Source organism: Aeromonas sp. LsrichE-8G, from assembly GCF_022869435.1.
GTDB lineage: Bacteria > Pseudomonadota > Gammaproteobacteria > Enterobacterales > Aeromonadaceae > Aeromonas > Aeromonas caviae.
In genome coordinates this window covers 2,697-57,930 of sequence record NZ_JALIHH010000099.1, presented here as the reverse complement: position 1 = coordinate 57,930, position 55,234 = coordinate 2,697, and the positions used below count along the sequence as shown (strand labels likewise).

At 63.3% G+C, this 55,234-nt stretch carries 58 protein-coding genes and 1 pseudogene (1 of these 59 running past the window's edge); 23 read left to right on the top strand and 36 right to left on the bottom strand.

Going from position 1 to position 55,234, the window contains the following annotated elements:
• Positions 1-72, top strand: the final stretch of a protein-coding gene (gene pnp, locus MUW49_RS14820; protein ID WP_029314766.1) for a polyribonucleotide nucleotidyltransferase. Its footprint begins 2,067 nt before the window's first position; the window shows 72 of its 2,139 coding nt (coding positions 2,068-2,139); the start codon falls outside the window, past its left edge; the stop codon is at positions 70-72.
• 142 nt (positions 73-214) lie between these two features.
• Positions 215-1,426 (top strand): MFS transporter, encoded by a 1,212-nt coding sequence (locus tag MUW49_RS14815; protein WP_041212507.1) that lies wholly within the window; start codon positions 215-217, stop codon positions 1,424-1,426.
• Positions 1,427-1,429: 3 nt separating this feature from the next.
• Here the strand turns inward: MUW49_RS14815 and MUW49_RS14810 are convergent, their stop codons facing one another.
• Positions 1,430-1,783, bottom strand: coding sequence for a DsrE/DsrF/TusD sulfur relay family protein (locus tag MUW49_RS14810; RefSeq protein ID WP_010675361.1), 354 nt, complete (start codon positions 1,781-1,783; stop codon positions 1,430-1,432).
• A gap of 160 nt (positions 1,784-1,943) precedes the next feature.
• On the opposite strand from MUW49_RS14810, the gene MUW49_RS14805 reads away from it, so the two are divergent.
• Positions 1,944-2,336: a DUF1090 domain-containing protein gene (locus MUW49_RS14805; protein WP_171864897.1), complete on the top strand. Its 393-nt coding sequence runs from the start codon at positions 1,944-1,946 to the stop codon at positions 2,334-2,336.
• Between the two features lie 85 nt (positions 2,337-2,421).
• Here MUW49_RS14805 and MUW49_RS22100 read toward each other — a convergent pair.
• From MUW49_RS22100 to yegQ, 3 genes and pseudogenes are all read right to left on the bottom strand, one after another.
• A pseudogene (locus MUW49_RS22100) lies at positions 2,422-2,514 on the bottom strand (ferredoxin); the annotation flags it as partial.
• 21 nt (positions 2,515-2,535) lie between these two features.
• Positions 2,536-2,784: a YfhL family 4Fe-4S dicluster ferredoxin gene (locus tag MUW49_RS14800; RefSeq protein ID WP_010675358.1), complete on the bottom strand. Its 249-nt coding sequence runs from the start codon at positions 2,782-2,784 to the stop codon at positions 2,536-2,538.
• 1 nt (position 2,785) lies between these two features.
• Positions 2,786-4,150 (bottom strand): tRNA 5-hydroxyuridine modification protein YegQ, encoded by a 1,365-nt coding sequence (gene yegQ / locus MUW49_RS14795; RefSeq protein ID WP_010675357.1) that lies wholly within the window; start codon positions 4,148-4,150, stop codon positions 2,786-2,788.
• Positions 4,151-4,593: 443 nt separating this feature from the next.
• On the opposite strand from yegQ, the gene MUW49_RS14790 reads away from it, so the two are divergent.
• A complete protein-coding gene (locus MUW49_RS14790; protein WP_041212511.1) occupies positions 4,594-5,520 on the top strand; it encodes a L,D-transpeptidase family protein in 927 nt (308 codons plus the stop codon).
• Between the two features lie 71 nt (positions 5,521-5,591).
• Here MUW49_RS14790 and MUW49_RS14785 read toward each other — a convergent pair whose 3' ends face one another.
• The 4 genes from MUW49_RS14785 to fldB form a co-directional block, all read right to left on the bottom strand.
• Entirely contained in the window at positions 5,592-5,969 is a 378-nt protein-coding gene (locus MUW49_RS14785; RefSeq protein ID WP_010673739.1) for a VOC family protein, read from the bottom strand.
• 141 nt (positions 5,970-6,110) lie between these two features.
• A complete protein-coding gene (locus MUW49_RS14780) occupies positions 6,111-7,451 on the bottom strand; it encodes a metallopeptidase TldD-related protein (RefSeq protein ID WP_052815999.1) in 1,341 nt (446 codons plus the stop codon).
• 106 nt (positions 7,452-7,557) lie between these two features.
• Positions 7,558-8,958, bottom strand: a complete 1,401-nt coding sequence (locus tag MUW49_RS14775) for a TldD/PmbA family protein (RefSeq protein ID WP_104452438.1) — start codon at positions 8,956-8,958, stop codon at positions 7,558-7,560.
• A 618-nt stretch (positions 8,959-9,576) separates the two neighbouring features.
• Entirely contained in the window at positions 9,577-10,095 is a 519-nt protein-coding gene (fldB, locus tag MUW49_RS14770) for a flavodoxin FldB (protein WP_160838797.1), read from the bottom strand.
• A gap of 183 nt (positions 10,096-10,278) precedes the next feature.
• On the opposite strand from fldB, the gene xerD reads away from it, so the two are divergent.
• Positions 10,279-11,178: a site-specific tyrosine recombinase XerD gene (gene xerD / locus MUW49_RS14765; protein WP_042880761.1), complete on the top strand. Its 900-nt coding sequence runs from the start codon at positions 10,279-10,281 to the stop codon at positions 11,176-11,178.
• A gap of 73 nt (positions 11,179-11,251) precedes the next feature.
• Here the strand turns inward: xerD and mscL are convergent, their stop codons facing one another.
• The gene (gene mscL / locus MUW49_RS14760; protein WP_010673746.1) at positions 11,252-11,662 is read right to left on the bottom strand and encodes a large-conductance mechanosensitive channel protein MscL; all 411 of its coding nucleotides are present in this window, start codon (positions 11,660-11,662) and stop codon (positions 11,252-11,254) included.
• Positions 11,663-11,921: 259 nt separating this feature from the next.
• On the opposite strand from mscL, the gene MUW49_RS14755 reads away from it, so the two are divergent.
• From MUW49_RS14755 to nqrE, 6 genes are all read left to right on the top strand, one after another.
• On the top strand, positions 11,922-12,626 hold the full coding sequence (locus MUW49_RS14755; RefSeq protein ID WP_039041117.1) for a disulfide isomerase DsbC N-terminal domain-containing protein: 705 nt from the start codon (positions 11,922-11,924) through the stop codon (positions 12,624-12,626).
• Positions 12,592-14,322 (top strand): single-stranded-DNA-specific exonuclease RecJ, encoded by a 1,731-nt coding sequence (gene recJ, locus MUW49_RS14750; protein ID WP_113977473.1) that lies wholly within the window; start codon positions 12,592-12,594, stop codon positions 14,320-14,322. Before MUW49_RS14755 ends, recJ begins: the two co-directional genes overlap by 35 nt.
• Before the next feature lie 151 nt (positions 14,323-14,473).
• Positions 14,474-15,655: a MerR family transcriptional regulator gene (locus MUW49_RS14745; RefSeq protein ID WP_244812916.1), complete on the top strand. Its 1,182-nt coding sequence runs from the start codon at positions 14,474-14,476 to the stop codon at positions 15,653-15,655.
• Between the two features lie 40 nt (positions 15,656-15,695).
• Complete coding sequence (locus MUW49_RS14740) at positions 15,696-16,199, top strand: N-acetyltransferase (protein WP_244812915.1); 504 nt, start codon at positions 15,696-15,698, stop codon at positions 16,197-16,199.
• Positions 16,200-16,383: 184 nt separating this feature from the next.
• The gene (locus MUW49_RS14735) at positions 16,384-16,809 is read left to right on the top strand and encodes a hypothetical protein (RefSeq protein ID WP_244812914.1); all 426 of its coding nucleotides are present in this window, start codon (positions 16,384-16,386) and stop codon (positions 16,807-16,809) included.
• Between the two features lie 202 nt (positions 16,810-17,011).
• Positions 17,012-17,611, top strand: coding sequence for an NADH:ubiquinone reductase (Na(+)-transporting) subunit E (gene nqrE, locus MUW49_RS14730; protein ID WP_010673752.1), 600 nt, complete (start codon positions 17,012-17,014; stop codon positions 17,609-17,611).
• A 33-nt stretch (positions 17,612-17,644) separates the two neighbouring features.
• Here nqrE and MUW49_RS14725 read toward each other — a convergent pair whose 3' ends face one another.
• The 15 genes from MUW49_RS14725 to leuS form a co-directional block, all read right to left on the bottom strand.
• Positions 17,645-18,133 (bottom strand): GNAT family N-acetyltransferase, encoded by a 489-nt coding sequence (locus MUW49_RS14725; protein WP_244812913.1) that lies wholly within the window; start codon positions 18,131-18,133, stop codon positions 17,645-17,647.
• A gap of 145 nt (positions 18,134-18,278) precedes the next feature.
• Complete coding sequence (lipA, locus tag MUW49_RS14720) at positions 18,279-19,244, bottom strand: lipoyl synthase (protein ID WP_244812912.1); 966 nt, start codon at positions 19,242-19,244, stop codon at positions 18,279-18,281.
• Between the two features lie 85 nt (positions 19,245-19,329).
• Positions 19,330-20,022, bottom strand: a complete 693-nt coding sequence (gene lipB / locus MUW49_RS14715; RefSeq protein WP_010673755.1) for a lipoyl(octanoyl) transferase LipB — start codon at positions 20,020-20,022, stop codon at positions 19,330-19,332.
• A 93-nt stretch (positions 20,023-20,115) separates the two neighbouring features.
• Entirely contained in the window at positions 20,116-20,379 is a 264-nt protein-coding gene (gene ybeD / locus MUW49_RS14710) for a DUF493 family protein YbeD (RefSeq protein ID WP_010673756.1), read from the bottom strand.
• Between the two features lie 279 nt (positions 20,380-20,658).
• The gene (locus tag MUW49_RS14705) at positions 20,659-21,888 is read right to left on the bottom strand and encodes a D-alanyl-D-alanine carboxypeptidase family protein (protein WP_010673757.1); all 1,230 of its coding nucleotides are present in this window, start codon (positions 21,886-21,888) and stop codon (positions 20,659-20,661) included.
• 165 nt (positions 21,889-22,053) lie between these two features.
• Positions 22,054-22,983: a septal ring lytic transglycosylase RlpA family protein gene (locus MUW49_RS14700; RefSeq protein ID WP_244812911.1), complete on the bottom strand. Its 930-nt coding sequence runs from the start codon at positions 22,981-22,983 to the stop codon at positions 22,054-22,056.
• Positions 22,925-23,923 (bottom strand): lytic murein transglycosylase B, encoded by a 999-nt coding sequence (mltB, locus tag MUW49_RS14695; RefSeq protein ID WP_244812910.1) that lies wholly within the window; start codon positions 23,921-23,923, stop codon positions 22,925-22,927. Before mltB ends, MUW49_RS14700 begins: the two co-directional genes overlap by 59 nt.
• Positions 23,923-25,026, bottom strand: a complete 1,104-nt coding sequence (rodA, locus tag MUW49_RS14690; protein ID WP_010673760.1) for a rod shape-determining protein RodA — start codon at positions 25,024-25,026, stop codon at positions 23,923-23,925. The genes mltB and rodA overlap by 1 nt, the downstream gene beginning before the upstream one ends.
• On the bottom strand, positions 25,023-26,936 hold the full coding sequence (mrdA, locus tag MUW49_RS14685; protein WP_010673761.1) for a penicillin-binding protein 2: 1,914 nt from the start codon (positions 26,934-26,936) through the stop codon (positions 25,023-25,025). Before mrdA ends, rodA begins: the two co-directional genes overlap by 4 nt.
• Before the next feature lie 64 nt (positions 26,937-27,000).
• Entirely contained in the window at positions 27,001-27,468 is a 468-nt protein-coding gene (gene rlmH, locus MUW49_RS14680) for a 23S rRNA (pseudouridine(1915)-N(3))-methyltransferase RlmH (protein ID WP_005298242.1), read from the bottom strand.
• Between the two features lie 21 nt (positions 27,469-27,489).
• Positions 27,490-27,831 (bottom strand): ribosome silencing factor, encoded by a 342-nt coding sequence (gene rsfS / locus MUW49_RS14675; protein ID WP_010673762.1) that lies wholly within the window; start codon positions 27,829-27,831, stop codon positions 27,490-27,492.
• A 212-nt stretch (positions 27,832-28,043) separates the two neighbouring features.
• Entirely contained in the window at positions 28,044-28,697 is a 654-nt protein-coding gene (gene nadD, locus MUW49_RS14670; protein WP_010673763.1) for a nicotinate-nucleotide adenylyltransferase, read from the bottom strand.
• On the bottom strand, positions 28,691-29,725 hold the full coding sequence (holA, locus tag MUW49_RS14665; RefSeq protein WP_244812909.1) for a DNA polymerase III subunit delta: 1,035 nt from the start codon (positions 29,723-29,725) through the stop codon (positions 28,691-28,693). Before holA ends, nadD begins: the two co-directional genes overlap by 7 nt.
• A 27-nt stretch (positions 29,726-29,752) precedes the next feature.
• Entirely contained in the window at positions 29,753-30,235 is a 483-nt protein-coding gene (gene lptE / locus MUW49_RS14660) for an LPS assembly lipoprotein LptE (RefSeq protein ID WP_043153202.1), read from the bottom strand.
• A 112-nt stretch (positions 30,236-30,347) separates the two neighbouring features.
• Complete coding sequence (gene leuS / locus MUW49_RS14655; RefSeq protein ID WP_244812908.1) at positions 30,348-32,924, bottom strand: leucine--tRNA ligase; 2,577 nt, start codon at positions 32,922-32,924, stop codon at positions 30,348-30,350.
• Positions 32,925-33,175: 251 nt separating this feature from the next.
• On the opposite strand from leuS, the gene MUW49_RS14650 reads away from it, so the two are divergent.
• On the top strand, positions 33,176-33,664 hold the full coding sequence (locus tag MUW49_RS14650; RefSeq protein WP_103243597.1) for a zinc ribbon-containing protein: 489 nt from the start codon (positions 33,176-33,178) through the stop codon (positions 33,662-33,664).
• An 85-nt stretch (positions 33,665-33,749) separates the two neighbouring features.
• On the opposite strand, the gene lnt is transcribed toward MUW49_RS14650, so the two are convergent.
• The 5 genes from lnt to miaB all read right to left on the bottom strand — a co-directional run bounded on the left by lnt (position 33,750) and on the right by miaB (position 39,440).
• Positions 33,750-35,279, bottom strand: coding sequence for an apolipoprotein N-acyltransferase (lnt, locus tag MUW49_RS14645; protein WP_161470057.1), 1,530 nt, complete (start codon positions 35,277-35,279; stop codon positions 33,750-33,752).
• 180 nt (positions 35,280-35,459) lie between these two features.
• On the bottom strand, positions 35,460-36,341 hold the full coding sequence (gene corC, locus MUW49_RS14640) for a CNNM family magnesium/cobalt transport protein CorC (protein WP_010673769.1): 882 nt from the start codon (positions 36,339-36,341) through the stop codon (positions 35,460-35,462).
• A 95-nt stretch (positions 36,342-36,436) separates the two neighbouring features.
• A complete protein-coding gene (gene ybeY / locus MUW49_RS14635) occupies positions 36,437-36,901 on the bottom strand; it encodes an rRNA maturation RNase YbeY (protein WP_103243596.1) in 465 nt (154 codons plus the stop codon).
• Positions 36,898-37,956: a PhoH family protein gene (locus MUW49_RS14630; protein ID WP_103243595.1), complete on the bottom strand. Its 1,059-nt coding sequence runs from the start codon at positions 37,954-37,956 to the stop codon at positions 36,898-36,900. The genes ybeY and MUW49_RS14630 overlap by 4 nt, the downstream gene beginning before the upstream one ends.
• Positions 37,957-38,006: 50 nt before the next feature.
• Positions 38,007-39,440, bottom strand: coding sequence for a tRNA (N6-isopentenyl adenosine(37)-C2)-methylthiotransferase MiaB (gene miaB / locus MUW49_RS14625; RefSeq protein ID WP_010673772.1), 1,434 nt, complete (start codon positions 39,438-39,440; stop codon positions 38,007-38,009).
• Between the two features lie 224 nt (positions 39,441-39,664).
• Between miaB and MUW49_RS14620 the strand changes: the two genes are divergently transcribed.
• Positions 39,665-40,828, top strand: coding sequence for an FAD-dependent monooxygenase (locus tag MUW49_RS14620; protein WP_128313184.1), 1,164 nt, complete (start codon positions 39,665-39,667; stop codon positions 40,826-40,828).
• Between the two features lie 140 nt (positions 40,829-40,968).
• Entirely contained in the window at positions 40,969-41,544 is a 576-nt protein-coding gene (locus tag MUW49_RS14615; protein ID WP_128313183.1) for an isochorismatase family cysteine hydrolase, read from the top strand.
• A gap of 81 nt (positions 41,545-41,625) precedes the next feature.
• Here the strand turns inward: MUW49_RS14615 and MUW49_RS14610 are convergent, their stop codons facing one another.
• Positions 41,626-42,507: a LysR family transcriptional regulator gene (locus MUW49_RS14610; protein WP_128313182.1), complete on the bottom strand. Its 882-nt coding sequence runs from the start codon at positions 42,505-42,507 to the stop codon at positions 41,626-41,628.
• 114 nt (positions 42,508-42,621) lie between these two features.
• Here MUW49_RS14610 and MUW49_RS14605 point away from each other — a divergent pair, with 114 nt between their 5' ends.
• A complete protein-coding gene (locus MUW49_RS14605) occupies positions 42,622-42,846 on the top strand; it encodes a hypothetical protein (RefSeq protein ID WP_010673776.1) in 225 nt (74 codons plus the stop codon).
• Positions 42,843-43,514: an HAD-IA family hydrolase gene (locus MUW49_RS14600; protein WP_128296495.1), complete on the top strand. Its 672-nt coding sequence runs from the start codon at positions 42,843-42,845 to the stop codon at positions 43,512-43,514. The genes MUW49_RS14605 and MUW49_RS14600 overlap by 4 nt, the downstream gene beginning before the upstream one ends.
• A 21-nt stretch (positions 43,515-43,535) precedes the next feature.
• On the opposite strand, the gene MUW49_RS14595 is transcribed toward MUW49_RS14600, so the two are convergent.
• Both MUW49_RS14595 and MUW49_RS14590 read right to left on the bottom strand, forming a co-directional pair.
• Positions 43,536-44,996 (bottom strand): GGDEF domain-containing protein, encoded by a 1,461-nt coding sequence (locus MUW49_RS14595; RefSeq protein WP_244812907.1) that lies wholly within the window; start codon positions 44,994-44,996, stop codon positions 43,536-43,538.
• A gap of 107 nt (positions 44,997-45,103) precedes the next feature.
• Positions 45,104-45,706 (bottom strand): nitroreductase family protein, encoded by a 603-nt coding sequence (locus tag MUW49_RS14590; protein WP_201887857.1) that lies wholly within the window; start codon positions 45,704-45,706, stop codon positions 45,104-45,106.
• 290 nt (positions 45,707-45,996) lie between these two features.
• On the opposite strand from MUW49_RS14590, the gene MUW49_RS14585 reads away from it, so the two are divergent.
• Positions 45,997-47,541: a sensor domain-containing diguanylate cyclase gene (locus MUW49_RS14585; protein ID WP_244812906.1), complete on the top strand. Its 1,545-nt coding sequence runs from the start codon at positions 45,997-45,999 to the stop codon at positions 47,539-47,541.
• 241 nt (positions 47,542-47,782) lie between these two features.
• A complete protein-coding gene (locus MUW49_RS14580) occupies positions 47,783-48,256 on the top strand; it encodes a YMGG-like glycine zipper-containing protein (protein WP_244812905.1) in 474 nt (157 codons plus the stop codon).
• Positions 48,257-48,342: 86 nt separating this feature from the next.
• Here the strand turns inward: MUW49_RS14580 and MUW49_RS14575 are convergent, their stop codons facing one another.
• Positions 48,343-49,299, bottom strand: coding sequence for a D-2-hydroxyacid dehydrogenase (locus tag MUW49_RS14575; RefSeq protein WP_048207117.1), 957 nt, complete (start codon positions 49,297-49,299; stop codon positions 48,343-48,345).
• A 121-nt stretch (positions 49,300-49,420) separates the two neighbouring features.
• Positions 49,421-50,191 (bottom strand): DUF3530 family protein, encoded by a 771-nt coding sequence (locus tag MUW49_RS14570; protein WP_039041094.1) that lies wholly within the window; start codon positions 50,189-50,191, stop codon positions 49,421-49,423.
• A 310-nt stretch (positions 50,192-50,501) separates the two neighbouring features.
• Here MUW49_RS14570 and MUW49_RS14565 point away from each other — a divergent pair, with 310 nt between their 5' ends.
• Genes MUW49_RS14565 through MUW49_RS14550 form a run of 5 tightly spaced genes read left to right on the top strand, consistent with a single transcriptional unit; the run spans position 50,502 to position 53,824 of the window.
• Positions 50,502-51,542 carry an isopenicillin N synthase family oxygenase gene (locus tag MUW49_RS14565; protein ID WP_039041093.1) on the top strand — a complete coding sequence of 347 codons (1,041 nt, stop codon included), beginning with the start codon at positions 50,502-50,504 and terminating at the stop codon, positions 51,540-51,542.
• Between the two features lie 21 nt (positions 51,543-51,563).
• Positions 51,564-52,376 carry a MetQ/NlpA family ABC transporter substrate-binding protein gene (locus MUW49_RS14560; RefSeq protein ID WP_143237191.1) on the top strand — a complete coding sequence of 271 codons (813 nt, stop codon included), beginning with the start codon at positions 51,564-51,566 and terminating at the stop codon, positions 52,374-52,376.
• The gene (locus tag MUW49_RS14555) at positions 52,373-52,861 is read left to right on the top strand and encodes an ATP-binding cassette domain-containing protein (protein ID WP_280520811.1); all 489 of its coding nucleotides are present in this window, start codon (positions 52,373-52,375) and stop codon (positions 52,859-52,861) included. The genes MUW49_RS14560 and MUW49_RS14555 overlap by 4 nt, the downstream gene beginning before the upstream one ends.
• Positions 52,812-53,168 carry a hypothetical protein gene (locus MUW49_RS21935; protein ID WP_348521189.1) on the top strand — a complete coding sequence of 119 codons (357 nt, stop codon included), beginning with the start codon at positions 52,812-52,814 and terminating at the stop codon, positions 53,166-53,168. Before MUW49_RS14555 ends, MUW49_RS21935 begins: the two co-directional genes overlap by 50 nt.
• Entirely contained in the window at positions 53,153-53,824 is a 672-nt protein-coding gene (locus tag MUW49_RS14550) for a methionine ABC transporter permease (RefSeq protein ID WP_010673787.1), read from the top strand. Before MUW49_RS21935 ends, MUW49_RS14550 begins: the two co-directional genes overlap by 16 nt.
• Before the next feature lie 94 nt (positions 53,825-53,918).
• Here the strand turns inward: MUW49_RS14550 and efp are convergent, their stop codons facing one another.
• Complete coding sequence (gene efp, locus MUW49_RS14545) at positions 53,919-54,485, bottom strand: elongation factor P (protein ID WP_010673788.1); 567 nt, start codon at positions 54,483-54,485, stop codon at positions 53,919-53,921.
• A gap of 45 nt (positions 54,486-54,530) precedes the next feature.
• Positions 54,531-55,234 (bottom strand): elongation factor P maturation arginine rhamnosyltransferase EarP (gene earP, locus MUW49_RS14540; protein WP_244812904.1); only part of this gene is annotated, 704 nt, incomplete at its 5' end.

Genomic DNA, 55,234 nt, shown 5'->3' with positions numbered 1-55,234 from the left:
GAAGCGAACGCACCGACCGAAGCGGCTGCTGCTCCTGCTGCCGTTGCCGTCGAAGAGCCGGCTGCCGAATAAGGCTGCCGTATGTGAAAGAGCCGACCCTTGGGTCGGCTTTTTTGTGCCTGTCGCCCGGCATGGCGCAGATTGTCTCCTTGTTCCTTTTGGCGCCCCTTGATATAAGGGACGACCCCGCTTCGTTGGCAAAAGGAATTGCAGCATGTCATGGGCCTACCTCAGGCAGTTTCCTTCCCTGGTCTGGATCGTCATCCTGGGCACTTTCATGGTGCGTACCACCTTCTTCATGGTCTGGCCCTTTCTCTCGATCCTGCTCTACCGTGACTACGGACTTTCGGCGACCCTGATAGGCCTGATCCTGGGGGCCACGGCGGCGCTTTCCACTCTCGTCAGCTTCTATGGCGGCTGGCTCTCGGACAAATGGGGGCGGCGCAACATCCTGCTGTTCGGCTGCCTGGTTTCCGCCGCCAGTGTGGCCCTGCTCGGCCTCTCCCACCAGGTGGGCTGGCTGGCACTCGGGGTGATCGGCAGCGGACTCTCCTACGGGCTCATCGACTCACCGGGCAAGGCACTGATGGCCGACAATCTGGCCGAGCCCAAAGCCCGTGAGCTGGCGCTGCACCTGCGCTATTTCCTGCTCAACCTGGGGGCGGCCATCGGTCCTCTGCTCGGCGTCACCTATGGCCTGAGCGCGCGTCAGGAGACCTTCCTGTTGCTCAGTGCCAGCTATCTGCTGCTTGGCATCGTCTTTGTCATCGGGTTCAGGCTGGCAGGTTGCCACACCAGCCAGGCGGCCGGGCCCGGCATGCGTGCCGTGCTGCGGGTGCTCTGGCAGGACAGGGGATTTCTGCTGCTGATCATGGCCAATCTGCTGCTGATGCTGGTCTATGCCCAGTTCGAGTCGCCCCTCATCCAGTATCTGACCCGCGCGGGGACGCCGGAGGTGGAGCGGCTCATCGGCTGGCTGGTGACGACCAACGCGCTGACCATAGTGATGCTGCAGTTTCCCCTGCTGCACCTGACTGCCCGCTGGTCCACACGGCGCAAGCTGCAACTCGGGGTGGCGCTCTTTCTCGGCGCCCAGTTGCAGTTTGCGCTGGGGGATACCGCCATCTGGTGGCACTGGATAGTGGCGGTGATCCTCCTGAGCGTCGGGGAGTGCATCCTCTTCCCCTTGCTCAATGTGCTGATCGATCAGATGGCGCCTGGTCATTTGAAGGGGAGCTATTTCGGGGCGGCCTCCATCTCCGGACTCGGGGTGGCCATGGGGGCCTTGCTGGGAGGCTGGGTGCTGGCCCATTGGGGCGGGAGCTGGCTTTACGCCCTGATGGCGCTGCTCTGCCTGGTGATCCTGATGCTCTATGGTCTGAGTACCCGGACCTCGCGCCCAGCACTGGTCCGGGCCGGGCCCTGACGGCTAGAAGGTCAGCACCTTGTCGGCGGCCAGAGTCCATTGGGCCAGCAAGGGGAGGGTGCCTATCTCTATGCCCTCGACAAGGGGTAGCGGGGTGATGCCGCGCGCATCGGTGCAGCTCTTGCAAAGCCGGATCCGGGTGCCCTGAGCCAGCAGTATCTCCAGCATCTGGCGCAGGTTGTAGCCCTCGGCCGGAGCCTGCCCGGCCAGAGCCGCAGTGACGGCATCCGACATCAGGAAGAGGTTGAGGTCTACCTTTCCCTCCTCTTTGAGGGCGATGCCGAGGCGCAGGGCATTGAACAGGGACTCGCTGCCATAGGGGGCGCCGTTGGCAATGATGAGAATGTGTTGGGTCATGTGGCTCTCCTGATTGAAAGGGCCATTGTAGCTTTGGCGAAAGCGGCCCGGCATGATGCAGAGCACACTCTGTCGTAGCCCGGCCCCGTGTGTCTTGACCTCACACAGGGAGTCAGGTCTCATGGACGGCCATCCAGTATGACAGAACAAAGAGGTTGTTATGTGGAAGATCGCCGGAATAGGCTTATTGTTGTTGGCCGGACAAGCCTATGGTAGTGAAAACATCGGCTGCAAGGCCAGACAGCAGGCCGTGACGGATCAGCTTGCGTTCGCCAGGGCGCACAACAACCAGGAGCAGGTAGCCGGCCTTGAGCGGGCACTGCGCAACCTGGAGGCCCATTGTACCGATGCCGGGCTCCTTGAGGAGCAGCAACGCAAGGTGGTCAAGCAGAGGGAAGAAGTGGAAGAGCGGCTGGCCGAGTTGCAGAGTGCACGGGTATCGGGCAAGCCGGACAAGATTGCCAAGAAGCAGTCCAAGCTGGAGGAGTCCCAGGCCGAGTTGCTGGAAGCCCAGCGCGAACTCGAGGCGCTGCAAAAACTGGTCAAATCCTGAGGGAAGGGCAGCGCAATAGAAAAAGCCGGGCATGCCCGGCTTTTTCTATTTCTGGATAATGCACACCACGAGTGTCAGACGCTGACTGCCTGTGCATCCGCACAAACTTCTCCATCCGCTGATCTTCGGTTTCCACCCTATGGACGGGATTCCGGAGGATGCAGTCGATAGGGCGCAGACGCTGATGCAGGTGCTACAGCTACTGCCTGTGCATCCGCACGAACTTTTCCATCAACTGATCTTCGGTCTCCACATGGGCGGGATCCCAGATGATGCAGTCGATAGGGCAGACGCTGATGCAGGTGGGCTTCTCATAGTGGCCGACGCATTCGGTGCAGCGATCCGGGTCTATCTCGTAGATCTTGCTCCCCAGGGTGATGGCCTGGTTCGGACACTCCGGATCGCACATGTCACAGTTGATGCACTTGTCGGTGATGAGCAGTGCCATCTCAGGCCGCCGAGTGAGGTTGACGGGTATCCTCGCGCTCGCCGAGGTTGCGCAGCAGGATGCCGTAATTCACGTCGATCTCCTTGGGTACCGGCACGTAGACCACGTGGCCGTTGCCCGGTGCGGTGTCGATGAGCTCGCCCTTGCGGTTCTGCATCTGCTCCAGGTTGAAGCTGAGGTTGCCCTGGGGGGTCATCAGCTCCAGGCTGTTGCCCAGCAGGAACTTGTTCTTCACCTCGACCTCGACCATGTCACCGTTGCGACCGGTGATCTCGCCGACGAACTGCTGGGTGTCGGAGACGGAGTAACCGTAGTCGTAGTTCTGGTATTCGCTGTGGTTGTGACGGCGCAGGAAGCCCTCGGTGTAGCCGCGGTGGGCCAGGTTCTCGAGGGTGCCCATCAGGGTCGGATCGAACGGACGGCCAGCCACCGCATCGTCGATGGCCTTGCGATAGACCTGGGCGGTACGGGCGCAGTAGTAGAAGGACTTGGTACGGCCTTCGATTTTCAGGGAATGAACGCCCATTTTGGTCAGGCGCTCGACGTGCTCGACGGCGCGCAGATCCTTGGAGTTCATGATGTAGGTGCCGTGCTCGTCTTCAAACGCAGTCATGAACTCGCCCGGGCGGTTGGACTCTTCCAGCAGCACCAGGGCATCGGTCGGCTTGCCTGCGCCCAGGGTCGGATCCACCTTTTGCACGGCGATGGGCTCCTGGCGGTGGACGATCTGGCCCACGTCATCTTCCTTGCCCTCGTGCACCTTGTACTCCCAGCGGCAGGAGTTGGTGCAGGTGCCCTGATTGGGGTCACGCTTGTTGATGTAGCCGGAGAGCAGGCAGCGGCCGGAGTAGGCCATGCACAGCGCCCCGTGGACGAAGACTTCCAGTTCCATCTCCGGCACCTGCATGCGGATCTCCTCGATCTCGTCGAGAGACAGCTCGCGGGATAGGATGGCACGGGTCAGTCCCATCTGATGCCAGAACTTCACCGTGGCCCAGTTGACCGCGTTGGCCTGCACCGAGAGGTGGATAGGCATGTCGGGGAAGGCTTCGCGCATCATCATGATGAGACCGGGATCGGACATGATGAGTGCATCCGGCTTCATATCCACTACAGGGCGCATGTCGCGGATGAAGGTCTTGAGCTTGGAGTTGTGGGGCTGAATGTTGGCCACCACATAGAACTGCTTGCCGAGGGCATGGGCCTCGTTGATGCCGAGCTGCAGATTCTCGTGATCGAATTCGTTGTTGCGTACCCGCAGGCTGTAGCGCGGCTGGCCCGCATAGACGGCGTCTGCGCCATAGGCATAGGCGTAGCGCATGTTCTTGAGGGTCCCGGCAGGGGAGAGCAATTCTGGTCTGAACATGTTGGACTCTTTTATCTGATTGCAAATCAGGACGGCGCCACCTGATGGCGTCGTGTGGGTTCATCGGTGGCGCGACCGTCTTCGACGCACGGCCATCCGATGGGGGTACATCGGAGCAGGAGGTGACTCGATACTCCGGATATACGGGGTGCGAGATTGTACTCGTGACCGCCTCGTCATGCAATTTGGGACGACCCTGGCATACCTGCGCCATGTTCATTTTACGCTCAGACTGGGGTTGCTAGAGTGCAAGGGGTGAAAGAGGCCCCCGAGTTGGCGGTGAAATGGATCTTTTCGGCGAAAAAGACCATCTCCAAGTTGAAATTTTGCCCTGCTCGGGAAAGAATGCGCGCTCGGTTGTTGGTCCCCGGTGACGGGTCCACAAGAGACCGATGATGAGCAGGGCAAAGGCCCACAGGAACAGGAAACCATACAGGAATTTTATGAATCCCCTTCGCATTGCCGCTTCGGCTCTTTTATGTACGCTGGCGCTGGTCAGCCAGCAGGCCGCCGCCGTTGAATACCAGCTGCCTGCAGCCAACAGCCGCCTGATCGGTGAGAACCAGGAATACGTGGTGCCCGCAGACAACCGTCCGCTGGAGCAGATCGCCTCCGACTTCCAGCTGGGTCTGACCAACATCATGGAAGCCAACCCGGGCGTCGACCCCTACCTGCCCAAGGCGGGCAGCACGCTGATCATTCCCCATCAGCTGATCCTGCCCAACGCTCCCCGCGAAGGGATCGTCATCAACGTGGCGGAGATGCGTCTCTACTACTACCCGAAGGGCAAGAACGTGGTGCATGTGCTGCCCATCGGCATCGGCCAGCTCGGGGTCAACACCCCTGAGAACTGGATCACCAAGGTTGAGCGCAAGCGTGCCAACCCGACCTGGACCCCGACCGAGAACATCCGTCGCCGCTACGCCGCCCAGGGCAAGACCCTGCCCGCGGTCTGGCCGGCCGGCCCGGACAACCCCATGGGCCTGCATGCGCTCTACATCGGCAACCTGTACGCCATCCACGGCACCAACGCCACCTTCGGCATCGGTCTGCGGGTGAGCAGCGGCTGCGTGCGCCTGCGCGCCGACGACATCAAGTACCTGTTCGATCACGTGCCGGTCGGCACCCGCGTCCAGTTCGTCAACCAGCCGGTCAAGACCACGGTCGAGCCGGATGGCGGTCGCTACATGGAAGTGCACGAGCCGCTGTCGCGCACCGAGGAAGAGTTCAACTCCACCGCCTCCGTGCCGCTGCCCATGACCCCGGCTACCACCCGCTTCATCGCCCACGCTGACAGCGATTCCAACGTGGTCAAGCAGGTGCTGGAACAGCGTACCGGCATCCCGACCCGCCTCAATCCAGAGGCGTAATGGCCGGCAAGTGCAGTTAAACAACAACGGCGACCATCAGGTCGCCGTTGTTGTTTCTGCGTATCCGGACGTCAGCTGGCTGGTGGGGCATAGAGGGCAAGCCAGTTGCCTTCGGTATCCTCGATGATGACCCTGGACCCATGACCGCTGCCGATGCTGTGCAGAGGCTCCAGCACCCGCCCGCCGAGCCGTGGGACCAGCAGCTCCGCCTCCTGCAGCCTGTCACCGAGGGAGAGATAGATGAGGGGACCGGCACCGCCGGGCTGGTGATATTTGTCCATGGGGCCGAGACAGGCCGCCGCGTTGCTGCCGTCGTGGCGCAGCATGGCAAAGCGCATGGTCTCTTCCTGGATGGGGGTGACCTGCACATCAAGCAGGGCCGAGTAGAAGTCCATGGCACGATCCAGATCCCGTGTCGGAATGTCGGCCCAGACCAGGGTGTTGTCCATCGTCGTATTCTCCAGAGTTCCCGGCCAACGCGGTCGGTGGCTCTTTGAGGTTAGAAGTGGCCGTCGGGAGGCGCCATGGATAAAAAAGCGGCGCCTGATGGCGCCGCTTGAAGGGGGAAGAGCCGAGTAAGGCTCCCCCTCTTATTTGCCGGCAATGCTGAGCCCGCCAAAGCGGATCAGCGGGGCATAGAAGTCCTTGCCATCGTCGTGGTGCAGCTGGTTGCCGACCGCTTCCAACTCCCCGAGCAGGCGATAGAAGTTGCCTGCCACCGTGATGCCGCGTACCGGCGCCACGCGCTCGCCATTTCGGCAGAGGAAGCCGGAGGCGCCGAACGAGAAGTCGCCGCTCACCGCATCGGCCCCGGAGTGCAGGCCGTCCAGCTTGACCAGCTCCAGGTACTCACCGCTTTGTACCTCGGCCTCGCCGTGGGGGCCGAGCCCGAATACCAGGTGACGAGGGGCCACGTCCAAGGCACTGCGGGCACTGCGGGCGGCTGCACCGTTGCTCGTCACGCCGAAGTGGCGGGCGGTGGCGCTGTTGTGCAGCAGGGTCTTGAGCTCCCCCTCGCCGATGAGCAGGAGATCCGAAGTGGCGGCCCCTTCGCCGTCAAACGCCTTGATCTTCATGCCCCCCGGCATATAGGCACGGCTCTCCAGGGTGAGCCAGCGAGAAGCCACGCTTTGGCCCAGCTTGTCGCGCCAGGGGTTGATCCCCTGCTGGGCCCACTTGCCAGACAGGGCGGACTGGAAGCAGCCAAACAGGCTGGCAAAGCAGTGGGTGCTGAAGATGACGCTGTAGCGACCGCTCGGCACCGCCTCACCCATCAGCAGGCCATCGGCCACGGCGTGGATCTGGCGGATGAGAGGCTGGCTCTCCAACTCGTCGAAGCGCCGTGCGTACTGTCCCTGGTAGTGCATGGACTGGCGGCCCTCCCGCTCGATGAGAGCGGAGCTGTGGCAGCCGACGCTGAATTCCTGATGTTCACAGATGCTGCCCTGGCTGTTGGCAAGCCAGAGGCGGCTCTCCCCCTCGAAGAAGCCGTTGTAGGGGGCGCCGGTCACGTCCGGCAGGGCCAGCATGCCGGACTCGAGGCACAGGGTCAGGGCGATCTTCTCTTCCACCGCCGTGGTGTCGGCCTGATGTATCTCGGCGCAGTCGGTGATGAGCCTGCTCTGCTGCACTGTGATGCGCTGATCCGGGTCCACCTTGGCGAAGCGGCTCGCATCGAGCGCATCCTGCACCATGGCGTCCAGGGCCGACGCGTCGAGGGACTCGGAATAGGCGATGCCGACCCGGCCTTCCTTGATGAGGCGAATGCCGATCTGCTGGCTGCTGGTGACCTTGTATTCACTGAGCTCGCCCTTGTCGGCCTTGAGGGAGAAGGCCTTCTCCTGATTGGCGATGACGTCTGCCTCGGCACCCAGATCGGCGACCTGGTCCAATAGACGGGCAAGCAGTTGGTTCATGTCGAGTTGGCTCATCAGGCGTTCCCTCCGACCAGGATATTGTCAACCTTGAGCGGCGGCTGGCCGACTGAAACGCGAATGAGGCGGAAGATGGGACCGCATAGAGTGTCATGGATGTTCATCAGGCGTTCCCTCCGACCAGAATGCTGTCAACCTTGAGCGGCGGCTGGCCGACCGAGGCGGGAATGGATCCGGAGACCGAGCCGCACATACCGGCGGAGAGGGCCAGATCGCGCCCTACCATGGAGATCTCCTTCAATACCTGCGGGCCGGTACCGATCAGGGTGGCCGACTTGAGGGGCCGGGTGATCCTGCCCCCCTCGATGAGGTAGGCCTCCTGCACGTTGAAGTTGAACTCGCCGGTACCTGGCTGCACAGAGCCACCCCCCATCCGCTTGGCATAGATGCCGTGCTCCACGGTTGCCAGCATGTCGTCGAGACTGTAGTTGCCCGGTTCGATATAGGTGTTGCGCATGCGGGAGGCGGGGGCGAACTTGTAGGATTCCCGGCGCCCGGAACCGGTGCGGGCGTAGCCGGTGCGAAGGGCCCCCATTCTGTCCACCAGGAAGCCGGTGAGCACGCCGTCCTTGATGAGCTGGGTGTGCTGGGTCGCCATCCCCTCGTCATCGACGTTGATGGAGCCCCAGGCGTTGCCCTGCAAGCCCTCGTCCACCGCGTTGACCGCGGGGTTGGCGATGAGCTGGCCCATCTTGTCGTGGAACACGGATGCCTTCTTGGCCACCGAGGTGGTCTCCAGCAGGTGACCGCACGCCTCGTGGAAGATGACGCCGCCAAAGCCGCTCTCCATGATGACCGGCAGCTTGCCGCTCGGGCAGGGGGCGGCTCCCAGCTTCACCAGTGCCTGGCGGGTGGCGGTGAGAGCCAGCTCGCGGGGATCGATGCTCTCGGCATGCTCCCATCCCTTCATGGCACCGGGGGCTTCATAACCTACGCTCTGCTCGCTCCCGTCCAGGGCGATGGTCTGGGCCATGATGCGGTTGTAGTGGCGGCGATCGCTCACCTGCACCCCTTCGCTGTTGAAGATCTCCACCTCCTGCTCCCAGCCGAGCACGTTGCCCGAGAACTGGCTCACCTTGTCGCTCTCGGCGCGGGCCGCAGCGTCCATGGCATGCAGGTAGGCGATCTTCTGCTCCAGCAGCTTGTCGGCCGACAGCGGCAGAGCGATGGGGTTGCGGTCGGTCAGGCGGGTGAAGTCAAAGGCAGTGGCGGTGACCACGGGGTCACGCCTGTCCTTGGCCGCCAGCAGGGTAACGATGCGCAAGAGCTCGTTGCGATCGGCCAGATTGGTGTAGCCGTAGAGCACCTTGTGGCCGTAGCACAGGCGAACGCCGATACCGAAGTCGAGACCACCGCTGATGTTCTCTATCTGGCTGGAGAGCAGGCTGAGCTGGCTGCGGCGCTTGCGCTCCACAAACAGCTCGGCGAAGTCGGCACCCAGCGCCAGCGCGTGATCGAGCACGTCGCGGGCGATGGCGGGGGCCAACAGGGAGAATGAAGTCATAGAATATCCTTTTCTGGTCTGTCCGTTTGCTTCCGACACCCGGCGTTGTGTTGTTATGGGGTGTCGACCTCATTGTTGCAGACCAGAAGCAAAAAGTCGCTATAGCGTCAGCCGATGATACCAAACGAGAAAATCGGTGCGATTTATGCGCCCGGCAGCCCGAGCGCAGGCTACCGGCAGGGGAGGTTTGCGCCGTTCATGGCGCTCGTTTTATATGAGGTCGACCCACTGCTCGATACGGGGTCGGTCTGGTCGTCCATTGGCTGGCGTCGTTGAACATCCAGGCGATCAGGATCAGAGCAGTTCGTGGATCTCACTCAGGAGCTGGTCGACCCACTGCTCGATACGGGGTCGGTCTGGTCGTCCATTGGCTGGCGTCGTCGAACATCCAGGCGATCAAGGTCAGAGCAGTTCGTGGATCTCGCTCAGGATCTGGTCGACCCACTGCTCGATACGGGGTCGGTCTGGTCGTCCATTGGCCGGCGTCGTTGAACATCCAGGCGATCAGGGTCAGAGCAGTTCGTGGATCTCGCCGAGGATCTGGTCGACCCACTGCTCGATGCGGGGTCGATCTGGTCGTCCATTGGCTGGCGTCGTTGAACATCCAGGCGATCAGGATCAGAGCAGTTCGTGGATCTCGTTCAGGATCTGGTCGACCCACTGCTCGATACGGGACTCGGTCTGGTCGTACTGGTTGGCGTCATCAAGGGCCAGCCCGACGAAGTGACGGCCATCGTCGATGAGCGCCTTGGAGGCGTCAAACTCGTACCCCTCGTTGGGCCAGTAGCCCACCAGCTTGACCCCCTTGGGGACCAGCTGATTGTGCAGCAGGCCGAGGGCATCCTGATACCACTCCCCATAGCCCAGCTGATCGCCCATGCCAAACAGGGCGATGATGCGTCCCTCCAGATGCAGGTCGGCGATGTCTTCCCAGCGAGATTCCCAGTCCTCCTGCAGCTCGCCGAAGTCCCAGGTGGAGATGCCCAGGATCAGGATGTCGTACTCCTGCATGCGGGCGAGGGGCACATCCTTGATGTTGTGGAGATCGACCAGCTCGGGGCCAATGAGGGCGCGGATCTTCTCGGCGGCCATCTCGGTGTAGCAGGTGGTGGAGCCGTAAAACAAACCTATCTTCATCGCTCTTCTCTTGATCGCAGTCGGCAAGGGGCGTGACCGGCACAGCGGCGCCCGGGGGGAGGGCGCCAGTCTAGCAGATTGCGCCGGGCTCTTCACCGCCTGAGGGGATGTGCAGCCTTGCCTTGCGGCCCGGGTGGGTCGGCACGTTACAATGGTGACCTGTTTCCCTGAGCGCGGCGCACCATGAGCAAAGCAGAATCCCATCCCCTGATCGAGCCGTTTCTCGACGCCCTCTGGCTGGAGCGGGGGCTCTCCGACAACACGGTCAGCTCCTATCGCACCGACCTGGAAAAATTTGCCCTCTGGCTCGATGAGCAAGGCGGTTCCCTGCTGCTGGCGGGGCTGGACGACATCCAGCACTACCTCGCCTGGCGGGTGGACCATCAGTTCGCGGCCAGCAGCACGGCCCGTTTCCTCTCGGCCCTGCGCCGCTTCTACCAGTATCTCAATCGCGAGAAGCTGCGCAGCGACGATCCCACCGTGCTGCTGGAGGGGCCAAAGCTCCCCAAGAAGCTGCCATCGGATCTGAGCGAAGCCGAGGTGGAGGCGCTGCTGCAAGCGCCCCTGGTGGACGACCCGCTGGAGCTGCGGGACAAGGCGATGCTCGAGCTGCTCTATGCCACCGGGCTGCGGGTATCCGAGCTGGTGGGGCTGACCGCCGAACACGTCAGCCTGCGCCAGGGGCTGGTGCGGGTGGTGGGCAAGGGCAACAAGGAGCGCCTGGTCCCCATGGGGGAGGAGGCGGTGCACTGGCTGGAGCGCTACTACCGGGAGGCGCGTACCCTGCTCCTCGGCGGCACCAGCTCTGACGTGGTGTTCCCCTCCAAGCGGGCCCGGATGATGACTCGCCAGACCTTCTGGCACCGCATCAAGCTCTATGCCCTGAGAGCCGGCATCAGAGGGGAACTCTCCCCCCACACCCTGCGTCACGCCTTCGCCACCCACCTGCTCAATCACGGCGCCGATCTGCGAGTGGTGCAGATGCTGCTGGGCCACGCGGATCTCTCCACCACCCAGATCTATACCCACGTGGCCAACGAGCGGCTCAAGGCACTGCACGGCCAGCACCACCCCAGAGCCTGATCGCCTCACCGGCCCTGCAACAAAAAACCGCCCGAAGGCGGTTTTTTTTCAGCACACGACAGGGAGGAAACGGTTATTTCCCCTGCTGGGATTTCAGCAAGTCGCGGATCTCGGTCAGCAGCTCCTGATCCTTGGTGGGGCCGGCCGGGGCGGCGGCTTCCTCTTCCTGCTTCTTCTTCAGGGTGTTGATGGCCTTGAGCCCCATGAAGATGGCGAAGGAGATGATCAGGAAGTCGATACAGGTCTGGATGAACTTGCCGTAGGCGATGACCACGGCAGGGGCATCCCCTTCGGCGGCCTTCAGGGTCACGGCGAGATCGCTGAAATCCACGCCCCCCAGGATCAGCCCGATGGGGGGCATGATCACGTCTCCCACGAAGGAGGAGACAATCTTGCCAAAGGCGGCACCTATGATGATACCGACCGCCATGTCGATCACATTGCCCCTGGATGCAAAGGCCTTGAACTCTTGAATCAGACTCATTTTTCCCCCTAGAAATGGACGACGTGCCACCTGAGCGCACGTCGATTTGAATAATAAAACATCAGCAAAACAGAGGGATGACTAAAGATGTCTCCCGTCGTCCTGATTAGCTTGCGGGGCTCAAGCCCGATTGGCAACCTGTCATCCCGTGATTTTTTCTTGCGGATGTTATTAATCGATCACTAATTAAGGTCTTTGGGAGAGAGAATTGTCTGGGTTACCTTATTGGTCCCTTAAATCATGCCAAGTGAATAAGCTAATGCGATATTTACTGCTGGGAATGATGCTGCTGTGCGCTTTTGCGGCCAGCGCGGGGATGGACCCCCATGTGTTGAAACAGACCATAGAGCAGCGCCTCGGTGTGCAGGTCTACCTGGTGGACGAGACCCCCATGCCGGGCCTCTATCTGCTGGGCACGGCCCAGGGACTGCTCTACAGCGATGCCAGGGGAGACTATGTGCTGCAGGGCTCCATGCTGGATCTGGCCCACGACATGAGAAACCTCACCCGGCTCAGCCAGCAGCAGCAACGCAGGCTGGCGCTCTCCCAGATAGGGGAGGCCCGGCTCTGGCTCAAGGCCACCCCTGAACGCCACCGCCTCACCCTGTTTACCGATCTCGCCTGCGGTCCTTGCCGCATCGCGCTGGAGGAGTTGCCCCGCTTGCAGGCGAGGGGCGTGAGCGTGCAACTGCTGCCTGCGCCTGTCGCCGCCTCGGATCAGGCTAGCTGGTGCGATCCCGGGCTGCTGCGCGAACTCAACTTCAGCGATCGTTTGCCTGAGAGCGGTTGTAATGCGATCCTTGCCCATCATATCGGCCTGAGCCAATGGCTCGGGATCAAGGCGTCACCGAGCTGGGTCCTGCCCAATGGCGACCTGGTGCGCGGTTACCAGAGCCCCGAACAACTGCTCAAGATACTGGATCACATCAATGCCCCTGCAAATCCGTCGTCGTCCGCGAGTTGATGATTCCCATCTGCCCGCCACCCTGCACCCGCTGCTTCGCCAGATCTTCGCCAGCCGCGGGGTAGAAGACCCTGCCCTGCTGGAGCGCAGCGCCAACCAGCTGCTGCCGCCCCAGCGTCTGTTCGGCATGGCGCAGGCGGTGCCGCTGCTGGCCGAGGCGCTGACGGCGCAAAAACGCATTCTCATCGTCGGTGACTTTGACTGCGACGGCGCCACCAGCTCGGCGCTGTGCGTGCTGGCCTTGCGCGCCATGGGGGGGCACCACATCGATTTTCTGGTGCCCAACCGCTTCGAGTTCGGCTATGGCCTCACCCCGGAGATCGTCGAGCTGGCGGTGGCCCGCGGCGCCGAGTTCCTGATCACGGTGGACAACGGCATCTCCAGCATCGCCGGGGTGGCGGCGGCCAAGGCGGCCGGCATGCAGGTACTGGTTACCGATCACCATTTGCCCGGCCAGGAGCTGCCTGACGCCGACGCGATAGTGAACCCCAACCAGCATGGCTGCGACTTCCCCTCCAAGTCCCTGGCCGGGGTCGGGGTCGCCTTCTATCTGATGGCGGCTCTCAACACCCATCTGCGCCAGAGCGGCTGGTATGAGCGCCAGGGGCTGCGCGCCCCCAACGTGGCGGATTACCTGGATCTGGTGGCCCTCGGCACCGTGGCCGACGTGGTAGCGCTCGATGGCAACAACCGCATCCTGGTCCATCAGGGGTTGCAGCGGATCCGGGCTGGCCGTTGTCGCCCCGGCATCCAGGCGCTGGTGGATGTGTCGGGTCGCGACGGTCGTCGCCTGTGCGCTGCCGATCTCGGCTTTGCGCTGGGGCCGCGCCTCAACGCGGTGGGCCGGCTCGATGACATGTCCCTCGGGGTCGCCTGTCTGCTCTGTGACGACATCAACCTGGCGCGCCAGTTCGCATCTGAAATGGACAGCCTCAACCAGGAGCGCAAGGAGATCGAGCAGGGGATGCAGCAGGAGGCGCTCGCCACCCTGGAGCAGATCCGTTTTCGTGACGGCGAGGTGCCCTCCGGCATCGTGCTGCACCGAAACGAGTGGCATCAGGGGGTGGTGGGGCTGGTGGCCTCCAAGGTGAAGGAGAAGTACTACCGCCCGGTCATCGCCTTTGCCGAGAGCAGCGAGACCGAGCTCAAGGGCTCCGGGCGCTCCATCCCGGGGGTGCATCTGCGCGATGCGCTGGAACTGCTCGATACCCGCCACCCCGGTTTGATGGGCAAGTTTGGCGGCCACGCCATGGCGGCCGGGCTGACCCTGCCCAAGGCCAATATCGAGGCCTTCGGGCGGGCTTTTGAGGCGGTCATCGGCGAGCTGGTGACCCCTGAGCTCTTGACCGGAGTGCTGCTCACCGATGGCGAGCTGCTGCCCGATGAGCTGAGTCTGGAGCTGGCGGAGCTTATTCGCGCCTCCGGCCCCTGGGGTCAGGCCTTCCCCGAGCCGCTGTTTGACGGGGAATTCGTACTGGTGCAGCAGCGGCTGGTGGGGGAGAAGCACCTCAAGATGATGCTGACCACGGATTCCGGCCACGCGGTGGATGCCATCGCCTTTGGCGTCGACTTGCAGCGCTGGCCCGATGCTTCGGTGAAGCGGGTGCGGCTGGTCTACCGGCTCGACGTCAACGAGTGGCGCGGCAACCGCAGCGTGCAGCTGTTGGTGGAGCATCTGGAAGCTGCCGGTCTCTGATTCCCGCGAGTCTCTCTTGCTGCCGATGACGGCCACCTCAGGGTGGCCGTTTTTTTATGGTGTTAACCCGGATGTTGTCGTTGACCCGTCTATTGCTTCACAGTTTAAGCTTCCCTTCATCGGGTCACGGACCCCTCAGCGAGTTGCTGTCATGAAAATATCCGAACTGGCCCGGCGCTGCGGCCTGGCCCGCTCCACCCTGCTCTATTACGAGAAGCTGGGGGTGATTACGGGCACGAGGGGCGCCAACGGCTATCGCCACTACGACGATGACGATCTGCAGCGGATGCGGATGGTACAGGCCCTGCAGGCCGGCGGGCTCAGCCTCAAGCAGTGCCTCGCCTGCCTGGCGGGCGAGCTGGAGCAGGCAACGCTGGCAGCCCGGGTCAGGGAGCTGGATGAAGAGCTGGCGCGGATGCAACGCGCCCGGGATCTGCTGGCGGATCTCGCCGGTTTGCGTGCGCACTCCGGCGACGAGTTCAAGGCCTGGCAGCGGCAACTGCAGCATCAAGCCCCGCAGGCTTACTTTGCCTGGGTGATGAAGCAGGGATTCAGTGAAAAAGAGCGTTACCACCTGCAGTGGCTCAGCAAAGACATGAATGAACATGAACGTTACATCCGGGACTTCAAGCTGCTGCTGGATGGCATGAGCTATTGGGGGCCGGGCGATAGCCTCTTCACTCAGCAGCAATTTGCCGCGCTGCCCAGCCAGCCCCGCCGGATCCTCGACATCGGCTGCGGGCGCGGCGCCGCCACCCTGGCGCTGGCACAGGTGACGGACGCCACCATCGTAGCCATCGATCTGGACGAGGAGGCGCTGGCCGCCGTGGCGAGATCGGCCAGCGCGGCTGGCTTTGAGCAGGTCACCACCCTGTGCGCCAACATGGCGGCGCTGCCGGCGGACCTGGTCCCTGCCGATCTCATCTGGGCCGAGGGGAGCGCCTACACCATCGGGGTGGCCAACGCCTTGCAAGCATGGCGGCCGTACCTTGCCGGCCCTGCTGCCTGCCTGGTGCTGAGCGACCTGGTGTGGCTGACGGACACGCCCCCAGAGGAGGCGCTGGTGTTCTGGCAGCGAGATTATCCCGCCATGCAGACCCTGGCGGGCCTGCTGAAGACGGTGCAGGAGGCGGGTTATCGCTGCCTGTGGCATACCCCGTTGCCGCAAAGGGCCTGGGACAACTATCTGGATCCCATCGAGCGCAATCTGGCGCGCCACAGTGCCGAGCTGGTGGATAGCCCAGCCTGGCAGGATCTGAGCCGGGAAGTGGCCATTCACCGCCAATACCTGGGCAGCTATGGCTATGTGATCTGCTGCCTGCAGGCAGTCTGATCAGGCCATCCATTGCAAGAGAGCAAACGGAGAAAACCTTATGAATATTCTCATTCGACCTGAAACAGGCGCCGATCACGACGCCATTGAAGCGCTGACCGTGGCCGCGTTCCTCAATGCCCCCCATACCGATCACAACGAGCAGCGGATCGTGCGCGCTTTGCGCCAGGCCGGGGCACTCAGCCTGTCGCTGGTGGCGGAGCAGGAGGGGCGGGTGGTCGGCCACCTCTGCTTCTCGCCGGTATCCATCAGCGATGGCAGCCCGCACTGGTATGGCCTTGGCCCCATTTCCGTCTCTCCCGAGCTGCACGGCAAGGGGCTGGGGTCACGGCTGATGGACGCGGGTCTGGCCGAGCTCAAGGGGGTGGGTGCGGCCGGCTGCGTGGTGCTGGGGGATCCCGGCTTCTACGGCCGTTTTGGTTTCGTGCCCGAGCCGGGGTTGACGCTGCCCGGCGTGCCGCCCGAGTACTTCATGACCCGCTCGTTCGGCGCCGCCATGCCCCGTGGCGAAGTGTGCTATCACCCGGCCTTTGTGCAGGAGTGAGGGGCACCGTGAGGGCAAAGAGGGTGCTCCTTGCGCTCATTGTGGTTTTTAATTGCCGGTTTATTTATAAAGAGGGTTTTTAGTATCGATTCGTGGGTGTTTGCAGGGTTTCAAATTCAATAAAAAGATGAATTGTGATATATTCGGCCTCGCTGAATCCTCTTTTAAAGAAGGGACTTCCCGCTTGTCACCCGCTGGCCGACGCTCGACCTGGCCGATGGCCCTCGCCATCGCCGGCCTTCTGTGGCTTGCCGCCTTCGCCGCGGCAGAGGTCGGTGCAGCCGTACGTCAGGCTGCGGTCGGCCAGGGCGCCGCGATGCAGTTGCATGAGCCAGCCGATCCCGGGCTGGTCAACAGCGTCAGCCTGCCGCCGGGCGGCCAGTGGCGGCTCAGCTTCGAGCAGGGTCGACGGTTGGAAGGGGCCGCTCAAGCCGAGCTCTATCAGGTGCTGCTGGCCTGGTTCCAGCACGATATCCTCGGCCTGCTCTGCGGCCTGCTGTTTTTCCTGCCTCTCATCTATCTCAGGCAGCGGCCCGACTACTTCGGCGCTCTGCACACACGGCGGCTTCGCTGCCACCACCTGCAATATCGCTTCTGCCAGGGCGACTAGGTTCACCAGCCGGGCGCCTGCCCGTTTGATCCCCGTCATTGAGTACCGCTGACCGGGCTGCTCGGCAGTCTGGCGGCTGCCGTGGTCATTCTGGGTGCTGCGCCAGCTCTCTCTGTAAACGTCATCCGTGACGTCATCTTCGCGACTGGCCGTTGGCCGGGCGCGGACGTGCTCTTATTGCAACCAAGTGGTGAACTCATTCATGGACTATTACGTCAATCTCTTCATCCAGTCGATTTTTGTGGAAAACCTGGCGCTGGCCTTCTTCCTTGGCATGTGCACCTTCCTGGCCGTCTCGAAAAACATCAACACCGCCTTCGGTTTGGGCATGACGGTGCTGGTGGTCATGGTGATCGCCATCCCCCTCAACAACCTGATCTACCGCCATATCCTGCGTCCCGAGAGTACCTTCCTCGGGGAGTTTGATCTGGGCTTCCTCGATTTCATCGTCTACATCGGGGTGCTGGCGGCGCTGGTGCAGGTGATGGAGATGGTGCTCGACAAACATTTCCCGGCGCTCCATCACGCGCTCGGTATCTATCTGCCGCTGCTGACGGTGCACTGCGCCATCTTCGGCGGCGTCATGTTCATGGCCCAGCGGGATTACGACTTCATCGAATCCGTGGTCTACGGGGCGGGCTCAGGGCTGGGCTGGCTGCTGGCCATCGTCGCCATTGCGGGATTGCGCCAGAAGATGAAGTATTCGGATGTGCCCGAGGGGCTGCGGGGTATCGGCATTACCTTCATCGTGGCCGGGCTGATGTCCCTCGGCTTCATGTCCTTTTCCGGCATCTCGCTCTGAGCCATGGGCCGGGTGGTGGCCCAATGAAGGTGCTCAATCCAGACGCTTTGCCATGTTGTAGCCCGTGATGGTGAAGCCCAGCGCCTGATAGAGCGCCAGTGCCCTCGGGTTGTCATGGGCCACCCTCAGCTTGATCTGGTGGATGCCTAGGGGGGCGAGCTGCGCTTCCAGGGCGGCCATGGCTGCCTTGCCGAGGCCGCGACCACGATGGGGCGGTGTCACATAGAAGTCGTAGATGAAGGTGGTGCCGGCGGCGGCGTCGATGGCGTGCCAGAGATAGCCCAGAGGTCCGCCCGGCGCGTTCGAGGCTTCAGGTACCATGGCGAGCAGGTGATGACCCGGGGTGGCGACACCCAGTGGCAGGAGCTGCTGCAATGAGGCGTCGGCCTGACGGTGGGCGTCAGGCAGCGCCATCCCGTGGTTGCTGGCAAGATCCTGGGCGTAATCCTCGATGAAGTAGTCGCGATAGGCGTGAAAGTCTGCGTCACGCAGGGGGATCAGGCGAACGGTGAGAGTCGACATCCGGAACAGCACTCCAGAGAAGGGGAGTGGCCACGTTACGCCAGAACGGCGCCAATCACAAAGGGACAACCGCTGCCTGCGAGGTGACGGCGATAAAAAAAAGAGCGCCCAGAGGCGCTCTTTTCTCTGCCAGCAGGAAAGAGGCTTATTTGACCTCTTCCCCCTTGGCTTGCAGGTCTGCGTGGTAGGAGGAACGCACGAAGGGACCGCAGGCGGCGTGGCTGAAGCCGAGATCCATGGCCACATCCTTGAGTTCGTCGAACTCTGCGGGCGGCACATAACGCTTCACCGGCAGGTGGTGGCGGCTCGGTTGCAGATACTGGCCCAGGGTCAGCATGTTGACGCCGTGCTCGCGCAGATCCTTGAGTACCTCGACGATCTCCTCGTTGGTCTCGCCAAGGCCCATCATCAGACCGGACTTGGTCGGCACGTGGGGGTGCATCTCCTTGATGCGGCGCAGCAGCTCCAGGGACCACTTGTAGTCGGCACCCGGACGGGCAACCCGGTACATGCGCGGGGCGGTTTCCAGGTTGTGGTTGAAGACGTCAGGCGGGGTCTCGCGGAACACCTCCAGCGCCTGCTCCATCCGGCCACGGAAGTCCGGGGTCAGGATCTCGATACGGGTCTGGGGGCTGTGCTCGCGGATCTGCTTGATGCAGTCGGCGAAGTGCTGGGCACCGCCGTCCCGCAGATCGTCGCGGTCCACCGAGGTGATCACCACGTACTTGAGGTTCATCTCCTTGATGGTGAGTGCCAGCTTCTTCGGCTCCTCCGGATCCAGCGGCAACGGACGGCCGTGGGCCACGTCGCAGAAGGGGCATCGGCGGGTACAGATGGCGCCCATGATCATGAAGGTCGCGGTGCCGTGGTTGAAGCACTCCGCCAGGTTGGGGCAGGAAGCCTCTTCACACACAGAGTGCAGCTTGTTTTTGCGCAGGGTGCTCTTGATGTGCTCGATCTTCTGGCTCGACGGCGGCAGCTTGATCCGCATCCACTCCGGCTTGCGCAGCACTTCCTCGTTGGGATCCGGCATGAATTTCACCGGGATCAGGGCCATCTTGTCGCCATCGCGCAGCTTGACGCCCGGCTCCATACGAACGGGTTTGCTCATGATTCACTCTCGGTGTTTGTTATTGTCTGGTTGACGGTCACCAGGGGCCTTGCGGCTCCCTCGTGACCACGGGGCATGGGGTTGCTCATGCCGCCTCTTCGGTATTCGTGATCTCTTGGTAGCCAATCAGGCGGGCCAGCTCCGTCACCAGCAGGGACTGTGCCTCGGCGACGCTCTGCGGGCCGCCCAGGGCGCTGGTCTGGGTCATGGCCATGCCCGCATAGCCGCACGGATTGATGCGCAGGAAGGGAGTCATGTCCATGTTGACGTTGAGGGCCAACCCGTGGAACGAGCACCCCTTGCGAATGCGCAAACCCAGGGACGCCAGCTTGGCTTCCATACCCAGATCGCTCTTCACGTAGACGCCCGGGGCATCGGCCTTGGCGTAGGCCTCGATATTGCTTTTGGCGAGCGTGTTGATGATGGCGGTTTCGAGGCAGGTCACCAGCTCCCGTACAGAGAGCTTGCTGCGGCGCACATCCACCAGCACGTAGAGCACCAGCTGGCCCGGGCCGTGATAGGTCACCTGGCCACCGCGATCACTCTGCACCACCGGGATGTTGCCGGGGGCGAGCAGGTGTTCGGCCTTGCCGGCCTGACCCTGGGTGTAGACGGGGTCATGCTCCACCACCCAGAACTCGTCCGGGGTGTCGGGGGTGCGATTGTCGGTGAACGCCTTCATGGCGTCCCACACCGGCTGGTAGGGGCGACGGCCCAGCTGTCTGACGAGCAGTTGGCCGGCTGACGGTTGTGGCTCGGCGGGCGTTTCGAGTGACATCTTTCCTCACTGGCGGCGCGGTGTCGGTACGGTCGCCGCTGCGACCGGGCGGCAAATAATCAGTCGCCCCGGTGGCGGGGCGAGAGAGGCAACTTACAGGACGTAACGAACCAGCTCGATCTTGCCAAGGGCGGTATACATGGCCTCGATGTGTTCCTTGCTCTGGGCGGTGACCGTCACCCGTACCGAGTGATAGTTGCCCTTGGAGCTCGGTTGAACGGTCGGGCTGTAGGTGCCGGGAGCATGTTGCTGCAGCACTTCCACCACCATGTCGGGCAGGGCGGGATCGGCCACGCCAAGCACCTTGAACGGGAACTTGCAGGGGAACTCCAGCAGTTCATCAAACTTGGTATTCATCTACTTCACCTTTCTGGGTCGCCGGGACGCGACGTCATCTTTACGTCTTTGAGGGCCGCCGAAACGGTCCCCTCATCTGCCCCCAGGGGACAGTTCCCAGTCTATATGGGCATGAGCCGCCTCGGGATCAAGACCTGGCGGTGCGGCAAGACGTGGAAATGCTGCTTTTTACCACAAATCGTCAGTCGGCGGAACCTGCAGATTACAGGGTTATTGACTGGACAGACCGCAAAAGACAGCAGCGGCGCCTGTTGGCGCCGCTGCTTGAGGAAGGGTCTGTTACTTGAACCAGCTGGAGACCAGCATGACCAGGTAATCCCACAGGCGGCTCATCAGGCCACCTTCCTGCACCTCTTCCAGGGCAACCAGGGGAACCTGCTTGATCTCCTTGTCCCCTTGCTTGAGGTACACGGTGCCGACGCGCTGGCCCTTGGCCAGGGGCGCCTTCAGCTCGCTCTCCAGCTGGAAGTCCGCCTTGAGGTTGTTGCCCTGGCCACGGGTGACCAGCACGGAGACGTCCTTGTCGACCCCCAGCTTCACTTCCGGCTTGTCGCCCATCCAGATCTTCTGGGTGACCAGTTCGGTGCCCGCCTTGTAGGGGGTCAGGCTCTGGAAGAAGCGGAAGCCGTAGGTGAGCAGCTTCTTGCTCTCGGCAGCGCGTGAGGCCTCGCTGTTGGCCCCCATGACCACGGCGATCAGGCGCATGCCTTCGTTGTTGGTGGCGGAAGAGACCAGGTTGTAGCCGACCTGGCTGACGTGACCTGTCTTGATGCCGTCAACCTGCAGGGATTGGTCCCACAGCAGGCGGTTGCGGTTGTGCTGGGTGATGCCGTTGAACACGAAGGACTTCTGGGAGTAGATCTTGTACTCCTCCGGCTGATCGTGGATCAGGGCCTGACCCAGGCGGGCCATGTCGCGGGCGGTACTGTAGTGGCCCTCTTCATCCAGGCCGTGGGGGTTCTTGAACTGAGAGTCCTTCATGCCGAGCTTGGCGGCCCAGGCGTTCATCAGGCTGGCGAAGGAGTCGGTGCTGCCTGCCAGGTGCTCGGCCATGGCGACGCAGGCGTCGTTGCCGGACTGGATGATGATGCCCTTGTTGAGATCATCGACGGAGACCTGCTTGCCCACCTCGATGAACATCTTGGAGGAGTCGGAGTAGTTCTTGGACCAGGCGTTCTGGCTGATGGTCACCATGTCGGTGCCCTTGATGTTCCCCTTGTGCAACTCGTCGCCGACGATGTAGGAGGTCATCATCTTGGTCAGGCTGGCGGGGGGCAGACGCTCGTCGGCGTTCTGCTCGGCCAGCACCTGGCCGGAGAAGTAGTCGATCAGGATGTGGGCCTTGGCGGAGATTTCGGGCGCGGCAGGCACCACCATGGGGGCGCTGTTCAAAGTGGGGACCGGCTGGGCACTCGGCAGGGCCGAATCCGGGGTCGGAACAGGCTGGTTGGCCTGAGCGGTGGCGCTTAACAGGGAGGCCAGAATAACGGAGCGGGCAAATTTGGACATCTTGAAATTCCTGGTGCCTGGATGGGATGTACCCAAGTTGAAAAAAAGCGGGCCCCACTATACCAGATGTGCGTGTCGGTCATAGTCCGAGATGCGACCTGGACGGGATTTTATGGGATGGCCCCCGACCTCGCGTCGTATCCCGGCGCGAGGTCGGGGCGGGTATCAGGGCACGATGAAGGCCTGCTCCAACCCACCCTGGCGTATCTGCTCGAGCAGGGGGGCCTGCTTGTCGCTGGCCACGGGCCCGAGCAGGACGCGGAAGACGGCGCCATGTGCCACCACCTGGTACGGCACGCCATAGCGCTGGGTCATCACCTTGCCCATGGCCTCGGCCCGCGCCTGCGAGCCGCTGGCAAGCACCTGGATCATCTTGCCCTGGGTCGCACCGGCCCTGGGAGGGGAGACGGTGGTGGTCGCCGTGGCGGCAGGAGCAGGAGCAGGCGCGGCCTTGGCCGGTGCCGTGGGGGCCGGCGTCTCGTTCACGAAGGAATTGGCTGCTGGCGCCGCAGGCTCCATGGGCGTCATCGGGGTCATGGGCACCATCTCCACCATCTGATCGGGCTGATCGGTGATGAGTTCGAGGCGCACCCGGGCCTCACCCCCTTCCACCATCTCCAACTGCGCGGCGGCGGCGTGAGAGAGATCGATGAGGCGATCGCTGCCGAAGGGGCCGCGATCATTGACGCGTACTATGGTCTCCAGACCGTTGTCCAGATTGGTGACCCGCACGTAGCTTGGCAGGGGCAGATTGCGGTGGGCTGCGCTGAACAGGGTGCTGTCCTGCACGTCACCGTTGGCAGTCTTGTTGCCGTCCAGATCCCGGGAGAGCCAGCTGGCAGTGCCTTCCTCGCTGTAGTGCTTGATGTCGCGCCACACCTCAAACTTCTGCTTGCCGATCCAGTAGTCCCGGTTGCCGCTCTCGCTCATGGGTTCGGGGCGGGGAATGGCGCCGGTCGCCTGGGGGATCTCGATGACCTGGGGCTTCTCCTGGGGGACGGGCTCCGGGGGCAGCGGCTGGGGTTCGGGTTGGCTGCTACAGGCGGCCAGCAACAAGGTCAGGCTGAGGGGAAGAAGTTTGTGGCTGTAATGCATAAGCGTCCTGGATTGCTTGACTGAGTTGATGCACCGCCATCGCATAGAGAGGGCTGCGATTGTAGCGGGTGATCACGTAAAAATTGTGGCGCGCGACCCAGTATTCCGGTCCTTCGGCCTGCTCCATCGCCAGCAGTTTTACCGGCGTCTCGGGTGACGGCGGTGTGGCGACTTCTATGCCCGCAGCGGCCAGCTCTGTCCAGCGGTGTCTTAGCTCGAGCTCGGGTGCAAGCAGGGTACCTACTGGCGCCAATCCGATCAAGGCGGGCTCCACCACCGGCTCGCCCCAGCGCCAGTGGTGCAGGGCGAAGTAGTTGGCCACGCTGCCGATGGCATCTGCCGGGTTGGCGAAGAGATCCCGCTTGCCGTCTCCGTCGAAGTCGACCGCGTAGTGACGGTAGCTGGAGGGCATGAACTGGCCCATGCCCATGGCGCCGGCATAGGAGCCCTTGAGATTGGTGAGCGGCCACTTCTCTTCCCGGGCAAGCAGCACCAGCTGGGCAAACTCCTTGGCGAAGAAATCCGCCCGTTCGGGGTAGTGGAATCCCAGGGTGTAAAGGCTGTCGAGCACCGGATGGCGCCCCATCTGTCGACCGTAAAAGGTCTCGATGCCGATGATGGCGACGATGAGGGAGGCGGGGACCTGGTAGGTCTGCTCGGCCCGTGCCAGGGTGGCGGCATGGCGCTGCCAGAATCCCACTCCGTCCCGGATGCGCTCCGGGGTGACGAACAGCGGCCTGTAGCGGTGCCAGGGCTTGGCTTCCCAGGGGCGGCGGATGGTGTCCAGCACCTCCTGGCGCAGGCTGGCCTGGGCGGCGGCGGCCTGCAACTCTGCCAGCGGCACCTGCTGCTGCTCGGCCAGCAGGCTGAGCCGGGCCGGCGAGACGGCAGCACCCGCCGTCAGGGTGCACAGAGATAGAGCCAGCCAGCCGAGCCGCATCAGGCGAGCAGCCGCCTGTGGGTCTGGATGGACATCAGAACGCCGAAGCCCGCCATCAGGGTTACCATGGAGGTGCCGCCGTAGCTCACCAGTGGCAGGGGAACTCCTACCACCGGCAGGATGCCGCTTACCATGCCCATGTTGACGAACACATAGACGAAGAAGGTCAGGGTCAGGGCGCCCCCCAGCAGGCGTTCGAAGCTGTTCTGGGCCTGCATGGAGATAAACAGGCAGCGGCTGATGATGTAGAGGTAGATGACCAGCAAGAGGGCCACTCCCACCAGACCGAACTCCTCGCTGAAGACGGCGAAGATGAAGTCGGTGTGGCGCTCTGGCAGGAATTCGAGCTGGGACTGGGTGCCTTGCAGCCACCCCTTGCCGAACACGCCGCCGGAGCCGATCGCAATCTTGGACTGGATGATGTGATAGCCGCGACCGAGCGGGTCCTTCTCCGGGTCCAGCAGCATCAGCACCCGCTGGCGCTGGTAGTCGTGCATCAGGAAGAACCAGAGTACCGGCATGAAGGCGCAGATGAGCAAGACCGCGAGCCCGATGAGCCACCAGCTGATCCCCGCCAGGAAGATGACGAAGAAGCCGGAAGCGGCCACCAGGATGGAGGTGCCGAGATCGGGTTGGGCCGCGATAAGCAGGGTGGGCAGCAGCACCATCACCAGGGCGATCATCACATGGCTGAACTTTGGCGGCAGGGAGTGCCGGCTGAGCCAGGCGGCCACCATGATGGGCATGGAGAGTTTCATCACCTCGGAGGGCTGGAACTTCATGAAGCCGAGATCGAGCCAGCGCTGGGCCCCCTTGCCGATATGGCCGAACACGTCCACCGCGATGAGCAGCAGCACCACCACCGCAAACAGGGGCACCGACCAGCGGGCATAGAGGGAGGGCGGCAGCTGGGCCATGCCGATCATCAGACCGAAGGCCAGGGCGCCGCGCACCAGCTGGCGCACGATGGAGTCGAGATCCTGGCCCGAGGCGGAGTAGAGCACCACCATGGAGAGGGCCATCAGGGTCAGCAGGCCGAGCAGCAGCGGCAGGTCGATGTGCAGCTTGTACCAGATGCTCTGCTGGCGGGCAGAATTACTCATTGGGAAACGACCTCACTCGGTTGGGACGGCTTTTCCGGTGCCGGTGGCAACTGGGGTTCCGGCGGGAGCAGATAGGCATCCAGCATGTGGCGGGCGACCGGTGCCGCCATGGCGCTGCCGCCCCCGGCGTTCTCCAGCACCAGGGCGACCACCGCCTTGGGTGCCTCGAAGGGGGCGAAGGCGACGAACAGGGCGTTGTCGCGGTGCTCCACCTTGGTGGTGGCCGCGTTGTAGACCTGGTTCTCTTTCAGGCCCACCACCTGGGCGGTGCCGGACTTGCCCGCCGCCTTGTAGGGGGTATTGGCGAAGGCGCGGCGCCCCGTCCCTTCGTGGCCGTTGATGACGCGCCACATGCCGTCCTTGGCCACCTGCCAGTAGGTATCGCTCTTGGCGGCGATGGCCACGTTCGGGTTGATGGGGGCGTTGACCACGCCATCGGAGGAGGCGGTGCTCTTGAGCAGGTGCGGCGTCACGTCGTGACCGTTCTGGGTCAGGATGCTGATGGCCTTGGCGAGCTGGATCGGGGTGGCGCTCCAGTAGCCCTGGCCGATGCCGATGGAGATGGTGTCCCCCTGGTACCAGGGTTGACGCCAGCGGGCCATCTTCCAGTCCCGGGAGGGCATGACGCCCCGGGTCTCTTCATAGAGGTCCACGCCGCTGTACTGGCCGAAGCCGAACTTGGTCATGTAGCTGTTGATCTTGTCGATGCCGACCCGGTAGGCGAGATCGTAGAAATAGGTATCCGCCGACACTTCGATGGCGCGATAGACGTCGAGCCAGCCGTGGCCCCAGCGGCGCCAGTCCCGGAACTTCTTGGTGGTGCCCGGGATGGAGAAGCTGGGCCCGCCGAAGTAGCGGTAATTGGGGGTGATCGCCCCCTCATTGAGCCCCATCACCGCCATCATGGGCTTGACGGTGGAGGCGGGGGCATAGATGCCCTGGGTGGTGCGGTTGACCAGCGGCCGGGCGGGATCGTTGAGCAGCGCCGAGTAGTTGGCGCTGGAGATGCCGGTCACGAACAGGTTGGGGTCGTAGCTCGGGCTCGACTCCATGGCCAGGATGGCGCCGGTGTTGGGCTCCATCATCACGATGGCGCCCCGGCGGCCGGCCAGCAGCTCCTGGGCTTTCAACTGCAGGCGGATGTCGATGTTGAGGTAGATGTCCTTGCCGGGCTCGGGGGGCTGGAATTTCAGGGTGCGCACCACCCGGCCGCGGTTGTTCACCTCGACCTCCTGATAACCCGCCACGCCGTGCAGCTGATCCTCGTAGTACTTCTCTACCCCCTGTTTGCCGATGTCCTTGGTGGCGGCATAGTTGGCGAGCTTCTCCTCCTTCTCGAGGCGCTCCACGTCACGGGTGTTGATCTTGGCCACGTAGCCCAGGGCATGGGTCAGGGTATCGCCGAACGGGTAGTAGCGCTTGAGGTAGGCCTCGATGCTGGCCCCCGGGTAGTTGTGCTGGTTGACCGAGAAGAGGGCGACCTGGTATTCGGTCAGCTTCTCGAACAGGGGCACGGGCTTGAAGCGGCGCTGACGTTTGACCTCGGCCAGGAACTTCTCCTTGGTCCCCTCCGGCAGGGCCAGCAGGGTGATGAGGTCGTCCGCGGTCTTCTCCAGGTTCTCGGTCTCTTCGGGCACGATCTCCAGGCTGTAGACAGGGCGGTTTTCCGCCAGCAGGACACCGTTGGCGTCGTAGATGAGGCCACGGGGCGGCGCCACCGGTACCACACGGATGCGGTTGTCGTTGGATCGGGTCTGATAAGTTTCGTAAGACTCTACTTGCAGGTAGTAGAGGTTAGCCAGCAGCACCAGCATGAGGGTGACCATGCCGATGTAGGCGACCAGGGTGCGCCGGAAGAACAGACGTCCCTCGGCACTGTGATCGCGCATTTCAATGCGATTCTTCAGCATGCCGTTACCTTGTGGCTGACGTGCGGGTGAGAGAGGAGAAATGCATGCTCAGGGTCGGCATGGGTCACTCTCTGTGATAAGGGTGATTGGTGGTGATGCTCCAGGCGCGATAGAGGCTCTCGGCCACCAGTACCCGCACCAGGGGATGGGGCAGGGTCAGGGGCGAGAGAGACCAGCTCTGCTCCGCGGCAGCCTTGCACTCGGGGGAGAGCCCCTCCGGGCCACCCACCAGCAGCGCCACATCCCGGCCATCCAGCTTCCAGGCTTCCAGTTGCACGGCGAGCTGCTCCGTGGTCCAGGGCTTGCCCGGAATGTCCAGGGTCACGATACGGGAGCGGCCGGCGGCGGCCAGCATGGCTTCCCCTTCCTTTTGCAGGATGCGGGGAATGTCGGCATTCTTGCCGCGCTTGCCTGCGCCGATCTCGACCAGCTCGAACGGCATGTCTTTGGGGAAGCGGCGACGGTACTCTTCGAAGCCATGCTCTACCCAGGCAGGCATCTTGGTGCCCACGGCAATCAACTGGATCTTCATCTTTGGTTACGCTGTCGCCCTTTATTGCGAATTGACCTGGGCGGCGCCGCTCCAGAGTTTTTCCAGCTGGTAGAAGTCGCGGTACTCATCCTGCATCACGTGGACGATGACCGACCCCATGTCCACCAGCACCCACTCACCGGTGAGTTCCCCTTCCACGCTCAGCAGGTCGAGCCCCGCATGACGGGCCTCGCTGGCGAGGTTGTGGGCGATGGCACTGACGTGACGATTGGAGTTGCCGGAGCAGATGATCATGGTGTCCGTGATGCTGGATTTGCCGCGCACATCGAGGGTGATGATGTCGCGGCCTTTCATGTCATCGATCTTGTCGACGATAAAGGCGAGCAATTCTTGGCCTTGCAATGTCTTCTCCTATCTTCCGGCGCCAGAGGGCGGCGGATTATATCATGGTCACTCCCGTTTCCCAGCCTGGCAAAGGGAGCATCGCCCGGGGAGGCGTCCCGTGGGGGAGGGGCCCCTTGACGATCACTATAGTGTGCAACCCGGCCTGGCAATAGTCAGGGCCGGGCCCGGTGCGCCCGGACGTGTCGGCTGATCCGCCTGCGTGGCGCCGTTTACTGCGTTGCCGATGAGCGGTAGAGCCCGTGGCGCCGGATATAGTCGGCGACCGGGTTGGGCAGCAGGTATTTGGGATCCTGGCCTGCCGCGAGCAGGGCACGCAGGCGTGTGGCCGACAGCTCGACGGGCAGGTTGTCACAAAGCCAGACATGACCGTGGCGCTGGCGATGGAGATCCTGAATGTCCCGGGTCTGGTGGCGGGCCAGCAGCTCGGCAACCTGGACGGAATAATCCGGTTGCCAGCCTGGGCGGCAGCTCACCACCAGATGGGCGTAATCGAGCAGCTCCTGCCAGCGGTGCCAGCCCGGCAGGCCGAGCAGGGAATCCATCCCCATCAAAAAGCAGAGCGGGGTGTCCGGCAGCTCGCTCCTCAACTCGACAAGGGTGTCGATAGTCCAGGAGGGGGTGTCGCGCCTGAGCTCCCGCTCATCCACCACGAATCCCGGGTTGTCCGCCGCAGCGAGCCGGACCATGGCGAGCCGCTGCTCGCTGGAGCAGAGCGGATTGGCCCGGTGGGGCGGGATATGGTTCGGGAGCAGGCGCACCTCGGCCAGACCCAGGGCGTCCCGTGCCTCGATGGCGGGCCTCAGGTGGCCGATGTGAATGGGATCGAAGGTGCCGCCGAGGATCCCGATGGGCGGTGTCAGCATGATTCCGTCTCCAGCAGGGGGAGCGGGGTACCGTCACGAAAGCCGAGGGCGATGGTTTGCAGCATCAGCCAGGCCTGTTCGGTGTCGAAATGGCGCTGGGCATGGTCCAGCTGGGCCATCAGTTGCCAGAGTTGCCGGATCTTGGGGAAGGGAAGCCGGGTCAGCGCCTGCTGGATGAGCTGCTGGCGGCTCTGCCAGATGCGCAGGCGGCTGAAATGCTCCACCAGGGGCTGTCCGGCGCGGGCGGCCAGCGCCAGCTCGGTGAGCTGCTCCAGCTCGCGGCACAGGGTCCAGGCCAGCATGCCGGGTTCGGTGCCCTCGGCGCGCAGGGCCAGCAGGATGCGCTGGGCCCGGTTCACCTTTCCTTCCAGCAGGGTATCGACGAGCTGGAAGGGAGTGAAGTGGGCGTGGCGGATGATGGTCTCCTGCAGATAGGCGACGCTGATGGGCTGGGGCGGCGAGAGCAGGGTCAGCTTCTCGATCTCCTGGCTCGCGGCCAGCAGGTTGCCCTCGTAGGCGTGGCACATGAAGTTGACCGCATCCGGCAGTGCCTTGAGGCCGAAGCGCTGAAAGCGGGCGCTCATCCAGCGCGGGAAGAAGCGGGGCTCGGGGTGGTTGACCGGTACATAGGTGCCGCTCTGGCTCAGCTTGTCGAACCAGGCCGCCTTCATCTGGGTCTGGTTGAGGCGGGGGCCCGAGAGCACCAGCAGCAGGTCGGGGTGGAGCTGCTTGCCAATGTCGCTGATGCGGGCGGCGAGATCCTTGTCGATCTTGGCGGGCAGCTCCAGCTCGATGATCTGGCGGGCCGAGAACAGGCTCATGGCCTGGCAGGCATCGTAGACCAGGTTCCAGTCCAGCCCCTGTTCCACCACGAAGCTGTGGCGTTCATCGAAGCCCTGTTTGCGAGCCACCTGACGCACGGCGTCGACAGCTTCCAGTTTGAGCAGGGGCTCGTCCCCAAAAATGAGATAGCAGGGCTTGAGCCCTGCCTTGAGATGATCCGCAAACTGCTCGGGATAGACTCTCATCAACACCCTCTCATCAAGATACGCGCATCAGAACTTGACCTGACTGAGCTGGCGAATAACCAGGTTGGCGGCCTGCTCCTGCATCTCCTTGCCCAGCTGCTCCTGCTCGCGGGAGGAGGCGAGTGCCGCATCCGGCTTGTTCAGGAAGCTGCGATTGAAGGTGATGGGGAAGACCTGGGTCGGTTTGCCCGGCATGACCACGGTGAACTGGGTGCTGTAACTGAGCAGGTATTCGCGGTCCTGGCCGATGGAGTCGACCGAGGCGACCTGGCTGCGGCTACGTACCCCGGCCAGGGTCAGCACCGGGATGCCCTCCTTGTCGGCGAGTTCGACGCCAGCGGCCTTGAGACGGGTGGTGACCAGTCGGTAGAAGTCGCTCTTGTTGTCACCGACCACTTTCATGGTCATCAGCTCTGGGGGAATGGCGGTGCCCCGCATCTGAAAACCGCAGGCCTGCAGCAGCAGTCCTGCCAGCACGATGGCCATCCAGCGCGTGAAGATGGTGCCCATAAAAAATCCTCTTTGCATGAAGGGAAGAGCGGCGGGCGCAGGGCCCGCCGTCATCATCCGTGTGTCGTCAGCCCCTGGCCCGGACCGTCGGCCGCCGCCAGGGGAGGCGTCATCAGTTGGCCACGATGTTGAGCAGCTTGCCCGGCACGTACACGACTTTGCGCACGGTCAGACCGTCAGTGAACTTCTGTACGGACGCATCGGCCATGGCCAGCTTCTCGACGTCGGCCTGGCTTATCTCGGCCGGTACGGTCAGTTTGCCGCGCATCTTGCCGTTGATCTGCACCACCACCAGCTTCTCGGTCTCGACCATGGCCGCTTCGTCAGCCACCGGCCAGGCCGCGACATCGATGTCCCCTTCCTTGCCCAGCATCTTCCACAGCTCGAAGCCGATGTGCGGGGTGATGGGGTAGAGCATGACCACGACCGCTTCCAGCGCTTCCTGCATCAGGGCGCGATCCTGAGCGTCACTGCCCAGTTTTGCCAGGTTGTTCATCAGCTCCATGATGGCGGCGATGGCGGTGTTGAAGGTCTGACGGCGACCCACATCGTCGCTCACCTTGGCGATGGTCTTGTGCAGCTCGCGGCGCACGGCTTTCTGGTCGCTGGTGAGGGCGGCGACGTCCAGTGCGGCAACGGCGCCACCGGATACGTGCTCGAAGGTGATGCGCCACAGGCGACGCAGGAAGCGCTGGGCACCTTCCACGCCAGAGTCGGACCACTCCAGGGTCATCTCGGCCGGAGAGGCGAACATCATGAACAGACGGACGGTATCGGCGCCGTAACGCTCCACCATCAGCTGCGGGTCGATGCCGTTGTTCTTGGACTTGGACATCTTGGTCATGCCGGAGTGCATCACTTCACGACCCTCAAGGTCGACAGCCTTGGTGATGCGGCCCTTATCGTCACGTTCCACCTTGACGTCGAGGGGGCTGACCCAGACGTTGCCGCCCTTCTCATCCTTGTAGTAGAAGGCGTCGGCCAGCACCATGCCCTGGCAGAGCAGGCGCTTGAACGGCTCGTCGCTGTTCACGAGGCCCGCATCGCGCAGCAGCTTGTGGAAGAAGCGGGCATAGAGCAGGTGCATACAGGCGTGCTCGATGCCGCCGATGTATTGATCCACCGGCAGCCAGTGGTTGGCAGCCGCCGGATCCAGCATGCCCTTGTCGTAGTCCGGGGAGCAGTAGCGGGCGTAGTACCAGGAAGACTCCATGAAGGTGTCGAAGGTATCGGTCTCGCGGAACGCTTCCTGGCCGTTATAAGTGGTCTTGGCCCACTCGGCATCGGCCTTGATCGGGCTCTGGATACCGTCCATCACCACGTCTTCCGGCAGCAGTACCGGCAGTTGATCTTCCGGGGTCGGCACCACGGTACCGTCCGCCAGGGTCAGCATGGGGATGGGAGCGCCCCAGTAGCGCTGACGGGAAACGCCCCAGTCGCGCAGACGGTAGTTGACGGTGCGCTTGCCCTTGCCGAGCCCTTCCAGCTTGTTGGCGATGGCATCGAAGGCACCCTGGAAGTCGAGACCGTCGAATTCGCCAGAGTTGAACAGCACGCCCTTCTCGGTATAAGCCGCTTCGCTCACGTCGGCGTCGCCATCAACCGGCTTGATCACCGCCTTGATGTCGAGGCCGTATTTGGTGGCGAATTCGAAGTCACGCTGATCATGGGCCGGAACCGCCATCACGGCGCCGGTGCCGTAGTTCATCAGCACGAAGTTGGCGACCCAGACCGGCACCTTGCGGCCATCCAGCGGGTGAATGGCGAAGAGGCCGGTTGCCATGCCCTTCTTCTCCATGGTGGCCAGTTCAGCTTCGGCTACCTTGGTGTTCTTGCACTCTTCGATGAAGGCGGCCAGCTCCGGATTGTCCTGGGCTGCCTGCAGCGCCAGCGGGTGACCGGCGGCGATGCCCACATAGGTCACACCCATGAAGGTGTCCGGACGGGTGGTGTAGACCTCGAGGTGCTCGGCCTGACCGTCGATATTGAAGCTGATGTTGACCCCTTCGGAGCGGCCAATCCAGTTGCGCTGCATGGTCTTGACCATCTCCGGCCAGCCTTCCAGATTGTCGATGTCGTTCAACAGCTCTTCGGCGTAGTCGGTGATCTTGATGAACCACTGGGGGATCTCTTTCTGTTCCACCGGGGTATCACAGCGCCAGCAGCAGTTGTCCACTACCTGCTCGTTGGCCAGCACCGTCATGTCGTTCGGGCACCAGTTGACGGAGGAAGTCTTCTTGTAGACCAGGCCCTTTTCGTAGAGCTTGGTGAAGAACCACTGCTCCCAGCGGTAGTAGTCCGGCTTGCAGGTGGCCAGCTCCCGATCCCAGTCATAGCCCAGACCCAGCATCTTCAGCTGGTTCTTCATGTATTCGATGTTTTCGTAGGTCCAGGGGGCCGGCGCCGTGTTGTTCTTGATGGCGGCGTTTTCTGCCGGCAGGCCGAAGGCATCCCAACCGATGGGTTGCAGCACGTTCTTGCCATTGAGCCGTTGATAACGGGAGATCACATCACCTATGGTGTAGTTGCGAACGTGCCCCATGTGTAGACGACCAGACGGATAGGGGAACATGGAGAGGCAGTAGAACTTTTCCTTGTCTACTTTCTCCACCGCCTTGAAGGTTTTCTTGGCATCCCAGTGCTTCTGCACTGCTGGTTCTATGGATTGGGGAACGTATTGCTCTTGCATTGGTGACATCCGGATCTGTGAAATGAATAGATAAAACGGCTGGGAAATCCCGATAGAATACCCATATCCTGCGGCGGCAACAACCGCCAGCATCCGCCCGGTCTCGGGCCAGGTCAGGTACCCGCGAGGATTTGCAGCGCCGCAAGAGCCGCGAGAGTCGCAACGAAGTGAGAATGGCAACCGCCGCCCGTATCCGCCGAGCCCGAGGTCAGGGTCTGGCTCGATCGGGATTCAGCAGAGGAGTGATGGCCATGGACAAACGTCGACAAGGGTATGAAGCCTTTATCGCCCAGCTCAAGAAGCAGTGGGAAGAGACGGAAGCGTTTCAGGGAGAGCGCCTCAACCGGATGATCGCCAAGGTGCAGGCCTATCTGGAGGCGGCCGGGGATCTGACCCAGGACGAGCTGGCGCTGATCGCCGAGTATGTGAAGCGGGATCTGGGCAACTATGACGAAGGGCGCAAGGATGAGCAGGTGGAGGAGTCCGCCTTCATGCTGGCGCTCAAGGACACCGCCTGGTCCTGGCTGGCGGACGTGACCGACCGAACCCAGGTGGAGTGGCAGGAGTTGGCGGACGAGCTGGAACACAAGGGGGTCTACCGGGCGGGGGACTGGGTGGGACTCGGGGTGCTGGTGTGCGACCACTGCGAGTGGCGCCATACCGTGCTGCACCCGGAGCAGCTTGACACCTGCCCGGAGTGTGGGGCCGATGAATATCATCGCGAGCCGCTGTCTCCTTGAGCCGCCAGACTGTGCCAAGCCATAAGCCAAACCATAAAAAGAGGCGCCCAAGGGCGCCTCTTTTGTTTATCGGCGTTGTGTGGTCTTAGCCCTTGCGCGCCCAGGGGTGGGCACGGGGACGCAGCCACAGGGCCAGCCCCAGCAGGGCGGCGGCCAGGCCATACATGGGCCAGCTGCCAAAACGCAGATAGGGGGTCACGCCGTGAGCGGGACGCACCTCGGTGCGCAATACTCCAGCCTCGAACTGTGGGATCTGGGCGATGATGCTGCCGTCTATCTCGGTGACGATGGTGATGCCGGTGTTGGTGTCGCGCAGCAGCGGGCGGGCCAGCTCGAGGGCGCGCATGCGGGCGATCTCCATGTGCTGCCAGGGGCCGATGCTGGTGCCGAACCAGGCGTCGTTGGAGACGGTCAGCAGAAAGTCGGTATCCGGCTGCACATTGCGGCGCACCTCGTCCGGGAAGATGATCTCGTAACAGATGGCGGCGGCAAACTTGAGCCCCTTGGCGATCAGGTTCGGCTGCACCTCGTCACCCCGGCTGAAGGAGGACATGGGGAGGTTGAAGAAGGGGGCGATGGGACGCAGCAGATCTTCAAAGGGTACGAACTCGCCGATGGGCAGCAGGTGGTACTTGTAGTAGCGGTTCTTGTGCTCGTAGTAGTAGGACTCCTTGCCCTCAGCATCCTGCACCCCCATGCCGAGCACGGTATTGAAGAAGCGCTGCTGTTTCAGATCGTAATGGATGATCCCCGCCAGCAGGCCGGTGTCGTTCACCTTCATCGCCTTGTCCAGGCTCTCCAGATAGGAACCCATCTCCTTCTCGATGGCCGGGATGGCGGACTCCGGCCAGACGATGATGTCGGCATCCTGGTTCTCGCGGCTGAGATCCTGATACTTGCGTACCGTCGGCACCAGGGCCTCCGGATCCCACTTGAGGGACTGCTCGATGTTGCCCTGCACCAGCGCGACCTTGACCGGCTCACCCCGGGTCACCCAGTTGAGCTGCATCAGCCCCTGGGCGGCGCCCACCAGGGCGACGGGGAGCAGCAGCCAGGCCGGCTTGCGGTGCTGCCATACCAGCCAGAGGGCGGAGGCGGTGAGCAGCAGGGCGAGGGTGATGCCCTGCACCCCGAGAAGGGGAGCGAAGCCCTTGAGGGGGCCGTCTATCTGGGTGTAGCCGAACCAGAGCCAGGGGTAGCCTGTCATCACCCAGCCCCGCAGCCAGTCGGCCATCAGCCAGAGCGCCGGGAAGGCGAGCAGCCAGCGGCTCCAGTGGCGGCCGACAAAGAAGCGGGCGAAGAGCCAGCAAGCCAGGGTCGGGTAGAGGGAGAGATAGGCGCAGAGCCCGGCCAGCAGCACGAAGGCGGCCGGCAGCGGAATGCCGCCAAACTCCGTCATGCTGACGTGGATCCACCACTGCCCGGGCAGGAACAGACCCATGGCGTAGCCGAAGCCGCGCCAGGCTGCCTGTTTGGGGGTGGCCTTGTCCAGCAGGGCGTAAAGGCCGAGCAGGGAGGGGATCACCAGGGGCCAGTAGCCGAAAGGGGAGAAGGCCAACACGGCGATGGCGCCGCTGGCAATGGCAAACAGGCTGGTCAGGAGTTTCGATTTCACGGGGGATCGGGGCTCGAATTGGACTGAATGGAAACACAATGGCCGACATCTTAACCGCAAACCGGGTCAACGGCGAGCCTCGCGGTCGGCGTGGGCCCAGGGGCGGTCGCGCGGCGGGAGAGAGGCAAAAAAAGCGCCCCTGACGAGAGGGGCGCGGGATGTGCGTGGGGCTGGGCGGGATCAGGACTCCGGCTGCGCCGCCGCATGATGCTCGGGGATCTTCACCTGCAACTGTTGCAGGCGACGGCGATCGGCGTGCATCACCTTGAACAGGTAGCCGTCGAGTTCGATCTCTTCACCCTTCTTGGGCAGGTGGCTGAAGGCGTGCATCACCAGACCGCCGACGGTGTCCACCTCTTCATCGCTGAACTGGGTGCCGAAGAAGTCGTTGAAGTCCTCGATCTCGGTCAGCGCGCTCACCGAGAAGACCCGCTTGCTGATGCGGCGGATCTCTTCCGGCTCGTCCTCGATGTCGTCGAACTCGTCGTCAATCTCGCCGACGATGAGCTCCAGAATGTCCTCGATGGTCACGAGGCCAGAGACACCGCCAAATTCGTCCACCACGATGGCCATGTGGTAGCGCTCTTCCCGGAACTCCTTGAGCAGGCGATCGACCCGCTTGCTCTCAGGCACGATCACCGTGGGACGCAGGATCTTCTCCAGCTGGAGCGGCTCGCTGGCATGCTGGCCGCCAAAACCGAACGGCAATAGATCCTTGGCGAGCAAGATGCCCTCCACGTGATCCTTGTCTTCGTTGATCACCGGGAAGCGGGAGTGGCCGGATTCGATGATGACCGGCAGGAACTCGTCCACCGGCTGGGACTTCTCGATGGTCACCATCTGGGAGCGGGGGATCATGATGTCACGCACGCGCAGCTCGGCAATTTCGAGCACGCCCTCGATCATGTCCTTGGTGTCCTGATCGATGAGGTCCCGCTCTTCGGCATCGGCGATGACCTCTACCAGATCATTGCGGTCTTTTGGCTCGCCCTGGAAGAGTTGGCTGAGTTTGTCGAGCCAGGTTTTCTTCGGCGAGCCGGTACTAGGGTGATCGTCGGTCATTTTCTCTCTTGGTTACTCGTATGAACACACTTGAAATCGTTGTGGCTATATGAGGATGGGCATCGGCTGTTTCAAGACGATGACCATCCAGTTCGTTACTCTTCGTCGTTCAGATAAGGATCGGCGAAGCCCAGTTCCTGCATGATGTCGCGCTCGAGCTGCTCCATCTCCTCGGCTTCCTCGTCCTCGATATGGTCATAACCTAGCAGATGCAGACTGCCATGCACAACCATGTGAGCCCAGTGGGCCATCAGGGGCTTGCCCTGTTCGACGGCTTCGGCCTCGACCACCTGGCGGCAGATCACCAGATCCCCGAGCAGGGGCAGCTCGAGACCCGGCGGCGCCTCGAAGGGGAAGGAGAGCACGTTGGTGGGCTTGTCCTTGCCGCGATAGGTATGGTTGAGCTCGCGGCTCTCCGCCTCGTCCACTAGGCGCACCGTCACCTCGGCCTCGGGCTGGAAGCCCAGAATGGTGCCGTCGAGCCAGCCTTGCAGCTGGGCCTCGGTCGGCAGGCCGTCGTTGCTGGCACAGGCCAGTTGCAGATCCAGGGTCACGCTCATTGGGCACTCTCTTTGCTGGTGTTCTCTTTGCGGGGAGTGGCTGCGCTCTTCTCGGCCGCCTGCTGGGCATCGAATGCCTCGTAGGCCTGGACGATGCGGGCGACCACGGGATGGCGCACCACGTCCTTGGACTCGAAGAAGTTGAAGGATAGGCCATCGACCCCCTGCAACACCTCCAGGGCGTGGCGCAGGCCGGACTTGGTGCTGCGGGGCAGGTCCACCTGGGTGATGTCGCCGGTGACCACCGCCTTGGAGTTGAAGCCGATGCGGGTCAGGAACATCTTCATCTGCTCCGTGGTGGTGTTCTGGGCCTCGTCCAGGATGATAAAGGCGTCATTCAAGGTTCTGCCTCGCATGTAGGCGAGCGGCGCCACCTCGATGACGTTGCGCTCCATCAGCTTCTCCACCCGCTCGAAGCCCAGCATCTCGAACAGGGCGTCGTAGAGGGGGCGCAGGTAGGGGTCCACCTTCTGGGAAAGATCGCCGGGCAGGAAGCCGAGCTTCTCACCGGCTTCCACCGCCGGGCGAGTCAGCAGGATGCGGCGGATCTCCTGGCGCTCCAGGGCATCCACGGCGGCGGCCACGGCGAGATAGGTCTTGCCGGTCCCGGCGGGCCCGATGCCGAAGCTGATGTCGTGGCGCACGATATTGGCGATGTACTGGGCCTGGTTCGGGCTGCGGGGCTTGATGAGACCGCGCTTGGTCTTGACCGTGACCTCCTTGCCATACGGCAGGGAAGGGGCGGGTTCGTCGTCCTGCTCCAGCACGCGGGACTCCTGCACCGCCAGGTGCACCATCTCGGGGGTGATGTCGCTCACCTTGCTCCCCTTGAGGGGCTGGGTTTCCACATAGAGGTGCTTGAGGATGACGGCAGCCGCCTCCACCTGGGCCTGCTTGCCGATCACTTGGAAGTGGTTGTCCCGGTAGCTTATCTCGATGCCGAGACGTCGCTCCAGCTGCTTGAGGTTGTCGTCAAAGGGTCCGCACAGGCTGGCGAGGCGCTGGTTGTCGGCAGGTTCCAGATGCAGATTCAGGGTGGAGATGTGTCGGCTCAAGGTGTCCTCTTATCGGTTGTTCCCCCGCCACGGGGCGGGGGAGAGAGTCATCAATGGGGTCTGAAGGCCGCAACGCCCAGATCATCGGGCACGTTGTCAGGACGACGGGCGAGGATCTCGCTCGGGGCCGTGGCGATGCGCAGGTTCATTTCGTCCTCGCCGCGGATGAAGCGGCCGCGCAGGGAGTAGGGGCGTACGTCGGTGATCTCCACGTCGGCGAAGCCGCCGATGAGGCGGTGCGGCCCTTCGAAGTTGACCACCCGGTTGTTCTCGGTGCGGCCACTGAGCTGCATGGGATCCATCTTGGAGGGCCCCTCCACCAGGATGCGCTGCACCGAGCCCAACATGGCGCGGCCGATGAGCATGGACTGGTGATTGATGCGGTTTTGCAGTCGGGTCAGGCGGGCCTTCTTCACTTCCATGTCGACGTCATCGGGCAGGTCCGCGGCCGGGGTGCCGGGGCGCGGGCTGTAGATGAAGCTGAAGCTCATGTCGAAGTTGATCTCCTCGATGAGTTTCATGGTGGCCTCGAAGTCTTCGTCCGTCTCGTTCGGGAAGCCGACGATGAAGTCGGAGCTCATGGTGATGTCGGGACGCACGGCGCGCAGGCGGCGGATCTTGGACTTGTACTCCAGCACGGTGTGCGGGCGCTTCATCATGGTCAGGATACGGTCGGAGCCGCTCTGGATGGGCAAGTGCAGGAAGCTGACCACCTCGGGGGTATCACGATAGACCTCGATGATGTCGTCGGTGAACTCGACCGGGTGGCTGGTGGTATAGCGAATGCGGTCGATGCCGTCGATGGCAGCCACCAGGCGCAGCAGCTCGGCGAAGGTGCAGACCTCCCCGTCGAAGGTCGGCCCCCGGTAGGCGTTGACGTTCTGGCCGAGCAGGTTCACTTCGCGCACCCCTTGCTGGGCGAGCTGGGCGATTTCATAGAGCACGTCATCCAGCGGTCGGCTCACCTCCTCGCCACGGGTGTAGGGCACCACACAGAAGGAGCAGTACTTGGAGCAGCCTTCCATGATGGAAACGAAGGCGGTCGCCCCCTCGGCACGGGGTTCGGGCAGGTTGTCGAACTTCTCGATCTCGGGGAAGGCGATGTCCACCTGGGCACCGCGCCCCTCCTGCACCTGCTTGATCATGGTCGGCAGGCGGTGCAGGGTCTGGGGTCCGAAGACGATGTCCACATAGGGCGCCCGGCTGCGCAGGTTCTCCCCTTCCTGGGAGGCGACGCAGCCGCCCACCCCGATCACCAGCCCCGGTTTTTTCGCCTTGAGCTTCTTCCAGCGACCGAGCTGGTGGAACACCTTCTCCTGGGCCTTCTCGCGGATGGAACAGGTGTTGAGCAGCAGCACATCTGCCTCTTCCGGCTCCTCGGTAAGCGTGTAGCCATTGCTGGCATCCAGCAGGTCCGCCATCTTGGACGAGTCGTACTCGTTCATCTGGCAGCCCCAGGTCTTGATATGAAGTTTCTTGCTCATTGCTTCTCGTGACTGGTTTTGAAATCGGCAGGGTCAAAGGACCGGCCATTTTACTCCGCAATCCCGGTGCTGACCAGTCTGGGGCCGCCCGCCGCCATCAGGGCCGGCTTGTCGTCGGCAATTGCGCATCCCTCTCACTGTTTCTGCCGCCTCCTTGCGTTATCATGCCCCATTCGGTTCGGCCCTTGCCCCTTATCGCGGGGACTCCTTGCAGGAATCAAGTTATGGAACAGTGTGATATCGCCATCGTCGGCGCCGGCATGGTGGGCGCCGCCACCGCCTGCCTGCTGGCGGCAGAGGGGCTCTCGGTACGGGTCATCGAGACCCGGTTGCCCGAGCCCTATGCCCCCGAGCAGCCGCTGGATCTGCGGGTTTCCGCCATCAGTCAGGCCTCGGTGGCGCTGCTGACCCGGGCCGGTGCCTGGCAATATCTGCAGCAGATGCGGCTGTGCCCCTATCGCCGGCTGGAGACCTGGGAGCTGGACGGCTTCGCTACCCGCTTCGACGCGGTGGATCTCGGGCTGCCCCAGCTCGGCTACATCATCGAGAACCGGCTGATCCAGCTCGCCCTGCTGAAAAGGATGGAGGATTTCCCGACCATCCAGACCCATACCCCGGCGGCGGTGACGAGTCTGCGCCAGAGTGCGGATGACGCCGTGCTGACCCTGGATGACGGCACCGAGCTGCAGGCGCGCTGGGTGCTGGCCTGCGATGGTGCCGAATCCCACACCCGGCGACTGGCCGGCATCGGGGTGTCGCGTTTCGAGTACCGCCAGCACTGCATGCTGATCAACATCGACACCGATTTTGCCCAGGAAGACATCACCTGGCAGCAGTTCACCCCGAGCGGCCCGCGCGCCTTCCTGCCGCTGCCGGGCCGCCATGGCTCCCTGGTCTGGTATGACAGCCCGGCCCGCATCCGGGCGCTGGCCGCCATGAGCAACGAGGCCCTGGCCGTCGAGGTGCGCCGCCACTTCCCCAGCCGCCTTGGCGGTTTCACCGTGACGGCCAAGGGGAGCTTCCCCTTGGTGCGCCGCCACGCCAACGACTATCACGCCGGGCGAGTGGTGCTGCTCGGGGATGCGGCCCACACCATCAACCCGCTGGCGGGGCAGGGGGTCAACCTCGGTTTCAAGGACGTGGCCTGCTGGGCCGGGTTGCTCGGCAAGGCGGGGGCACTGTGGCATGAGCTGGCGCTGGCCGGGCGTTACGAGGGGCGACGCCGCCCTGACAACCTGCTGATGCAGTCGGGGATGGATCTCTTCTACGGGGTCTTCAGCAACGAGATAGGCCCCCTCAGGCTTGCCCGCAACCTGGCGCTGAATCTGGCGGACAAGGCGGGCCCCCTCAAGGAGATGGCGCTACGCTATGCGCTTGGGCTGGTATGAGGCAGTGCGTGGCACTGCCAGGTGCCAATCGGGTGGCATATCAATCCGTGTGATGGTGCCAGCCGGTTTTTTATATGGCCGCGAGGAGTGATCCTGGCGGCCCAGGGGCAAAACGGCCTCAGGCAAGGGGGGAGCACACCATGAACAAGGCATTGCTGGTGATCGATTTCATCAACGACATCGCCCACCCGGACGGGCGCATCGCCGCCTCGGCGGCCCAGGTGATCGAGCAGGACGCCATTGCGCACGCCAATCAGGCGCTGGCTCATGCCCGCGCTCACGGCTGGCTGGTGGTGCTCATCAAGGTGGGGTTTGACGAGGGCTATCTGCTGCATCCCAGGGGTTCCCCCATGTTTGGCCGTGCCCGGCAGTTCGGGGCCCTCTCCCTGGCGGACAGCGGCACCGACTTTCACCCGGAGCTCGATGTGCAACCCGGGGATCTGGTGCTGACCAAACCCAGGGTCAGCCCCTTCTACGGCACGGCGCTGGAGCCGGCGCTACGGGCCAATCGCATCGAGCATCTCTATGTGTGCGGCGTGAGCACCAGCTGGGCCATTCAGGGGGCGGTGCGAGATGGTCACGATCGGGACTACGCCATCACCATCCTGGAAGATGCCTGCGCGGCGGCGGATGCCGCAGAACATCAGGCTTCCCTGCGCATGCTCGGTCGCATTGCCGAGATCATCAAGGTCGCGGAGCTGGCGGAACGGGACTGAGCCCGGCCATCCTCTCCTGCAGGCATCTCATGCATCTCATGCATCTCATGCATCTCATGCATCTCATGCATCTCATGCATCTCATGCGGGCTCGGGGTGCGTTTCTCTCACCATGGCGAGGAAGCGATCCCGAATGGGATCGGCAAATTCCGGGTTCCACACCAGGCTGATTTCCCATTCCGACCAGGGGCCGGAGAGAGGGTAGAGGGTCACCTCCTTGCCCGCGATGAACCCTACGCTGCGCGGCAGGATGGCGTTGCCGATACCGGCGGCCACCAGGGCGACCAGGGTCTGGATGTCTTCCGCCTCCTGGATGAGACCGGTCAGCCGGTTGGCACCGAGGAAGCGGGCGATCTGCTGGCTGAGACCCGGACAGCGATGGCCCACCATCTGCAGCAAGGGATCGCGGATCAGCGCCCGCTCCAGGTCGAAGTCCGGCCCTGCCACCCGGGTGGGGACGGCCAGCACCAGCCTGTCCGTCAGCAACCTGTGTTCCCTCAGCTGCGGCGCATCAGGCCGTCGCATGAAGCCCAGTTGCAGCCGACCCGCCAGCAAGTGCTCCTGCTGGATGGCGGAGGTGGTGTCCCGCAGGTGGACCAGCACGTCGGGGGCCTGCTGTTTGAAACGGGCCACCAGGGAGGGGGCCAGTGCAAAGCTGGAGAGCCCGAACCCGATGTTGAGGCGTCCGGCGGCACCGCTTGCCAGCGCCAGGGCATGCTGCTCGAATCCCTTGCCGTGATCCACCAGAGCCCTGGCCTGGGGCAGCAACTGGAGGCCGATGGCGGTCAGCTCGGCCCCGTGGCGGCCCCGGTTGAACAGGGTGCTGCCGAGGGCCTGCTCCAGCCCCTGGATCTGCTTGGTCAGGGCCGGTTGCGTCACAAAAAGCCGGCTGGCCGCTTCCCGGTAGTTGGCACTCTCGGCCAGCATGACGAAGGCCTGCAATTGTCTCAGGTCGAATCTCATTCCATTTGGTTATCCAATGTGGCGATTTATTGATTATAAGTTATCTAGTCTCCTTGTTCTAATGGTCTCGAAACGGGCCTGCTTGCCCGCTGTTCAGCCACAAGGAGTCATGTCATGTCGAGCGAACGCTATCTGTTTTTGATCAAGGGGAGCCTGGTGATGGCTCAGCCGCTGGCCGCACCGGAGACCGGGGAGCTGCTGACCAGCCTGTTGCAGCAGGGGTTCGTCGTCGCCCCCTTGCCGGTGTGGGCCAGCAATGCGGAGCAGGCGCTCGCCTGTTACGAGGCCGCTGCCCAGCGGCAGGTCTTCGCCGATGCGCTGGCGGGGAGAGCCCTGTGAGCGCGGTGCGCGTGAAGGCTGCGGCCCTGCTGCTGGACATGGACGGGACCCTGGTCCACTCCACCGGCGACGTGGAAGTCGTGTGGCGGCGCTGGTGTCAGCACCATGGGCTGGATCCCGCTCCCGTGCTCGCCATGTGTCACGGCGTGCGCTCACGGGAGGTGATAGGGGCCCTGGCTCCCCAGCTGGACATGGCAGTGGAGGTGGCCCTGCTCGACGATCTGGAGATGGAATACGCTGCGGCGCCGATACCCCTGGACGGTGCCCGGCGACGGCTCGAACAGCTGCCGTCGACGCGCTGGGCTCTGGTGACTTCCGCAAGCCGGAGGGTGGCAGAGCACCGGCTGCTGCACGCCGGATTGCCGCTGCCCCGACTCCTGGTGTGTGCCGGTGATGTGGTACGGGGCAAGCCGGATCCCGAGCCTTATTTGCTGGCTGCCAGCCGGTTGGGACTGGCTCCGGCCGATTGCCTGGTGTTCGAGGATGCACCAGCGGGCATCGCCAGCGCCCTGCAGGCGGGTTGCCAGGTGGTGCAGATGGGGGGAACAAGGCGGTATGACGACAGGCTCAAGGGCTGGCTGCGGGACTGGCGCGGGATCGAGATCGAGGTGGCACCGGACGGGCTCCATCTTCATCTGCCCGCCCCGCTGCCGGCAGAGGCAGGATGATGACGACAAGGGGCACGCCATTCAGGCGCCGCAAGATTGCCCGATGCTGGGGGAAGCCTGCTCAGCCGAATAGCGTTCCACCCGGTTGCGGCCATTGTGCTTGGCCAGATAGAGCGCCTGATCGGCGCGAGAGAGCAGCTCGTCCAGATTGAAGGGGCCCTCTTTCTGGGAGGCGATACCGATGCTGACTGTGATGCAGACGGCGGGCTCTGCTCCAGTTTCTTCCCCTGGCTGCGCGACGATTTTTCGCAGCCGCTCGGCAACTGCCATGGCCTGCTCCTCGCTGAGGCCGGGCCAGATGGCCACGAACTCCTCTCCCCCCAGGCGACAAAAGAGATCTCCCGGTCGAAGCTGGTCGCGCACCCGGGCCGCGAAGCTGCTCAACTGGTTGTCACCCTCTTCGTGACCGTGACGATCATTGATGCGTTTGAAATGATCGATGTTCAGCATGCAGACCGCCACAGGGTAGCGCTGCACCGTGAGGTGCTGGAGCAGTTCGTTGGCGGCCGACCAGAAGCCGGCCCGGTTCAGCGCACCGGTCAGGTGATCGTGGTGGGCCAGGTGTCTCATCTCCCGCAGCAGGCTGTTGCGGGCCGCCATGATGCTGGCGGCGGTCAGGGGGGTGAGAGCGATCAGCATGACCCCTATCCGGACGGAGAACATCCAGTACTGGGTCTGGACATCGTGATTGATGACGAGGTGGCCGTTTGAGAGGGCGATCAGGATCAGGGTGCTGTAACTCAGGGTCAGCAGGCTGGTGGCGAAGACGGAGTAGGTGACGGCGCACCAAAGCAGCGCCGGTACCGGGAAGGCGATGGATCCCGGCCCCTCGACGAGCAGGGTGAGCAGCAGGGAGGCCACCAGGCTCAGCAGCGGCATCAATCTGGCCCAGGAGAACTCGGTGCGGTAAAGGAGGGTGCGCCAGGGGGGCACGCTGTCATGGGGAGGCAGTGTCAGGAGCACCGGCAGTATGGTCATGTAGTTCACCAGCTCGCTGGCAAACCAGAAGCCCAGCCCGTAGAGCGGGGGGCCCAGAGACAGGATGGGATTGATGATGGCGCCGACCACGCCGGCGGCGAGGGAGGCGGCCAGGGTGTTTCGCAGCAGGAGCACGAGGGAGGTGGGGCGCCTGAGGAGCTTGTCGGCAGGCGCGAGCCGATGCATCAGCAGATACCCGACGCCGATGCCGGCCAGGTTGCCGCAGGTCAGCAGGATGGTTTTGAACAGGGGCTCGCCGGTGAAGAGGGCGGCGAGAAAAAAGCCCAGTATGCCGCCGGCCCAGCCCGCCGGGGTGGCCAGGCGTGGATAGCGCACCATGCAGCCGAGCAGGACCGCATTGGCAGGCCAGAAGGCCGCCAGCAGGTTGGGGGGGCGGGTGAAGATGCCGATCAGCGAGAACAGCAGTACCAGGGCGGCGACACACAACAGAGCGGACAAGGGCGTCAATGTGCATGAGGTACGTTGGCGTGCGATGTCCCCCATGGGGACCTCCTGACAAGAGAGCGTTTGTTCAGAGTATGGCTGGCACGTGACAAGGGTGAACGAGGGGGAGAGAAGAAAACGCCCCCTGGTGGAGGGGGCGTGAAGGCTTACTTGAAGACCCGGAAACGCACGTCGTCGTCGATGAAGGTCTTGTCGCCGGCAGGTTGCTCTATGCTGCCAAAAGGCATCTGGGCACGAAGCAGCCAGCTGGCGGGCAGGTCCCACTCCTTGCGCACCGCATCGTCGATGAGCGGGTTGTAGTGTTGCAGGGAGGCGCCGATGCCCTCCTGGGCCAGGGTGGTCCAGACCGCGAACTGGGCGATCCCGGTGGCATGTTCGGACCAGATGGGGAAGTTGTCGGCATAGAGAGCGAATTTCTGCTGAAGATCCTCGATGACGGCGGTGTCTTCGAAGAAGAGCACGGTGCCAGCCCCGGCGCGGAAGCTGCCGTTGATCTTGGCTTCACTCTGGGGATAGGCCTCCGGCGGCACTATCTTCTTGAGCTCCGCCTTGACGATGTCCCACAGCTTGTGGTGCTGCTCGCCGAACAGGATGACGGCGCGGGAACTCTGGGAGTTGAACGAAGAGGGGCTGTGCTTGACGGCATCCTTGATGAGGGCGGTCAGCTGGGTCTCGGAGTGGGTCACCCGGTTGCCCAGGGCATAGATGGTACGACGTGCTTTGATCTGTTCGATAAACGGACTGCTCATAACATCTCCTTGGTTGATGAATCATCACCGCCAGCGTTGCCGACAAAGGTCATCTGGCTCCGATTTCTAGAGTCATCGACTATAACACCTTGCGGGCAATAAACCGTCAACGAGGAGTAATGACTGTTTCTACTTTTTATGGATATTCACATGACGGATGTGAATATGGCCGCGAGACACCTTGATATCTTTTTTATCATTAGCAGTGGATGTTAATGACTTCAATCAATATCTTTTGCAGATTTTTAATCTATAAAATTCATCCAATATGACATTTTATAGAGAGTGACATGACGGCGGCGCTGATCAAGGAACGCTATTACATACTGACTCCGCTGTCGTTTCTCCTGGGAGGGCTGGTGCTGATCGCCACCCTGTTGCTGGCGGCAGCCAGCTACCTGAGCAGCATCGACAAGACGGTGGCGGGTTACGGTCACATGCTGGCCGCCCTCGACGCCACCCTGTTCCAGGACATGGCGCAGGACAACCGCCGCCAGCTTGGCGTGCTGGAGGCGTCCCTGGACAAGCAGGCCATCGCTGCCGGGGCATCGGCCATCAATCCCATCTGGGCCATTGCCCATCAGTTCAAGTACGACGCCCACTTCCTCTATTTCTACAACGCGCGCACCCATCGGCTCGACGGCTATCCCGACTGGCAGCAACCGGAGGGCTACCGGGCACAGGCGCGGCCCTGGTATCAGACCCTGTCCGGCGAGGGCGATGATCTCGTCTGGTTCGGTCCCTACCCGGAGTTCGATTCGGCTCGGCAGGTACTGACCCTCATCAAGCGGGTCAAGGATCATGAGGGGCAACTGCTTGGACTGCTGATGGTGGACATGTCGTTCAGCGCCTTGCAGGGGGCGTTGCACCGGGCGGTGGGTGAGGATCCGGTGGCCCTCTACATCACCGAGCGCAAGGGCGGCAAGCTGGTGGTGGGGCACAATTTGTCGCTGTTGCCGCCCCGTCTCGAGCGGGAGACGCAGGCGGCCGGCCTGGACGGGTTCTGGGCAGGTCGCCACCTGCAACACGCTCTGGAGGGGATGGAGTGGGATCTCAACGTCTATCTCCCCCCCTCCCATTTTCATGAAAACCTGCAAGACACCCTGTTGATGGTGGTGCTGCCCGCCCTGGCATTGCTCTGCATCTGGCTGTGCAGCCTGTGGTTTCTGGTGCGGATCTTTCGCCAGGAGCAGGCGCTGGTGCAGGGCTCGCTAAGCGGCCTCATCCAGGATGAGGCGCGAAAGGAGATCCAGCGGCGTCAGCGAACCTGGTTCGTGCACGGCAGCCTGGGGGAGATAGAACAGGTGCGAAACAGCCTGCTGCAAGGGCAGGATGCCCTGCTCCACGACCCTCTCACCGGCATCCTGAACCGGCGAGCCTTCGATCAGCAGCGGGCCGGGCTGGAGCAGGCGGGGAGGCCCTACTGGCTGGTGCTGTTCGATGTGGACAACTTCAAGCGCGTCAACGACAGCTGGGGACACGGTGTGGGGGATGCGGTGCTGTTTCGGGTGGCCACCATCATGGCGAGAACCCTGGGGGATGAGCAGGTCTACCGCATCGGGGGCGATGAATTTGCGGCCTTGCTGCCCTGGGAGCAGGCGGAGGTGGAATGCCGCCTGACCCACCTGCTCGGTCGGGTGAAAGCCCTGAAATGGCGGGAGTTCGCCGACGCCATCACCCTGAGCGCCGGCGGCGCGCGCTATCCGGATGATGCCCTGACGCTGCTCGAGCGGGCGGATGCCTGCCTGTACGAGAGCAAGCACCAGGGGCGGGATTGCTGGCATCTGGCGGCGTCGTCGCCCGTTGACGGGGAGGTTGTGACAGTATCTGTCTGACGGTGATCGCTGCAAAAAAGGGCCTTTGGGCCTAGAAAAGGGTCATGACGGGGATGATTTCTCGTGTGACCTTTTTTTTTGATGTGGTTTCAGGTGGTTAGCCTGCTTTCTTGCATCGTGTCGCGAACCGGAGACAGGGAGGGCTGGCCGTGAGGTGCCCCTTGCGGCAGTGGCGCAGGTCAGGGGGCTTTGTATAGTGCAGGGAAAAATAATCAATCATCAGGTTTGACAGGAGTACCCCATGAAAATGAAACCGTTTGGCATGAGCGCACTGGCGCTGCTGGGGGCGTTGCTGTTGGGCACAGGACAGGTGCAGGCATCCGAGACCTTCAATACCATTCTCGGCGGCGGAGCCGGCGGGGTGGCGGGCACCATGATCGGCAAGGAGCTGGGTGGCGACACCGGCGCCCTGGTGGGGGCAGCCTTGGGGGGCGCGGCCGGTGGTGCGGCCACGGCCAATAGGGGCAACAAGAACGAAGCTGCGCTCGGCGGCGCCGTCGGTGCCCTGGGCGGGGCTGCCATCGGCAAGAGTGTCGGTGGCAGCACGGGCCAGCTGATCGGCGCCGGTATCGGTGGTGCCGGTGGCTCCGCCATCGGAGCCAGGACCGGGGATGGTCACGAGAGCCGCGGCGATCGCTATTACGATGACAGGCGCTATCACAAGCACCACAAGAAACACAAAAAGCACCGCAAGCACAGATGGTATGACGACTGATGCCGCGGCAAGCTGATCGACAAAAAGGGGCCTTTGGCCCCTTTTTTGATCCCGCTGCCGGCCCGTGAGGGGCGGCGAGCGGCCTCTTACACCAGCCGGTGCTGGCGCCTGCCAAGGGAGAAGGCGTTGATGTTGTCGATGAGCTGATCCGCGAGGCGCTGCATCGACTCTTCGCTGGCCCAGGCCACGTGGGGAGTCAGGATGAAATTGGGGTAACGCAGGGCCTGCATCAGGGGGTGATCCGGAGGCGGCGGCTCGACACTCGCCACATCGAAACCGGCGCCGCCCAGACGGCGGTTGCCGAGGGCTTCGAGCAGCGCCTGCTCGTCCACCAGGCCGCCACGGCCCACGTTGATGAGCAGGGCGCCCGGTTTCATCAGGGCCAGCTCCCGCTCCCCGATGAGATGGCGGGTGTAGGGGGTGAGCGGGCAGTGCAGGCTGATCACATCCGAACTTTGCAGCAGGGCATCCAGGGGCAGTCTGTCGTCATCCCCCGGGGAGCCGACCTGGCTCTGGGCATAGTAAACCTCCATCCCGATGGCGCTGGCCCGCTGTCCCAGTGCCTGTCCCAGGGTTCCCTTGCCGATGATCCCGAGGCGCTTGCCATGCAGATCCGTGATGGGGTGGTCGAAGAAGCAGAACTGGCCGCTTTGCTGCCAGCGCCCCTCCAGCAGGGACTGGCGCCAGGCGAACAGGTTGCGCGACAGGGCGAGCATCAGGGCCATGGCGTGCTCGGGGACGGAAGGGCCCGAGTAGTTGCGGATATTGCACACGGCGACATTGGCGGCGCGGCACGCCTCCAGATCCAGGTTGTCGCTGCCGGTGGCGGCCAGAGCGATCAGGCGCAGTTCGGGCAGCTGGGCCAGTTCATCGGCCCCGATGCGCACCTTGTTGATGATGGCGATGCTGGCGCACTTGAGCCGCTCCACCACCTGATCCGGCGCCGTGGTCGGGTAGCTTTGCCAGTGATGGGGAAAATCGGGGCGGCGCAGATTGATGCCGGTGTCCAGGGTGTCGCTGTCGAGAAACACGATTTGCTGCATGAAGCCTCCTGCCATTGGTTCGGACATGATGCCAAACATGGAGGGCGGCTGACCAGCGCGGTGGCATCGGGTCAAGTCCGATGGGGAAGGCAAAAGGCGGGTGGCTGTGCCTCGGAGGGACTCAGATCCAGCCCAGGTGCGTCAGCCAGCCCTGGATGCGCCCCGGCGTCTCCTCCAGATCCATCAGGGCATAGGGGCGGTAGTTGAGCTTGTGGCTGCGGCGGCTCTCGCTTCTGCGGGCTTCGGCCGCCAGCAGGGGCCAGCGTCCTCCCTCCTCCTGATAGAGATCCAGGGTAGGGATGCTGCCCTGGGCTATCTGCTTGGCGAGGGTCTGGTTGCTCAGCTGGTTGGGGAAGAAGCCGTCGAGCAGCACCAGGGCATCGGGGGCGGGCAACTGTTCGCTGGCGATGAGGTTGGCGGCCCAGGCGGCGCTGGTACCCTGGGCCAGCAGCAGCTTGAAGCCCCCCTCCTGCAGCTTGGCATCCCCCAGCTTGCTGATGCGGGAGGCAAACTGCTTGCGAAAATCGTCGATGACCTGCTGTTTCTTCTCGGCGGCGGGGTCGAGCTCGGTCTGCTGCGGCGAGGGGAGCAGCAGCAGGGTATCGAAACCGAGGCGCCCCAGCTCCCGGGTCAGTTGCCACAGCTGGCCGCTGCGCTGCCAGTCGGGCAGCAGGATAACCAGACCCACGTAGTTGTCGCTGTCGTGCTTGGCAAACAGTACCTGTTGCTTGTCCACCCTGGTGCTGTCGGGTATTCCCTGCCAGTCGCTGCTCTGCCAGTAGTCGGGGGGAACCAGGGGGGCTGGATCCGGGGCGGCGCCTGACGGTGCCTGCCCGGCGCCGTGGGCGGCAAAAGCAAGCAGGGTCAGCAGCAGATAGGGGCGAAATGTCATGGGGGATCCTCCAGCACTCCCTCATAGCGGCCTCGCCGGGGGTTTCTTTAGGGCAAGGGGGCACATCGGCATCGGCGGTGGCGAAGAGGGTCTGACCGGCGGGCCGGGCACGGGCCCGGGATTGTTCCAAATGGCAAAGCATTCCCGGTTTTGATTGTTCCATCCTGTGACCCATACATGGTTCAGTAAGGGCAGGCAGACAGGGGGCCGGGGCATGTCGTCACTGGCCGCAGGCGGAGAATTCTCCCCCCCTGTCTCGTCAGAACGAGAGATTCACCCTCACTTTCCATCGACAGGGAGCGTTATCGCCATGAGCACCTTGGTTCACTTGCCCATCCTCGACCTGAGGCAGCTGGATGCCTCGCCCGACGCCCGGGCCGATTTTCTGGCATCGTTGCGCGATGCCGCGAGAGAGACGGGATTTTTCTACCTGACCGGCCACGGCATCGATCCCGAGCTGCAACAGGAGGTGCAGCAGCTGTCGCGGGCCTTCTTTGCGCTGCCTCTGGCGGCCAAGCAGCAGGTCGCCATGATCCACTCTCCCCATTTTCGTGGCTACAACCGACCGGGGGCGGAGCTGACCCGGGGTCAACCCGACTGGCGAGAGCAGTTTGATATCGGTGCCGATCGCCCAGCCTTGCCGCGCGCGGCGGGCGACCCACCCTGGTGGCGGTTGCAGGGGCCGAATCAGTGGCCGGAGGCGCTGCCGACACTGCAACCCGTGCTGACGCGCTGGCGTGGGCAGATGACCCGCATGTCCCGTACCCTGCTCGGGGCTTTTGCCGAGGCGCTCGCACTGTCGCCAGATGCCTTCGATGCCCTGCACGGAGAGCGTCCCAACGAACATATCAAGCTGATCCGCTATCCCGGTGAGCGGGGCGCCACCCAGGGGGTCGGTCCCCACAAGGATTCGGGCTTCCTGAGCTTCCTGCTGCAGGATGACCAGCCCGGCCTGCAGGTGGAGGTGGCGCCGGATCACTGGATCGACGCGCTCCCGCTCCCTGGCACCTTCGTGGTCAACATCGGTGAGCTGCTGGAGCTCGCCAGCAACGGCTACCTGCGTGCGACCGTGCACCGGGTGGTGCCGTCGGCGCCGGGGCAGGAGCGTCTCTCCATCGCCTTCTTCCTGGGGGCCCAGCTCGACGCTGTGGTGCCCGTCTATCCGCTGCCCGAGGCACTGGCCCGTGAAGCCAGGGGGCCTGCCACCGACCCGCACAATCCGCTGCTGCGGGAGGTGGGCTGGAACTACCTCAAGGGGCGGCTGCGTTCCCACCCTGACGTGGCATTGCGCCACCATGCCGATCTGTTGCCGGCGCCCCGGGCGCTGGCGGTCGGCGAAACCACCCATTGATTGCATGGCAAGGAGCACAAGATGAACAAGCACGGACTGTTTTCCCTGAGCGGCCTGGTATTGGCCCTCGGACTCTCTCTCTCCGCCCAGGCAGCCCAGGCGCTGCGGGTTGCCGCGGATCCACTGCCCCATGCGGATATCCTCGGCGAGGTGAAACGCCAGGACCCTTCGCTGGATCTGCAGGTGATCGAGCTCAGCGGCGGCATCAATGCCAATGCCCTGTTGGTGGCGGGTGATGTGGATGCCAACTACTTCCAGCACGTCCCTTACCTGCGGGATCAGGAGAAGGCGCTCGGCACCGAGCTGGTGGTGGCCGCGACCGTACACGTGGAGCCTCTTGGCATCTATTCGAAGAAGTTCAAGCACTTGAAGGAGGTACCGGAAAAGGCGGTGATAGCCCTGCCCAACAATGTCACCAACCTGAGCCGGGCCCTCTATCTGTTGCAGCACGAGGGGCTCATCACCCTCAAGGCCGGCCATGAAGATCCGGCGCGGGATCTGGCGACGGTGCACGATATCGCCACCAACCCCAAGGCGCTCAAGATCCTGGAGATCGAGGCGCCGCAGCTGCCGCGCTCCCTTGACGACGTGGATCTGGCGGTGATCAATGGCAACTATGCCCTGGAGGCGGGGCTGGAGCCTGCTCGCGATGCCCTGGGGCTGGAGAGCGCCCAGAACAATCCCTACGCCAACATCCTGGTGACCACCCCGGCGCTCAAGGATGATCCGCGGATCCGCCAGTTGGCGCGGGATCTGGAGTCCAGGGCGATCGCCGACTTCATTCGCAAGAGCTACAAGGGGTCGGTGATCCCGGTGGCCGGGCGGCAGTCATGATAGTGCTGGAGGGGCTCGGCAAGCAGTACCCGGGGCACGGGCAACCCGCTCTGGAGGGGGTGTCGCTCGAGATTCCGGATGGGGCCATCTACGGCATTCTCGGGCGCAGCGGCGCGGGCAAGAGCACGCTCATTCGTTGCCTCAATCTGCTGGAGCGGCCAAGCCGGGGCCGCATCCTGTTCGATGGCCGCGACATCACGGCCCTGGAGGGAGCGGCCTTGCGCCGCCACCGTCAGGGGACCGGCATGATTTTCCAGCACTTCAATCTGCTGCACGCCCGCAGCGTAGAGGAGAACGTGGCGGTCCCGCTGGAAATCGCCGGAGTGGCGCGCCGGGAGCGGGCGGCCCGGGTCAGCGAGCTGTTGGAACTGGTGGGGCTTGGCGAGCACCGTCGCGCCTTCCCCTCCCAGTTGTCGGGGGGGGCAGAAGCAGCGAGTGGGCATCGCCCGCGCCCTGGCCGCCAATCCGCGCCACTTGCTCTGTGACGAGGCGACCAGTGCCCTGGATCCGGAGACCACGGAGTCGGTGCTGGCGCTGCTTGCCGACATCAACCGCCGCCTCGGGATCACCATAGTACTCATCACCCACGAGCTGGAGGTGGTCAGGGCCATCTGCGATCACGCGGCATTGCTTGAACGGGGTCAGCTGGTGGAAAGCGGCGCTCTGGGCACCCTGCTGGCCAACCCCGACTCCCGCGTGCGGCAGGCCCTGTTGCCGGATCCCGAGATCCTGCGGCGTTTCATGGCGCGTCACGGAGTCACAGAGGAGGTGCGTTTATGCAGAGTCGCCTGAGTGTCGATGCCTTGCTTGAACTGATGTATCAGGGGTCGCTCGAAACGCTCTACATGGTGGGAGTGGCGGCCGTGTTCACTCTGCTGCTGGGGCTGCCGACCGGGGTGCTGCTGGTGGTGACCCGTCCCGGGGGCGTGCTGCCCTTGCCCCGTCTCAACATGGTGCTGGGGATCGGTATCAACATCGGGCGGTCGCTCCCCTTCGTGGTGCTCCTGATCGCCCTGATCCCCCTGACCCGGCTGGTGGTCGGCACCTCACTGGGCAGCACCGCCGCCATCGTTCCCATTACCCTGGGGGCCTTCCCCTTCTTTGCCCGGGTGGTGGAGAGCGCCCTCGATGAGGTGGACAAGGGGCGCGTCGAAGCCGTGCTCGCCATGGGGGGCAGCGGCTGGCACGTGGTCGTCAAGGCGCTGCTGCCCGAGGCCTTGCCGGCGCTGCTGGCCGGACTCACCCTGACGGTGGTGATGCTCATTGGCTTCTCCTCCATGGCGGGGGTGGTCGGTGGCGGCGGGCTCGGGGATCTAGCGATCCGCTACGGCTACCAGCGCTTTGACGACAAGGTGATGGCAGGGACAGTGGTCATGTTGCTGCTGCTGGTGCAACTGGTACAGGGGGTGGGGGACAGGCTGGTGCGGGCACTGGCCCATCGCCGCTAGGGGCACGGCTTCTCATCAGGCCGGCCGTGAGGTGCCAGCCAATAAAAAAGCGAGCCTTGGCTCGCTTTTTTTGCAATCACATCAAGGGGTCAACTTAGTTGACGCGACGCTTGAATTCACCGGTACGGGTGTCGATTTCGATCTTGTCACCGATCTCCACGAAGGCGGCAACGGCCAGCTCGTAGGAGGTGCCCTTCAGGCGGGCAGGCTTGGTCACTTTACCGGAGGTGTCGCCACGGGCGGCCGGCTCGGTGTACTCGACTTCACGCACGATGGTGGTCGGCAGTTCTACGGAGATGGCTTTCTCGTTGTAGAAAGTCACTTCGCAGAGGTCTTCCATGCCGTCTACCAGGTAGTTCAGGGCATCACCCAGGTTGTCTTTCTCGACATCGTACTGGTTGTACTCGGTGTCCATGAAGACATACAGCGGGTCGGAGTAGTAGGAGTAGGTGCACTCTTTACGCTCCAGCTGAACGACTTCCAGCTTGTCGTCGGCCTTGAAGACGGTCTCGGTGGCGCTGCCGTTCAGCAGACCCTTCAGCTTCATCTTGACCACGGCGGAGTTACGGCCGGATTTGTTGAATTCAGCCTTCTGGACCACCATCGGCTCGGTGCCGATCATGACTACGTTACCAGCGCGGATTTCCTGTGCGGTTTTCATGTAAAAAATTCCTGTTCGTGAAACGGACGGATAAAAACTGCCAGATTATATACGGCTTTCTAAAAATTTCACCAACCTCGTGACGAGATCCCCGTCCGCCAGCAGCCTCTGTGGCCAGGTGCGCCCATGTTGCTGCCATATGGCCGCGTATTGCGGCCATTGTGCCCAGAGTTCACCCGTATGCTCCCCCCGGTTGAGGGCATGGTTGAAGCGGCGCAGCCACTGACCGGCCGGCGCTGGCAAGGGGGAGAGGTAGTGGTCGAGAAAACCGTCCAGCTTGACCATGTGGGCATCCTCTTCCTGCTTGTAGATGTGCCAGAGGAAGGGGCGCCCCGCCCACTGGGCCCGCACGAAGGAGTCCTCCCCGCGCACCAGGTTGAGATCGCAGCTCCACAGCAGGCGATCGTAGCCCCTCTGATCGGTCATCGGCAGCAGCTTGATGGTGAGGTTGCCCGCCTGGAGCAGATCTCCGGCCCGGGCACCGGGAATGGCCTCTGCCAGCCCTGCGCCGATGAGCACGTCGTCGAGGGAGCGCCCCAGCGGCAGCAGCAGGGTGACGGGGGTGACGCTCTGGCGCCAGCCCTCGACCAGGCTCCTGAGCGCCTCGCTCTCGTAGGTAAAGAGGCTGACCCGCAGCTCGTCTTCTCGTTGGGGCGGCAGGCCGAGGCTGGCCCAGTAGGCGGCCAGTCCCGCTTCATCCTGTTGCCAGCGCTCGCGCTCGACGATGAGGCCTCGCTCGCACAGCAAGC

Coding starts and splice junctions, on each gene's coding strand:
- xerD (WP_042880761.1), top strand. CDS start 10,279: ATGAGCAAAGCAGAATCCCATCCCCTGATCGAGCCGTTTCTCGACGCC.
- MUW49_RS14615 (WP_128313183.1), top strand. CDS start 40,969: ATGAACAAGGCATTGCTGGTGATCGATTTCATCAACGACATCGCCCAC.
- MUW49_RS14610 (WP_128313182.1), bottom strand. CDS start 42,507: ATGAGATTCGACCTGAGACAATTGCAGGCCTTCGTCATGCTGGCCGAG.
- MUW49_RS14555 (WP_280520811.1), top strand. CDS start 52,373: ATGATAGTGCTGGAGGGGCTCGGCAAGCAGTACCCGGGGCACGGGCAA.
- MUW49_RS14575 (WP_048207117.1), bottom strand. CDS start 49,299: ATGCAGCAAATCGTGTTTCTCGACAGCGACACCCTGGACACCGGCATC.
- nadD (WP_010673763.1), bottom strand. CDS start 28,697: ATGCTGACACCGCCCATCGGGATCCTCGGCGGCACCTTCGATCCCATT.
- corC (WP_010673769.1), bottom strand. CDS start 36,341: ATGACCGACGATCACCCTAGTACCGGCTCGCCGAAGAAAACCTGGCTC.
- MUW49_RS14805 (WP_171864897.1), top strand. CDS start 1,944: ATGTGGAAGATCGCCGGAATAGGCTTATTGTTGTTGGCCGGACAAGCC.
- MUW49_RS14755 (WP_039041117.1), top strand. CDS start 11,922: ATGCGATATTTACTGCTGGGAATGATGCTGCTGTGCGCTTTTGCGGCC.
- MUW49_RS14550 (WP_010673787.1), top strand. CDS start 53,153: ATGCAGAGTCGCCTGAGTGTCGATGCCTTGCTTGAACTGATGTATCAG.
- MUW49_RS14745 (WP_244812916.1), top strand. CDS start 14,474: ATGAAAATATCCGAACTGGCCCGGCGCTGCGGCCTGGCCCGCTCCACC.
- MUW49_RS14740 (WP_244812915.1), top strand. CDS start 15,696: ATGAATATTCTCATTCGACCTGAAACAGGCGCCGATCACGACGCCATT.
- mrdA (WP_010673761.1), bottom strand. CDS start 26,936: ATGCTGAAGAATCGCATTGAAATGCGCGATCACAGTGCCGAGGGACGT.
- MUW49_RS14725 (WP_244812913.1), bottom strand. CDS start 18,133: ATGTCGACTCTCACCGTTCGCCTGATCCCCCTGCGTGACGCAGACTTT.
- MUW49_RS14790 (WP_041212511.1), top strand. CDS start 4,594: ATGAATCCCCTTCGCATTGCCGCTTCGGCTCTTTTATGTACGCTGGCG.
- MUW49_RS14590 (WP_201887857.1), bottom strand. CDS start 45,706: ATGAGCAGTCCGTTTATCGAACAGATCAAAGCACGTCGTACCATCTAT.
- rodA (WP_010673760.1), bottom strand. CDS start 25,026: ATGAGTAATTCTGCCCGCCAGCAGAGCATCTGGTACAAGCTGCACATC.
- MUW49_RS14560 (WP_143237191.1), top strand. CDS start 51,564: ATGAACAAGCACGGACTGTTTTCCCTGAGCGGCCTGGTATTGGCCCTC.
- MUW49_RS14650 (WP_103243597.1), top strand. CDS start 33,176: ATGGACAAACGTCGACAAGGGTATGAAGCCTTTATCGCCCAGCTCAAG.
- efp (WP_010673788.1), bottom strand. CDS start 54,485: ATGAAAACCGCACAGGAAATCCGCGCTGGTAACGTAGTCATGATCGGC.
- MUW49_RS14800 (WP_010675358.1), bottom strand. CDS start 2,784: ATGGCACTGCTCATCACCGACAAGTGCATCAACTGTGACATGTGCGAT.
- ybeY (WP_103243596.1), bottom strand. CDS start 36,901: ATGAGCGTGACCCTGGATCTGCAACTGGCCTGTGCCAGCAACGACGGC.
- rlmH (WP_005298242.1), bottom strand. CDS start 27,468: ATGAAGATCCAGTTGATTGCCGTGGGCACCAAGATGCCTGCCTGGGTA.
- holA (WP_244812909.1), bottom strand. CDS start 29,725: ATGAGAGTCTATCCCGAGCAGTTTGCGGATCATCTCAAGGCAGGGCTC.
- ybeD (WP_010673756.1), bottom strand. CDS start 20,379: ATGAATACCAAGTTTGATGAACTGCTGGAGTTCCCCTGCAAGTTCCCG.
- nqrE (WP_010673752.1), top strand. CDS start 17,012: ATGGACTATTACGTCAATCTCTTCATCCAGTCGATTTTTGTGGAAAAC.
- MUW49_RS14775 (WP_104452438.1), bottom strand. CDS start 8,958: ATGACTTCATTCTCCCTGTTGGCCCCCGCCATCGCCCGCGACGTGCTC.
- fldB (WP_160838797.1), bottom strand. CDS start 10,095: ATGAAGATAGGTTTGTTTTACGGCTCCACCACCTGCTACACCGAGATG.
- MUW49_RS14580 (WP_244812905.1), top strand. CDS start 47,783: ATGAAAATGAAACCGTTTGGCATGAGCGCACTGGCGCTGCTGGGGGCG.
- leuS (WP_244812908.1), bottom strand. CDS start 32,924: ATGCAAGAGCAATACGTTCCCCAATCCATAGAACCAGCAGTGCAGAAG.
- MUW49_RS14815 (WP_041212507.1), top strand. CDS start 215: ATGTCATGGGCCTACCTCAGGCAGTTTCCTTCCCTGGTCTGGATCGTC.
- MUW49_RS14565 (WP_039041093.1), top strand. CDS start 50,502: ATGAGCACCTTGGTTCACTTGCCCATCCTCGACCTGAGGCAGCTGGAT.
- MUW49_RS14780 (WP_052815999.1), bottom strand. CDS start 7,451: ATGAGCCAACTCGACATGAACCAACTGCTTGCCCGTCTATTGGACCAG.
- MUW49_RS14810 (WP_010675361.1), bottom strand. CDS start 1,783: ATGACCCAACACATTCTCATCATTGCCAACGGCGCCCCCTATGGCAGC.
- MUW49_RS14785 (WP_010673739.1), bottom strand. CDS start 5,969: ATGGACAACACCCTGGTCTGGGCCGACATTCCGACACGGGATCTGGAT.
- miaB (WP_010673772.1), bottom strand. CDS start 39,440: ATGAGCAAGAAACTTCATATCAAGACCTGGGGCTGCCAGATGAACGAG.
- lipB (WP_010673755.1), bottom strand. CDS start 20,022: ATGTCACTCGAAACGCCCGCCGAGCCACAACCGTCAGCCGGCCAACTG.
- MUW49_RS14620 (WP_128313184.1), top strand. CDS start 39,665: ATGGAACAGTGTGATATCGCCATCGTCGGCGCCGGCATGGTGGGCGCC.
- lipA (WP_244812912.1), bottom strand. CDS start 19,244: ATGAGCAAACCCGTTCGTATGGAGCCGGGCGTCAAGCTGCGCGATGGC.
- yegQ (WP_010675357.1), bottom strand. CDS start 4,150: ATGTTCAGACCAGAATTGCTCTCCCCTGCCGGGACCCTCAAGAACATG.
- MUW49_RS14585 (WP_244812906.1), top strand. CDS start 45,997: ATGACGGCGGCGCTGATCAAGGAACGCTATTACATACTGACTCCGCTG.
- MUW49_RS14700 (WP_244812911.1), bottom strand. CDS start 22,983: ATGCATTACAGCCACAAACTTCTTCCCCTCAGCCTGACCTTGTTGCTG.
- MUW49_RS14605 (WP_010673776.1), top strand. CDS start 42,622: ATGTCGAGCGAACGCTATCTGTTTTTGATCAAGGGGAGCCTGGTGATG.
- mscL (WP_010673746.1), bottom strand. CDS start 11,662: ATGAGTCTGATTCAAGAGTTCAAGGCCTTTGCATCCAGGGGCAATGTG.
- MUW49_RS14705 (WP_010673757.1), bottom strand. CDS start 21,888: ATGTCCAAATTTGCCCGCTCCGTTATTCTGGCCTCCCTGTTAAGCGCC.
- recJ (WP_113977473.1), top strand. CDS start 12,592: ATGCCCCTGCAAATCCGTCGTCGTCCGCGAGTTGATGATTCCCATCTG.
- mltB (WP_244812910.1), bottom strand. CDS start 23,923: ATGCGGCTCGGCTGGCTGGCTCTATCTCTGTGCACCCTGACGGCGGGT.
- MUW49_RS14570 (WP_039041094.1), bottom strand. CDS start 50,191: ATGACATTTCGCCCCTATCTGCTGCTGACCCTGCTTGCTTTTGCCGCC.
- lptE (WP_043153202.1), bottom strand. CDS start 30,235: ATGGGCACCATCTTCACGCGCTGGATGGCCATCGTGCTGGCAGGACTG.
- MUW49_RS14595 (WP_244812907.1), bottom strand. CDS start 44,996: ATGGGGGACATCGCACGCCAACGTACCTCATGCACATTGACGCCCTTG.